This is a genomic window from Kitasatospora sp. NPDC127060 (genome assembly GCF_042724935.1).
GTDB lineage: Bacteria > Actinomycetota > Actinomycetes > Streptomycetales > Streptomycetaceae > Kitasatospora.
Window position 1 is genome coordinate 1 of record NZ_JBHXEG010000006.1, and the last position, 54,443, is coordinate 54,443.

The 54,443-nt window shown below is 73.8% G+C and carries 55 protein-coding genes and 1 pseudogene (1 of these 56 running past the window's edge); 27 read left to right on the top strand and 29 right to left on the bottom strand.

The genetic code is table 11. The features are described from left to right. From ACFWIS_RS05465 to ACFWIS_RS05480, 4 genes and pseudogenes are all read right to left on the bottom strand, one after another. A pseudogene (locus ACFWIS_RS05465) lies at positions 1-105 on the bottom strand (ABC transporter ATP-binding protein); the annotation flags it as partial. Between the two features lie 207 nt (positions 106-312). Beyond that, on the bottom strand, positions 313-2,586 hold the full coding sequence (locus ACFWIS_RS05470) for a restriction endonuclease (protein WP_380463071.1): 2,274 nt from the start codon (positions 2,584-2,586) through the stop codon (positions 313-315). Between the two features lie 241 nt (positions 2,587-2,827). Then, positions 2,828-4,057, bottom strand: coding sequence for an epoxide hydrolase family protein (locus ACFWIS_RS05475; RefSeq protein ID WP_380463074.1), 1,230 nt, complete (start codon positions 4,055-4,057; stop codon positions 2,828-2,830). Between the two features lie 24 nt (positions 4,058-4,081). Further along, positions 4,082-4,561, bottom strand: coding sequence for a MarR family winged helix-turn-helix transcriptional regulator (locus ACFWIS_RS05480; RefSeq protein ID WP_380463077.1), 480 nt, complete (start codon positions 4,559-4,561; stop codon positions 4,082-4,084). A gap of 150 nt (positions 4,562-4,711) precedes the next feature. On the opposite strand from ACFWIS_RS05480, the gene ACFWIS_RS05485 reads away from it, so the two are divergent. Then, the gene (locus ACFWIS_RS05485) at positions 4,712-5,650 is read left to right on the top strand and encodes a DUF2797 domain-containing protein (protein WP_380463079.1); all 939 of its coding nucleotides are present in this window, start codon (positions 4,712-4,714) and stop codon (positions 5,648-5,650) included. A gap of 126 nt (positions 5,651-5,776) precedes the next feature. Here ACFWIS_RS05485 and ACFWIS_RS05490 read toward each other — a convergent pair whose 3' ends face one another. The 4 genes from ACFWIS_RS05490 to ACFWIS_RS05505 all read right to left on the bottom strand — a co-directional run bounded on the left by ACFWIS_RS05490 (position 5,777) and on the right by ACFWIS_RS05505 (position 9,914). Next, complete coding sequence (locus tag ACFWIS_RS05490) at positions 5,777-6,088, bottom strand: hypothetical protein (protein WP_380463082.1); 312 nt, start codon at positions 6,086-6,088, stop codon at positions 5,777-5,779. A gap of 375 nt (positions 6,089-6,463) precedes the next feature. Next, positions 6,464-7,201 (bottom strand): succinate dehydrogenase/fumarate reductase iron-sulfur subunit, encoded by a 738-nt coding sequence (locus ACFWIS_RS05495; protein WP_380463085.1) that lies wholly within the window; start codon positions 7,199-7,201, stop codon positions 6,464-6,466. After that, positions 7,198-9,132: a fumarate reductase/succinate dehydrogenase flavoprotein subunit gene (locus ACFWIS_RS05500; protein ID WP_380463097.1), complete on the bottom strand. Its 1,935-nt coding sequence runs from the start codon at positions 9,130-9,132 to the stop codon at positions 7,198-7,200. Before ACFWIS_RS05500 ends, ACFWIS_RS05495 begins: the two co-directional genes overlap by 4 nt. 77 nt (positions 9,133-9,209) lie before the next feature. Continuing rightward, positions 9,210-9,914, bottom strand: a complete 705-nt coding sequence (locus tag ACFWIS_RS05505; protein WP_380463088.1) for a succinate dehydrogenase cytochrome b subunit — start codon at positions 9,912-9,914, stop codon at positions 9,210-9,212. Positions 9,915-10,010: 96 nt separating this feature from the next. On the opposite strand from ACFWIS_RS05505, the gene ACFWIS_RS05510 reads away from it, so the two are divergent. After that, positions 10,011-10,931, top strand: a complete 921-nt coding sequence (locus ACFWIS_RS05510; protein WP_380463090.1) for a LysR family transcriptional regulator — start codon at positions 10,011-10,013, stop codon at positions 10,929-10,931. Between the two features lie 48 nt (positions 10,932-10,979). Here the strand turns inward: ACFWIS_RS05510 and ACFWIS_RS05515 are convergent, their stop codons facing one another. Together ACFWIS_RS05515 and gcl are read right to left on the bottom strand one after the other, a co-directional pair. Further along, the gene (locus ACFWIS_RS05515; RefSeq protein ID WP_380463092.1) at positions 10,980-11,468 is read right to left on the bottom strand and encodes a glutathione peroxidase; all 489 of its coding nucleotides are present in this window, start codon (positions 11,466-11,468) and stop codon (positions 10,980-10,982) included. Between the two features lie 147 nt (positions 11,469-11,615). After that, the gene (gene gcl, locus ACFWIS_RS05520) at positions 11,616-13,397 is read right to left on the bottom strand and encodes a glyoxylate carboligase (protein WP_380463095.1); all 1,782 of its coding nucleotides are present in this window, start codon (positions 13,395-13,397) and stop codon (positions 11,616-11,618) included. A 456-nt stretch (positions 13,398-13,853) separates the two neighbouring features. Between gcl and ACFWIS_RS05525 the strand changes: the two genes are divergently transcribed. Continuing rightward, the gene (locus ACFWIS_RS05525; RefSeq protein WP_380463734.1) at positions 13,854-14,150 is read left to right on the top strand and encodes an MTH1187 family thiamine-binding protein; all 297 of its coding nucleotides are present in this window, start codon (positions 13,854-13,856) and stop codon (positions 14,148-14,150) included. A gap of 15 nt (positions 14,151-14,165) precedes the next feature. Here the strand turns inward: ACFWIS_RS05525 and ACFWIS_RS05530 are convergent, their stop codons facing one another. Further along, positions 14,166-14,636, bottom strand: a complete 471-nt coding sequence (locus ACFWIS_RS05530) for a DoxX family protein (RefSeq protein ID WP_380463736.1) — start codon at positions 14,634-14,636, stop codon at positions 14,166-14,168. Between the two features lie 149 nt (positions 14,637-14,785). Here ACFWIS_RS05530 and ACFWIS_RS05535 point away from each other — a divergent pair, with 149 nt between their 5' ends. The 3 genes from ACFWIS_RS05535 to ACFWIS_RS05545 all read left to right on the top strand — a co-directional run bounded on the left by ACFWIS_RS05535 (position 14,786) and on the right by ACFWIS_RS05545 (position 17,667). Then, entirely contained in the window at positions 14,786-15,364 is a 579-nt protein-coding gene (locus ACFWIS_RS05535) for a TetR/AcrR family transcriptional regulator (RefSeq protein ID WP_380463738.1), read from the top strand. A gap of 84 nt (positions 15,365-15,448) precedes the next feature. Further along, on the top strand, positions 15,449-16,909 hold the full coding sequence (locus ACFWIS_RS05540) for an MFS transporter (protein WP_380463740.1): 1,461 nt from the start codon (positions 15,449-15,451) through the stop codon (positions 16,907-16,909). Then, positions 16,906-17,667 (top strand): SDR family NAD(P)-dependent oxidoreductase, encoded by a 762-nt coding sequence (locus ACFWIS_RS05545; RefSeq protein ID WP_380463742.1) that lies wholly within the window; start codon positions 16,906-16,908, stop codon positions 17,665-17,667. The genes ACFWIS_RS05540 and ACFWIS_RS05545 overlap by 4 nt, the downstream gene beginning before the upstream one ends. Positions 17,668-17,677: 10 nt before the next feature. Here the strand turns inward: ACFWIS_RS05545 and ACFWIS_RS05550 are convergent, their stop codons facing one another. Continuing rightward, positions 17,678-18,364, bottom strand: a complete 687-nt coding sequence (locus ACFWIS_RS05550) for an SMI1/KNR4 family protein (RefSeq protein ID WP_380463744.1) — start codon at positions 18,362-18,364, stop codon at positions 17,678-17,680. A 194-nt stretch (positions 18,365-18,558) separates the two neighbouring features. On the opposite strand from ACFWIS_RS05550, the gene ACFWIS_RS05555 reads away from it, so the two are divergent. The 3 genes from ACFWIS_RS05555 to ACFWIS_RS05565 all read left to right on the top strand — a co-directional run bounded on the left by ACFWIS_RS05555 (position 18,559) and on the right by ACFWIS_RS05565 (position 21,894). Continuing rightward, a complete protein-coding gene (locus tag ACFWIS_RS05555; RefSeq protein ID WP_380463746.1) occupies positions 18,559-19,479 on the top strand; it encodes a carbohydrate ABC transporter permease in 921 nt (306 codons plus the stop codon). After that, a complete protein-coding gene (locus ACFWIS_RS05560; RefSeq protein WP_380463748.1) occupies positions 19,476-20,384 on the top strand; it encodes a carbohydrate ABC transporter permease in 909 nt (302 codons plus the stop codon). Before ACFWIS_RS05555 ends, ACFWIS_RS05560 begins: the two co-directional genes overlap by 4 nt. Positions 20,385-20,499: 115 nt before the next feature. After that, complete coding sequence (locus ACFWIS_RS05565) at positions 20,500-21,894, top strand: ABC transporter substrate-binding protein (RefSeq protein ID WP_380463750.1); 1,395 nt, start codon at positions 20,500-20,502, stop codon at positions 21,892-21,894. Positions 21,895-21,958: 64 nt separating this feature from the next. Here ACFWIS_RS05565 and ACFWIS_RS05570 read toward each other — a convergent pair whose 3' ends face one another. Next, the gene (locus ACFWIS_RS05570) at positions 21,959-22,228 is read right to left on the bottom strand and encodes a helix-turn-helix domain-containing protein (RefSeq protein ID WP_380458807.1); all 270 of its coding nucleotides are present in this window, start codon (positions 22,226-22,228) and stop codon (positions 21,959-21,961) included. Between the two features lie 40 nt (positions 22,229-22,268). Then, positions 22,269-22,721 (bottom strand): hypothetical protein, encoded by a 453-nt coding sequence (locus ACFWIS_RS05575; protein WP_380458805.1) that lies wholly within the window; start codon positions 22,719-22,721, stop codon positions 22,269-22,271. Between the two features lie 177 nt (positions 22,722-22,898). Between ACFWIS_RS05575 and map the strand changes: the two genes are divergently transcribed. Further along, positions 22,899-23,666 carry a type I methionyl aminopeptidase gene (gene map, locus ACFWIS_RS05580; RefSeq protein ID WP_380458803.1) on the top strand — a complete coding sequence of 256 codons (768 nt, stop codon included), beginning with the start codon at positions 22,899-22,901 and terminating at the stop codon, positions 23,664-23,666. Positions 23,667-23,713: 47 nt separating this feature from the next. Then, positions 23,714-24,139, top strand: coding sequence for an acyl-CoA thioesterase (locus ACFWIS_RS05585; protein ID WP_380458801.1), 426 nt, complete (start codon positions 23,714-23,716; stop codon positions 24,137-24,139). A gap of 20 nt (positions 24,140-24,159) precedes the next feature. Here ACFWIS_RS05585 and ACFWIS_RS05590 read toward each other — a convergent pair whose 3' ends face one another. Continuing rightward, a complete protein-coding gene (locus tag ACFWIS_RS05590; RefSeq protein WP_380458799.1) occupies positions 24,160-25,512 on the bottom strand; it encodes a YibE/F family protein in 1,353 nt (450 codons plus the stop codon). Between the two features lie 136 nt (positions 25,513-25,648). On the opposite strand from ACFWIS_RS05590, the gene ACFWIS_RS05595 reads away from it, so the two are divergent. Further along, the gene (locus tag ACFWIS_RS05595) at positions 25,649-27,190 is read left to right on the top strand and encodes an alpha/beta hydrolase (protein WP_380458797.1); all 1,542 of its coding nucleotides are present in this window, start codon (positions 25,649-25,651) and stop codon (positions 27,188-27,190) included. Positions 27,191-27,387: 197 nt separating this feature from the next. Beyond that, on the top strand, positions 27,388-29,778 hold the full coding sequence (locus tag ACFWIS_RS05600) for a transglycosylase domain-containing protein (RefSeq protein ID WP_380458795.1): 2,391 nt from the start codon (positions 27,388-27,390) through the stop codon (positions 29,776-29,778). Positions 29,779-29,928: 150 nt separating this feature from the next. Here ACFWIS_RS05600 and ACFWIS_RS05605 read toward each other — a convergent pair whose 3' ends face one another. Beyond that, positions 29,929-30,537: a hypothetical protein gene (locus tag ACFWIS_RS05605; RefSeq protein WP_380458793.1), complete on the bottom strand. Its 609-nt coding sequence runs from the start codon at positions 30,535-30,537 to the stop codon at positions 29,929-29,931. Between the two features lie 19 nt (positions 30,538-30,556). Further along, entirely contained in the window at positions 30,557-31,105 is a 549-nt protein-coding gene (locus tag ACFWIS_RS05610) for an RBBP9/YdeN family alpha/beta hydrolase (RefSeq protein ID WP_380458791.1), read from the bottom strand. Between the two features lie 371 nt (positions 31,106-31,476). Here ACFWIS_RS05610 and ACFWIS_RS05615 point away from each other — a divergent pair, with 371 nt between their 5' ends. From ACFWIS_RS05615 to ACFWIS_RS05625, 3 genes are all read left to right on the top strand, one after another. Then, positions 31,477-32,043, top strand: coding sequence for a DJ-1/PfpI family protein (locus ACFWIS_RS05615; RefSeq protein ID WP_380458789.1), 567 nt, complete (start codon positions 31,477-31,479; stop codon positions 32,041-32,043). Positions 32,044-32,211: 168 nt separating this feature from the next. After that, positions 32,212-33,513, top strand: a complete 1,302-nt coding sequence (locus ACFWIS_RS05620; RefSeq protein WP_380458787.1) for a serine hydrolase domain-containing protein — start codon at positions 32,212-32,214, stop codon at positions 33,511-33,513. Positions 33,514-33,570: 57 nt separating this feature from the next. After that, the gene (locus ACFWIS_RS05625; protein ID WP_380458785.1) at positions 33,571-34,089 is read left to right on the top strand and encodes a gamma carbonic anhydrase family protein; all 519 of its coding nucleotides are present in this window, start codon (positions 33,571-33,573) and stop codon (positions 34,087-34,089) included. A 50-nt stretch (positions 34,090-34,139) separates the two neighbouring features. Here ACFWIS_RS05625 and ACFWIS_RS05630 read toward each other — a convergent pair whose 3' ends face one another. Beyond that, a complete protein-coding gene (locus ACFWIS_RS05630; RefSeq protein ID WP_380458783.1) occupies positions 34,140-34,598 on the bottom strand; it encodes a MarR family transcriptional regulator in 459 nt (152 codons plus the stop codon). A gap of 119 nt (positions 34,599-34,717) precedes the next feature. On the opposite strand from ACFWIS_RS05630, the gene ACFWIS_RS05635 reads away from it, so the two are divergent. Further along, positions 34,718-35,974 (top strand): alpha/beta hydrolase, encoded by a 1,257-nt coding sequence (locus tag ACFWIS_RS05635; protein WP_380458781.1) that lies wholly within the window; start codon positions 34,718-34,720, stop codon positions 35,972-35,974. A 51-nt stretch (positions 35,975-36,025) separates the two neighbouring features. Here the strand turns inward: ACFWIS_RS05635 and ACFWIS_RS05640 are convergent, their stop codons facing one another. Beyond that, positions 36,026-37,234, bottom strand: coding sequence for an MFS transporter (locus ACFWIS_RS05640; RefSeq protein ID WP_380458779.1), 1,209 nt, complete (start codon positions 37,232-37,234; stop codon positions 36,026-36,028). Between the two features lie 170 nt (positions 37,235-37,404). Between ACFWIS_RS05640 and ACFWIS_RS05645 the strand changes: the two genes are divergently transcribed. The 3 genes from ACFWIS_RS05645 (at position 37,405) to ACFWIS_RS05655 (ending at position 38,347) form a co-directional block, all read left to right on the top strand. Beyond that, positions 37,405-37,641, top strand: a complete 237-nt coding sequence (locus ACFWIS_RS05645) for a DUF2277 domain-containing protein (protein ID WP_380458777.1) — start codon at positions 37,405-37,407, stop codon at positions 37,639-37,641. A 68-nt stretch (positions 37,642-37,709) separates the two neighbouring features. Further along, positions 37,710-37,946, top strand: coding sequence for a DUF6296 family protein (locus ACFWIS_RS05650; RefSeq protein WP_380458775.1), 237 nt, complete (start codon positions 37,710-37,712; stop codon positions 37,944-37,946). Positions 37,947-38,062: 116 nt separating this feature from the next. Next, positions 38,063-38,347 (top strand): DUF427 domain-containing protein, encoded by a 285-nt coding sequence (locus ACFWIS_RS05655; protein WP_380458773.1) that lies wholly within the window; start codon positions 38,063-38,065, stop codon positions 38,345-38,347. Positions 38,348-38,431: 84 nt separating this feature from the next. On the opposite strand, the gene ACFWIS_RS05660 is transcribed toward ACFWIS_RS05655, so the two are convergent. The 5 genes from ACFWIS_RS05660 to ACFWIS_RS05680 all read right to left on the bottom strand — a co-directional run bounded on the left by ACFWIS_RS05660 (position 38,432) and on the right by ACFWIS_RS05680 (position 42,504). Continuing rightward, the gene (locus tag ACFWIS_RS05660; RefSeq protein WP_380458771.1) at positions 38,432-38,773 is read right to left on the bottom strand and encodes a hypothetical protein; all 342 of its coding nucleotides are present in this window, start codon (positions 38,771-38,773) and stop codon (positions 38,432-38,434) included. A gap of 104 nt (positions 38,774-38,877) precedes the next feature. Next, positions 38,878-39,042: a hypothetical protein gene (locus ACFWIS_RS05665; protein WP_380523481.1), complete on the bottom strand. Its 165-nt coding sequence runs from the start codon at positions 39,040-39,042 to the stop codon at positions 38,878-38,880. A 176-nt stretch (positions 39,043-39,218) separates the two neighbouring features. Further along, the gene (locus tag ACFWIS_RS05670; protein WP_380458767.1) at positions 39,219-40,430 is read right to left on the bottom strand and encodes a cytochrome P450; all 1,212 of its coding nucleotides are present in this window, start codon (positions 40,428-40,430) and stop codon (positions 39,219-39,221) included. Positions 40,431-40,523: 93 nt separating this feature from the next. Next, positions 40,524-40,742 (bottom strand): ferredoxin, encoded by a 219-nt coding sequence (locus ACFWIS_RS05675; RefSeq protein ID WP_380458765.1) that lies wholly within the window; start codon positions 40,740-40,742, stop codon positions 40,524-40,526. A gap of 220 nt (positions 40,743-40,962) precedes the next feature. Then, positions 40,963-42,504: an ATP-dependent DNA ligase gene (locus ACFWIS_RS05680; protein WP_380458763.1), complete on the bottom strand. Its 1,542-nt coding sequence runs from the start codon at positions 42,502-42,504 to the stop codon at positions 40,963-40,965. Positions 42,505-42,648: 144 nt separating this feature from the next. On the opposite strand from ACFWIS_RS05680, the gene ACFWIS_RS05685 reads away from it, so the two are divergent. The 3 genes from ACFWIS_RS05685 to ACFWIS_RS05695 all read left to right on the top strand — a co-directional run bounded on the left by ACFWIS_RS05685 (position 42,649) and on the right by ACFWIS_RS05695 (position 45,432). Further along, complete coding sequence (locus ACFWIS_RS05685; RefSeq protein WP_380458761.1) at positions 42,649-42,978, top strand: hypothetical protein; 330 nt, start codon at positions 42,649-42,651, stop codon at positions 42,976-42,978. 261 nt (positions 42,979-43,239) lie between these two features. Continuing rightward, complete coding sequence (locus ACFWIS_RS05690) at positions 43,240-44,034, top strand: glycerophosphodiester phosphodiesterase (RefSeq protein ID WP_380458759.1); 795 nt, start codon at positions 43,240-43,242, stop codon at positions 44,032-44,034. Between the two features lie 6 nt (positions 44,035-44,040). Next, the gene (locus ACFWIS_RS05695) at positions 44,041-45,432 is read left to right on the top strand and encodes an MFS transporter (protein ID WP_380458757.1); all 1,392 of its coding nucleotides are present in this window, start codon (positions 44,041-44,043) and stop codon (positions 45,430-45,432) included. Positions 45,433-45,481: 49 nt separating this feature from the next. On the opposite strand, the gene ACFWIS_RS05700 is transcribed toward ACFWIS_RS05695, so the two are convergent. Continuing rightward, a complete protein-coding gene (locus ACFWIS_RS05700; protein ID WP_380458755.1) occupies positions 45,482-46,207 on the bottom strand; it encodes a hypothetical protein in 726 nt (241 codons plus the stop codon). A 217-nt stretch (positions 46,208-46,424) separates the two neighbouring features. Here ACFWIS_RS05700 and ACFWIS_RS05705 point away from each other — a divergent pair, with 217 nt between their 5' ends. From ACFWIS_RS05705 to ACFWIS_RS05715, 3 genes are all read left to right on the top strand, one after another. After that, a complete protein-coding gene (locus ACFWIS_RS05705; protein ID WP_380458753.1) occupies positions 46,425-46,904 on the top strand; it encodes a GNAT family N-acetyltransferase in 480 nt (159 codons plus the stop codon). A 176-nt stretch (positions 46,905-47,080) separates the two neighbouring features. Then, positions 47,081-48,049, top strand: a complete 969-nt coding sequence (locus tag ACFWIS_RS05710; protein ID WP_380458751.1) for a CAP domain-containing protein — start codon at positions 47,081-47,083, stop codon at positions 48,047-48,049. Between the two features lie 213 nt (positions 48,050-48,262). Next, on the top strand, positions 48,263-49,873 hold the full coding sequence (locus tag ACFWIS_RS05715) for a sigma-70 family RNA polymerase sigma factor (RefSeq protein ID WP_380458749.1): 1,611 nt from the start codon (positions 48,263-48,265) through the stop codon (positions 49,871-49,873). Between the two features lie 464 nt (positions 49,874-50,337). On the opposite strand, the gene ACFWIS_RS05720 is transcribed toward ACFWIS_RS05715, so the two are convergent. The 3 genes from ACFWIS_RS05720 to ACFWIS_RS05730 form a co-directional block, all read right to left on the bottom strand. Next, entirely contained in the window at positions 50,338-50,574 is a 237-nt protein-coding gene (locus ACFWIS_RS05720; protein WP_380458747.1) for a hypothetical protein, read from the bottom strand. Between the two features lie 52 nt (positions 50,575-50,626). Next, positions 50,627-51,064 (bottom strand): hypothetical protein, encoded by a 438-nt coding sequence (locus ACFWIS_RS05725; RefSeq protein WP_380458745.1) that lies wholly within the window; start codon positions 51,062-51,064, stop codon positions 50,627-50,629. 217 nt (positions 51,065-51,281) lie between these two features. Further along, on the bottom strand, positions 51,282-52,805 hold the full coding sequence (locus ACFWIS_RS05730) for a M1 family metallopeptidase (RefSeq protein ID WP_380458743.1): 1,524 nt from the start codon (positions 52,803-52,805) through the stop codon (positions 51,282-51,284). A 337-nt stretch (positions 52,806-53,142) separates the two neighbouring features. Here ACFWIS_RS05730 and ACFWIS_RS05735 point away from each other — a divergent pair, with 337 nt between their 5' ends. Continuing rightward, positions 53,143-54,024, top strand: a complete 882-nt coding sequence (locus tag ACFWIS_RS05735) for a carbohydrate kinase (RefSeq protein WP_380458741.1) — start codon at positions 53,143-53,145, stop codon at positions 54,022-54,024. A gap of 6 nt (positions 54,025-54,030) precedes the next feature. On the opposite strand, the gene ACFWIS_RS05740 is transcribed toward ACFWIS_RS05735, so the two are convergent. Next, positions 54,031-54,443 carry the 3' portion of a GNAT family N-acetyltransferase gene (locus ACFWIS_RS05740; protein ID WP_380458739.1) on the bottom strand. Its footprint extends 109 nt past the window's final position, so the window shows 413 of its 522 coding nt (coding positions 110-522); its start codon lies off the right edge, out of view; the stop codon is at positions 54,031-54,033.

A 54,443-nucleotide genomic window follows, 5' to 3' on the forward strand; every position in this document is an offset into this window, starting at 1 on the left:
GTCCAGGGCGACGACCCGGGTCTCCCCCTCCCCGTAGACCTTGTTGAGGCCGGTGGCGCGGGCGGCCGCCAGGCCGGTACGGACGGCGGTTGCGGGGAAGGTCACGAAGACTCCTGGGAATGAATCGGATATTCCTACCGATCCATCCTCCCAAGCCGTTCGAGCCCGAGGCGTATGCCGAGCGGAGGGTCGGCCCCCGCCGACCCGGCGGGGCGGCGGGGGCGATCTCCTCCTCAGGTATGACCTGTCGCCCCGAGACCCACGGGCTCCGGTGGTCCCGGCGGCGTCACTCCGCGACGTCACCCCACCGCGTCACTCCACCGCGACGCCGAAGGCCGTCGCCAGCCCGGTCAGGCCGTTCGTCACCGCCCGCGCCGAGGGACCGAACTGCCAGCCGCCGGCCGCCCGTCGGAAGCTCCCCAGCAGCATCGCCGAGTCCGCGATGCCGCCGTTGGCACCCGGCCACTTCACCGGGCCGTCCGCGCCCGGCCCGTACTCGGCGGCGACGGCCAGCCCGTACACGTAGCCCAGCGGCAGAGCCGGGGGCTCCTCCTCCTCGGTGGACACCGCCAGCACCACCTCGTCCACGGCGGCCGGCAGCCGGTGCAGGTCCAGGCTCAGCCGCGCCGCCCGGGCCGGCTCGCCCGGCACCGAGTGGGTCGGGTACAGCCGGACGGCGCCGTCCGGGTCCTGCGGGTTGTTGAAGAACACGAAGTGCTCGTCGCTCAGCACCCGGCCGTGGGCGCACAGGAACGCGCTGACGTCCAGCTCCACCGGGTCCCCGCCGGCGGTGCGGCTCTGCCAACTGACCGTCACGCTGCTGGGCGGGGTCGCGGGCCCGGCGCCCTCGGCCGTCCGGTGCGAAGCGCCACCCGACTCGCCGTTCCCGCCGCTGTCGCCGTTCCGGCCGCCGCCACCGCTTGCGCCACCGCCGTCGCTGCCGCTGCCGCTGGCTCCGCCGCCTCCGCCGTTTCCGCCGTTTCCGCCGCCGAGCCGACCGCGCAGCCCCTGCTCGGCCAGCAGCTCCACCAGCTCCGGCCCGCTCACCAGGGTCAGCGGCTTGCCCTCGATGTAGTTGTACGAGCCCTTGCCGAAGCCCGCCGTGGTGACCAGGATGCCCTTGATCGCGCCGTGGTGGCGGACGGTGGACTCCAGGTCGCGCACGGCCGTCGGCGGGACGGTCTTCTTGTAGCGCTTGGCCTGGATCACGATCTTGCCGCCGGTCACCGGGTCCAGGTCCTCGGCGACCACGTCCACCCCGACGTCGCCGCTGCGGGCCGTGGTCATCACCCGGAAGCCGCGCAGCCGGAACAGCTCGGCGATCAGGTCCTCGAACTCCAGCGGGTCCATCTCGAAGAGGTCCGGCTCGTCCTCGCCGAAGTGCCCGGCCAGGCCCCCGCCGACCGACTCCGGCAGCCGGTCCGGCTTCACCTCGTCCAGCCGCTCGGGCCGTGCCGACAGCTTGCCGCCCAGCCCCTGGAAGCACTCCACCGGCGCCACCCGGTCCAGCGCCAGCCCGGAGAACTCGGCCCGGGTCGCGGTCAGGGTCGACAGGAAGCGCTCCGCCTCCCGGCCGGTCGCCGGGTCGATGCCCAGCACGAAGCCGTTCAGCACCACGGAGTCCAGCATCCCGTCCCGGTCCGCCCGGAACAGCTCCACCGCCACCCGCAGCGCCGACTGCGCCAGCACCTCCCGGTACAGCGCCTTGCGCTCGGTCGCCGGCCGGGCCACCTCGGCCTCGCGGTCGTCCGCCTTCACGTACCGCACCCGCCCGGCCGCCGGCACCACGTCCGGGCCGGGCAGCTCCCAGTTGACCACCAGCTGACGGCTCGACGCCTCCCAGGCCGCGACCACCCGGTGCGGGAAGCCCTCCGGCCAGGCCGCCGAGGCGTACAGCCCCGCCGTGAAGTACTCCTGCACCGCCTCCGGCTCACCCGCCCGCAGCCGCCGCAGCAACTCCTCGGTACCGGCCCCGCGTTCCTCCTCCTGGCGGCGGAAGCCCTCCGCCCACGCCAGGTACTCCCGGTGGTAGGCGGCCAGTCGGCGCTGCCGGTCCGCCTCCCGCGCCTGCGCGGCGTACCAGTCCTGCTCGAACCGGGCACGGGCCTGGGCCAGGTACTGCTCGTACTGCCGGCGCACCCCGCCGTTGCGGGCCTGTGCCCCGTCCGGCGGCGGCACGAAGTAGGCGGCGGACGTCTGGTCCGGCATCGGCACCGGCTCGCCCAGCGGCCCCGGATCGAACGGTGGCACCGGACGCGGCGCCAGCAACGCCTGCGGCCCGAACCCCGGCGCGGCCAGCCCGGCCGCCAGCAACCCGCGCAACTCCTCCACCCGGGCGTCCAGTTCGGCCGTCCGCGCGGCCGCCTCCGCCTCCCGCGACTGCTGGTACGCGCGCTGCGCCTCCCGCTCGTTCCGGGCCGCCGCCCGCTGCGCCTCCCGCTGGGCCCGCTCGTGCCGGCGCAACTCCGCCGCCTCGGCGCGCCAACGGGCCTCCTCCCGGCGCTGCTGCTGCCGCTGCGCCTCCGCCCAGACCGCCAGCACCCCAGTGTTCCGACGCCCCGCCACCAGCCACCCCTTCGCGCTCACACCGACCCGGCCTCCCCGTGCCACCTCCCGGTGACACCGCCGACCGCGCCCGCCACAATAGAACGTGAACGCCCCGCCCGGCCAAGCCCCCGCGACCTGCACCGCTACCGCCCCACGGCCACGGCCCGGTGACGGCCCGTCGGCCCGGCGACGGTCGCCGGGCGGACGGGGGCGGGTTCGCCCGCGGGGGGCTCCGCCTGCGCCTCGGGCGGCACGCGTCCCAACGGCGCCGGCGCCGGGTTCACGGCCGACGGCCTCGGAAGGTGCGGCGCAGGTCGTCGATCCAGGCGTCGGGGTTCTCCCAGGGGATGAAGTGGCCGCCGTGGTCATGGGCATTGACGTTGACGTGGTTGAACCAGGCGGCCTGCGGGCCGCTGACGAACGTCCGGACGCGCTCCTCGGCGGTGCGGACGCCGGGCGGGTTCTCGTAGCCGACGAAGGTGAGCCCGACCGGGGCCTGCACGACCGGGGTGCGGTCGTGGGAGGGGCTCCAGGGGTGGCGGTTGGCGTTGGCGTAGTACCGGATCGAGGTGCCGATGGAGTTGTTGGCCCAGTAGATGGTGGCGTGGGTGAGCAGGTCGTCCTTGGTGAAGACGCTCTCCAGGCGGCCACCGTTGTCGCTCCAGGCGTTCCAGCGCTCCAGCAGCCAGGCGAGCAGTCCGGCGGGTGAGTCGCTCAGCCCGTGGGCCAGGGTGGCGCCGTCGAGGGTGTGGACGGCGAGGTGGGAGGCCGAGCGGCGGTCCAGTTCGACGACGCGGGCGCGGACCTCGGCGGGCTGGTCGTCGGTGAGGGGCCGGTTTCGGGCGAAGTCCCAGGCGCGGGGGCCGTTGAAGAAGTCGAGCGGGAGCCCGGAGCCGATGTGGATGCCGTACAGCCGGTCGGCGTACTTGTGGCCGAGCTGGCTGGAGACGATCCCGCCGATGTCGCAGCCGCCGGCGGCGTACTTCCGGTGGCCCAGGGTCTCGGTCATCAGGGTGTGCCAGAGGTCGGCGACCTTCCAGAAGTTGACGTCCGGGAAGCCGGTGAGCGGGCCGGGGAAGCCGAAGCCGGGCAGGGACGGGACGATCACCTCGAAGGCGTCGGCCGGGTCGCCGCCGTGGGCGCCGGGGTCGGCGAGCGGGTCGATCACCTTGGACCAGTGCCAGAAGGTCCAAGGCCAGCCGTGGGTGAGGATCAGCGGGACGGGCCGCGGGCCGACGCCGGGCCGGCGCAGGAAGTGCACGGGGGTGCCGTCGACCGTCGCGACGTAGTTCTCGTGGGCGTTGATCGCGGCCTCGGCGCGGCGCCAGTCGTAGCCGTCGCGCCAGTACGCGAGGAGTTCGGCGAGGTAGCCGCGCGGGACGCCGTAGGACCAGTCGTCGGGCTCGCCGAGCGGGGCCCGGGTGCGGGCGAGGCGTTCGCGCAGGTCGTCGAGGACGGCGTCGGCGAGGTGGATCGGGGTGGGGGAGAGCGGGAAGGGGGCGCTGGTCATCCGGGGCTCCTTGCCGGGCTCGTCTCAGCGGGACGGTCGGGGTGGCGGCGGGCCGTCGGGGTGCGCGGCGCCGAGCGCGGCCATCTCCAGCAGCGCGGGCAGTGCGGCGGCGACGCTCTGCCGCCGGTGCTCGTCCAGATGCCCGGTCAGGGCGGTCAGCCGGGCGACCCGGTCGCCGCGACGGCGGTCGACGACGGCCCGTCCGGCGGGGGTGAGGTGCACCAGGACGGCGCGGCGGTCGGTGGGGTCGGGTCCGCGGCGGACCAGGCCGTCGCGCTCCAGCCGGGTGACCAGCTGGGTGATGGCGGGCTGGGTGACCTGCTCGCTCGCGGTGAGTTCGGAGAGCCGCAGCGGGCCGCGCCCGGCGAGGGTGTGCAGCACCCCGAGGGTGGTGAAGCTCAGCTTCTCCACCGAGGCGAGGCGGATGAACATCCCGGTGAACTGCTCCAGGGCATCGGCGAGGGCGGCCACGTCGAGGCCGTCGGATGACTCCACTGCTGCCATGGGGGCGAATGTATCAGCAACTTATCTAAGTTGCTTATGCACTTCGCCCGGCAGAACGGGATTGTCAGTGCCACCGGGTAGCCTCACCTGGATCGAGGACCCGAGGAAGATCCAGGACGACCCCGAGCAGGACCCCAGGGAGGGATGCCCGTGACGATCCCCGCACCCCAGCACCCGGACCGGCCGGCCGGCTGGGTCTCCACCGGCCTGAGCTGGCACGACGGCCGGGCCCTGCTCGGCGCCGTGCGCGGCACACAGGTGCACGAGCGCGCCGTCGCGCCGGGGGCGGAGGTCGGCTGGTTGCTGGCCGGCCCGCGCCGCTGCGTCGGGGCCTGGCTGGCCGGGGCGACGGAGCGCACGCCCTGCCCGCACCGCGCCGTGATCGACCCGGCCGGCGCCGCGACGCAGTGCCCGGCCTGCCAGAGCGTGGACCGCGGCCTGGCGCTGGCCCGGGACCAGATCCTCGACGACGGCCGCACCTACCTGCTCTACCTCGCCTGGTTCGGCGAGGGCCTGCTGAAGGTCGGTCTGACCGCCGAGCAGCGCGGCGACAGCCGGCTGCTCGAACAGGGCGCGCTGGCCTACGCGTTCACCGCGCGCGGCGGCCTGCCCGCGGTGCGCCGCGCCGAACTCACCGTGGCCGCCTCGGGGATGGCCCGCGAGCGGTACAAGTCCCGGCTCAAGACGGACCACTGGTGGGCGCACGGCGACGCGCCGTACCGCCGTACGGTGCTCACCGGGGCCCGGGCGCAGGCGCATCGGCTGCTGGACGGCCACGCCGTGGAGCTGCTCGCCGACCGCCCGGTGGTGGACCACGTGGAGCGCTACGGCCTGGCCGGCGGCGCCCCCGAGGCCTACCGGGAGATCGCCGGACTGGCCGACGGCGCGGTGATCGCGGGCACGCTGCGCCCACCGGTGGGCCGGTACCTGTTCCTGGACCAGCCGGACGGCTCCGGCCCGCTGCTGCTGGACACCCGGCGGCTGACCGGCTGGACGCTCACGCCGGTCACCGGCCGGGCCTCCGACGGCCTGGTCCTCCAGGAGCGGATCCGCCCGCCGGAACCGGACACCCAGGAGGCGCTGTTCTGACGCCGGTGGCCCGGTCCACGGCCGGGCACAAGGCTCCGGCACGGCGGAGGAGTCGGTACGGCAGAGGACCTGGCACGGAACAGGAACTGGCACGGCGGAGGAGTCGGCCGGACCAGGAGCCGGGCCTCAGCCCAGCTTGCCGCGCACCCCACCCGGGCCGGAGCGGGCCCGGCGGGACAGCGGGGGCCGGGACGGGCGGACGTCGCCGCGGCCGGTGGCGGCCGGTTCGGCGGCCTCGGCGGTGCGTCGGGCCAGCGCGGCCCGGGCGGCGGCCAGGGCGATCCGGGCGAGCAGGGGGTCCTCCCGGAGGCCCGCCCGGTGCTTGGACGTCTGGCAGGAGGTGCACCAGACCGGCGAGGCCGGCCCGTCCGGATAGACCATGCCCTCCGGCGGCAGGTAGTGCCCACCGCACTCGACGCACTCGAAGACCAACCTCATCCGACGATCACCGTCCCGGATCCGTGGCACCGACCGCACGGTGACCAGAAGGTGTGAACGCTGGGCACCATGCTTCCTTCCTCGTCCAGTTCGACCGTTGCCTCGGTCTTCTGGGTCCCCCCGGACCCGCCGCAGCCGGAACAGGACTGAACCTCGGGCATATGCCGTCCCTCCGTAGCGGAGCACCACCGTAGCGCGATTCTCCGTCAGGAAGCACCGCGTGCGGCGATCCACCACCCGTACGGGTAGCGCGAATCGGGCCCGCACGCCCCGGCAACGGCGAACGGGGAACAGAGAACGGCGAACGGGGAACAGGTGTCGGCCCCCCGCCTGAGCACCAGAGCGAGGGGCCGACCGTTCACGGGGCGGGGAGGGTCAGCCGCGGGCGGCCCGCAGGAACTCCCGGTTCATCGCCGCGATGCTGGGCAGCGGGATGCCCTTGGGGCAGGCGGTGGCGCACTCGCCGGTGTTGGTGCAGCCGCCGAAGCCCTCGGCGTCCATCGCCGCGACCATGTTCCGCACCCGGGCGGAGCGTTCCGGCGCGCCCTGGGGCAGCACGTTGAGGTGCACCACCTTGGCGGAGGTGAACAGCATCGCAGAGCCGTTCGGGCAGGCGGCCACGCAGGCTCCGCAGCCGATGCACTCGGCGTGCTCGAAGGCGGTGTCGGCGGCCTCCTTGGGGACGGGCGTGGCGTGGGCCTCGGGGGCGCTGCCGGTGGGGGCGGTGATGTAGCCGCCGGAGCCGATGATCCGGTCGAAGGCGGAGCGGTCCACCACCAGGTCCTTGACCACCGGGAAGGCCGAGGCCCGCCACGGTTCGACGTCGATGGTGTCGCCGTCCCGGAAGTGCCGCATGTGCAGCTGGCAGGTGGTGGTGCGCTCGGGGCCGTGCGCCTGGCCGTTGATGACCATGCCGCAGGCGCCGCAGATGCCCTCGCGGCAGTCGTGGTCGAAGGCGACCGGCTGGTCGCCGCGGGTGATCAGTTCCTCGTTGAGGGTGTCGAGCATCTCCAGGAAGGACATGTCCGGGCTGATGCCGCTGACCTGGTAGGTGGTCATCGAGCCGGGTGCGTCCGGGCCCGCCTGGCGCCAGATGCGCAGGGTGAGGTTCATGCGTAGCTCCGCTGGGTGGGGTGGACGTGCTCGAAGTCGAGGTGCTCGCGGTGGAGGACGGGCGCCCGGCCGGTGGCGGTGAACTCCCAGGCGGCGGCGTAGGAGAAGTCCTCGTCGCGCCGGGCGGCCTCGCCGTCGGGGGTCTGGCTCTCGGTGCGGAAGTGGCCGCCGCATGACTCGGCGCGGTGCAGGGCGTCCAGGCACATCAGTTCGGCGAGTTCGAAGTAGTCGACCAGCCGGTTGGCCTTCTCCAGCGACTGGTTGAGCTCCTGGCCGGTGCCGGGCACCTTGATCCGGCGCCAGAACTCCTCGCGCAGCTGCGGGATCCGCTCCAGCGCGCGCTTGAGCCCGGCCTCGTCGCGGGCCATCCCGCACTCCTCCCAGAGGAGTTCGCCGAGTTCGCGGTGGAAGGAGTCGGGGGTGCGGTCGCCGTCGACGGAGAGGATCAGGTTGAGCCGGTCCTCGACCTCGGCCTCGACCTCGGTGAGCACCGGGTGGTCGGCGGGCACCGCCGGCACCGGGTTGCGGGCCAGGTAGTCGTTGATGGTGGGCGGCAGGACGAAGTAGCCGTCGGCGAGGCCCTGCATCAGCGCGCTGGCGCCGAGCCGGTTGGCGCCGTGGTCGGAGAAGTTGGCCTCGCCGATCGCGAACAGCCCGGGGACGGTGGTCTGGAGGTCGTAGTCGACCCAGAGTCCGCCCATCGTGTAGTGGATCGCCGGGTAGATCCGCATCGGCACCCGGTACGGGTCCTCGGCGGTGATCCGCTCGTACATCTCGAAGAGGTTGCCGTACTTGGCCTCGACGGCGTCCCGGCCCATCCGGCGGATGGCGTCGGCGAAGTCCAGGTACACGCCCTGGCCGCCGGGGCCGACGCCGCGGCCCTCGTCGCAGACGTTCTTGGCGGCCCGGGAGGCGATGTCGCGGGGCACCAGGTTGCCGAAGGCGGGGTAGATCCGCTCCAGGTAGTAGTCCCGCTCCTGCTCCGGGATCTGCCCGGGCGGGCGGGTGTCGCCCGCGGCCTTGGGCACCCAGATCCGGCCGTCGTTGCGCAGCGACTCGCTCATCAGGGTGAGCTTGGACTGGTGGTCGCCGGAGCGCGGGATGCAGGTGGGGTGGATCTGGGTGAAGCACGGGTTGGCGAAGTGGGCGCCGCGCCGGTGGGCCCGCCAGATCGCGGTGGCGTTGGAGTTCTTGGCGTTGGTGGAGAGGTAGAAGACGTTGCCGTAGCCGCCGGTGGCGAGGACGACGGCGTCCGCGGTGTACGAGCGGATCTCGCCGGTGACCAGGTCGCGGGCGACGATGCCGCGGGCCCGGCCGTCGACCACCAGCAGGTCGAGCATCTCGGTGCGCGGGTGGAGCTCCACGTTCCCGGCCGCGATCTGCCGGGAGAGCGCCTGGTAGGCGCCGAGCAGCAGCTGCTGGCCGGTCTGGCCGCGGGCGTAGAAGGTGCGGGAGACCTGCACGCCGCCGAAGGAGCGGGTGTCCAGCAGGCCGCCGTACTCGCGGGCGAAGGGCACGCCCTGGGCCACGCACTGGTCGATGATCTCCACCGACACCTGGGCGAGCCGGTGCACGTTGGACTCGCGGGCGCGGAAGTCGCCGCCCTTGACGGTGTCGTAGAACAGCCGGCGGACGGAGTCGCCGTCGTTGCGGTAGTTCTTGGCCGCGTTGATGCCGCCCTGGGCGGCGATCGAGTGGGCACGTCGCGGGGAGTCCTGGAAGCAGAACTGGACGACGTGGTAGCCCTGTTCGGCGAGGGTGGCGCCGGCCGCGCCGCCGGCCAGGCCGGTGCCGACCACGATCACGGTGTGCTTGCGCCGGTTGGCCGGGTTGACCAGCTTGGCGTCGAACCGCCGCTGGTCCCAGCGCTGTTCGATCGGTCCGGCCGGGGCCTTGGTGTCGGCGATCGGCTCGCCGAGGGCGTAGTCCAGGTAGCTCCCGGATCCGGCGTTGCTCCCGGAACCTGCGTTGCTCCCGGAACCTGCGTTGCTCCCGGATTCAGCGTTGCTCACTTCACCACTCCGAACATCACGGCCAGCGGGACGGACAGGAAGCCGGCCGTCAGCACCAGCGCCAGGCCGTCGGCCGTCAGCTTGAGCGCCTTGTCGCGGCGGGCGTTGTTGGCGCCGAGGGTCTGCGCGGCGCTCCAGAAGCCGTGCCGGATGTGCAGGCCGACGGCCAGCATGGCGACGATGTAGATCACGTCGCTGTACCAGCGGCCGAAGGTGCCGACGACGTTCTGGTAGACGTGGCCGTGCTCGGCGACCGGGTTCACGGTGAGCGTGGTGAGGTCGAGGATGTGCCAGACCAGGAACAGCGCCAGGATCACCCCGCCCCAGCGCATGGTGCGGGTCGCGTAGCTGGCCCGGCGGCGCTGGTGCACGTACTTGCTGGGGCGGGCGGCGAGGTCGCGCCGGCTGAGCTGGTACGCGGACACGCCGTGCAGGACGACGGAGGCCAGCAGGGCGACCCGGGCGATCCACAGGAACCACTCGTGGCCCAGGAAGGGCTGGCCGATGGTGCGCAGCCAGGCGGCGTAGCCGTTGATGTCGTCGGGGCCGAAGAAGACCTTGAGGTTCCCCAGCATGTGCGCGACCAGGTACAGCAGCATGACCAGTCCGGTGACGGCCATGACCGCCTTCTTGCCGACGGTCGACCGCCACAGGGTCGCCAAGGTGGACGGATGCCGGCCCGTCCGAGTCGCGGTTGTCATGGCAGCAACGGTAGAGACGGCCACCAGGGTGCGTCCAAGACATGCTGCGGCTGGTGACGATAGTCGGCGCCTATCGTCGCGGCGTAGCCTGGGTGCGTGCAGCTCCAGCAACTCCGCTACTTCCTGGCCGTCGCCGAGACCCGGCACTTCACCCGGGCCGCCGAGGCCGAGCACGTCGCCCAGCCCTCGCTCTCCCAGCAGATCCGGGCGCTGGAAAGGGAGTTGGGGGCCGAACTGTTCCACCGCACCCGCGGCAACATCGCTCTCACCGACGCCGGGGACGCCCTGCTGCCGCTGGCCCGGCGGATCATCGCGGACACCGAGAGCGCCCGGCTGGCCGTCCAGGAGACGGTGCAGCTGCGCCGCGGCCGGGTGCGCCTGGGGGCGCCGCCGAGCCTGTGCACCAGCCTGGTGCCGGACGTGCTGCGGGTCTTCCGGGACCGCTACCCGGGCGTCGCGCTGGGAGTGCGGGAGGGCGGTTCGCGCGATCTGGTCCGCTGGCTGGCGGCGGGGGAGCTGGACCTCGCGCTGGTCATCACCCCGCCCAGCGGTGAGGCCGCGCCCGCCCTTGCCGTCACCGAACTGCTCCACGAGGAGCTGGTGTTGGTCTCGGCCGCCGGGCCGGCGCGGCGCCCGGTGCGGGTGGCGGAGCTGCGCGGGCGGCCGCTGGTGATGTTCCGGGAGGGGTACGACGTCCGGGAGGCGGCCCTGGCGGCCTGCCGGGCGGCCGGGTTCGAGCCGGAGTTCGCCGTCGAGGGCGGTGAGATGGACGCGGTGCTGGGCTTCGTCCGGGCCGGACTGGGCCCGGCGGTGGTGCCCGGGATGGTCGCGGCGCGCTCGGGGCTGTCCGTCACCCCGTTCGCGGGGCCGGGGCTGGGCCGGACCATCGCCGTCGCCCACGGCCACGAGGTGCCGCTGACCCGCGCCGCCGAGGCGCTGCACGGCACCCTGCTGGCGCATCTGCGCAACGCCGCCCGGGCGGGTGAACTCCCGCCCGGGACCAGGCTGCTGCTGTGACACGGAAAGGGCCGCCCGGGGGCGGCCCTGATCCTTGGACGGGGTGCGTCAGGCCGGCAGCACGGCCTCGATCGCGGCGGTCAGCTCGGCCGACTCGGGCTCGACCCGGGGCCGGATCCGGGCGGCGACCGTGCCGTCCGGGGAGATCAGGAACTTCTCGAAGTTCCAGCTGACGTCCCCGGCCTCGCCCTCGGCGTCGGCGACCTCGGTCAGCTCCCGGTACAGCGGGTGCCGGTCGTCACCGTTGACGTCGATCTTCTCGAACAGCGGGAACGTCACGCCGTAGGTGGTCGAGCAGAAGCTCTGGATCTCCTCGGCGCTACCCGGCTCCTGCCCGGCGAACTGGTTGCAGGGGAAGCCCAGCACGGTGAACCCGCGGGCGGCGTAGCGCTTCTGGAGGTTCTCCAGGCCGGTGTACTGCGGGGTCAGCCCGCACTTGGACGCGACGTTGACGATCAGCAGCGCCTTGCCCTTGTGGTCGGCCAGCGAGGCGGGCTCGCCGGTGAGGGTGCGCAGCGGGATGTCGTACAGGCTCACGGTGGTGGTCCTTTCGGCAGTTTGGCAGCGGGGTGTCGCCCGGGCACACCGTAGCGGCCCCGGACGGTCCAACCGCGCCGGCCCCGCCGGTGTTCCGCCTGGCAGGGGCGTACGGAGCGGCTCGTACGCCCCCACCGGGCGGGGTTCTCAGAGGGCCAGCGGCTTGATCGCGGTCGGCGCGTGCTCGGGGAGGGTGGCCAGCTCCTCGAACTCGTTGACCTTGTCGATGTCGGCGGCGGCCATCGAGATGTTGGTGACCCGCTCCAGGATCGCCTCGACCACGACCGGGACGCGGAACTCGGCGGCCAGCTTCTTGGCCTCCTCGAAGGCCGGCAGCAGGCCCTCCGGCTCGGTGACCCGGATCGCCTTGCAGCCCAGGCCCTCGGCGACCTTGACGTGGTCCACGCCGTAGACGCCCAGCTCCGGCGCGTTGATGTTCTCGAACTCAAGCTTGACCTGGAAGTCGATGTCGAAGCCCCGCTGCGCCTGGCGGATCAGGCCCAGGTAGGAGTTGTTCACCAGCACGTGGACGTACGGGATCCGGTGCTGGGCGCCGACCGCCAGCTCCTCGACCATGAACTGGAAGTCGTAGTCGCCGGAGAGCGCGACGACCTGGCCCTCGGGGTCGGCGGTGGCGACGCCCAGCGCGGCCGGGATGGTCCAGCCCAGCGGGCCGGCCTGGCCGCAGTTGATCCAGTGCCGCGGCCGGTAGACGTGCAGCATCTGGGCGCCGGCGATCTGGGACAGGCCGATGGTGGTGACGTAGCGGGTCTCCGGGCCGAAGGCCCTGTTCATCTCCTCGTAGACGCGCTGCGGCTTGAGCGGCACGTTGTCGAAGTGGGTGCGGCGCTGGAGCCGCGCCTTGCGCTCCTGGGTGGAGGCGGCCCAGGCGCTGCGGTCCTTGAGGGTGCCGGCGGCCTTGAGCTCCTTGGCGACCTCGACGAACAGCTCCAGCGCGGCCTTGGCGTCGGAGGCGATGCCGAGGGCGGGGGCGAAGATCTTGCCGATCTGGGTGGGCTCGACGTCGACGTGGACGAAGGTGCGGCCCTCGGTGTAGACGTCCAGGCCGCCGGTGTGGCGGTTGGCCCAGCGGTTGCCGATGCCGAGGACGAAGTCGGAGGCGAGGAAGTTCTCGTTGCCGTACCGGTGCGAGGTCTGGAGGCCGACCATGCCGGCGTTCAGCTCGTGGTCGTCCGGGACGATGCCCCAGCCCATCAGGGTCGGGACCACCGGGACGCCGGTCAGCTCGGCGAACTCCAGCAGCAGTTCGGCCGCGTCGGCGTTGATGACGCCGCCGCCGGCCACGATCAGCGGGCGCTCGGACTCCTGGAGCAGCGCGATGGCCTTCTGGATCTGGATCCGGTTGGCGGTCGGCTTGTAGACCGGCAGCGGCTGGTAGGCCTCCGGGTCGAAGTCGATCTCGGTCAGCTGGACGTCGATCGGCAGGTCGATCAGCACCGGGCCGGGGCGGCCGGAGCGCATCAGGTGGAAGGCCTGCTGGAAGACGCCGGGGACCTGAGCGGCCTCCAGGACGGTGGTCGCGGCCTTGGTGACCGGCTTGGCGATCGAGGCGATGTCGACGGCCTGGAAGTCCTCCTTGTGGAGGCGGGCGACCGGGGCCTGGCCGGTGATGCACAGGATCGGGACGGAGTCGGCGATCGCCGAGTACAGGCCGGTGATCATGTCGGTGCCGGCCGGCCCCGAGGTGCCGATGCACACGCCGATGTTGCCCGCCTTGGCCCGGGTGTAGCCCTCGGCCATGTGGGAGGCGCCCTCGACGTGGCGGGCCAGGGTGTGCTTGATCCCGCCGGAGGCCTTGAGGGCGGCGTAGAAGGGGTTGATGGCGGCGCCCGGCACGCCGAAGGCGACGTCGACGCCTTCGAGCTTGAGGATCTCCACGGCCGCGCGGGCGGCTGTCATACGGGGCATCGGTTCTCTCCTGCGTCGGCCCGCAGTGGGTCGGAGGGCTCATCTCCTGATTTCCACCATACGGAAGAACGGTTTCTGTATGTGGAAACACGGTAGGGTCGGGTCCGGCGGGGAGTCAAGGGGCGATTCAACAGAATGTGGAAGGTGGCGGGCGCTCGGCCGACCGGCCCGGTCTCGTGCGCCGGAGCCGCGTTCGTGCTGGTGCGCCGGGAGGCCGGGGCCTCCGCCCTGCCCTGCCCCCGGCACCGCCCCCGCCCGCCGGCCCCGGCACCGCCCCCGCCCGCCGGCCCCGGCACCGCCCCCGCCCGCCGGCCCCGGCGTCGCGCCCGCGTCCCCCTGGTCGTCGGACCACCCTTGCCGACGGTGGTCCGGCTGCCCCTCTGACTAGCCTGGTCACGGCCCCGAGTACTCGGGGCCGTGACCAGGCGTCATCGGACGTCGGAGGAGTGTGGAACCGTGATCGCAGCTTTTTCGGTGACCCCGCTGGGGATCGGCGAGGACGTGGGGGAGGTGGTGGCCGAGGCCGTCCGGGTGGTCCGGGCGAGCGGTCTGCCGAACCGTACGGACGCCATGTTCACCAGCATCGAGGGGGAGTGGGACGAGGTGATGCCGGTGATCAGGGCGGCGATCGAGGCGGTGAAGGCCCACAGCAACCGGGTCAGCACGGTCATCAAGATCGACGACCGGGCCGGGGTCACCGACGGCCTCACCGCCAAGGTCGCCACGGTGGAGCGGTACTTGGACGAGGGCTGAGCCCGGCCGCGGGGGTCAGCCGGTCGAGGTCGGCCGGGGGCCGGGTTCGGCGGCCGCCGGCCGGCGGGTGGCGAGCAGCCGGTCCAGCGAGTACGGGCCGGAGCCGAGTACCGCGATGGCCAGGAACGCCCAGCAGAACATCACCGAGGGCTCGCCCCCGTTCTGCAGCGGTAGCAGGGCCTGTTCCTGGTGGACGGTGAAGTAGGCGTAGGCCATCGAGCCGGAGCAGAGCAGGGCGGCCGTCCTGGTGCCGATGCCGAGCAGCACCAGGGCGCCGCCGAGCAGTTGGATCAGTGCGGCCCACCAGCCCGGCCACTGGCCGAGCGGGAGGCTGCCGCCGCCCTTGGCGCCGCCGAGGACGCCGAAGAGCGAGGCGGCGCCGTGGCAGGCGAAGAGCAGGCCGACGACGATCCGGAAGACCGTCAGTACGAGCGGGCGGGCGGCCTCGACGGCCTGGCGGGGGGTGGGGGGAAGGTGTGCGGGCATGCCGGTGCGCCTCCTGTGGGGGAGGAGGGATGGGGGCGGTAACGCTAGCTTTGGTCTAGTCCACTTGGCAATGCTCCGTCAGAGGTCGGTCCGGACTGCTCGTCAGTCTTTCTTGACCGATCGGTCTGGAAAGGGCTAGCGTTCCCGTCATGGCGCGAACCAAGGAATTCGACCCGGACGCGGCGCTCCAGGCAGCCCTCGAACTGTTCTGGCGGCGCGGCTACGAGGCCACCTCGATGGCCGACCTGGTCGAAGGGCTGGGCATCGCCCGGGCCAGCATCTACGCCACCTTCGGCAGCAAGCACGAGCTCTACCTGCGCGCGCTGGAGCGCTACAACGAGCAGCACGACCCGGGCCTGCTGGCCGAGCTGTCCCAGCCCGGTCCGGTGCTGCCGGCCGTCCGCGCCCTGGTGCGCCGCTACGCGTCGATGGGGGACGAAGACCGCAAGCGCGGCTGCTTCATCACCAACACGGCCGTCGAACTCGCCCCGCACGACGCGGCGGCGGCCCGCCGGGTGGAGGTCAGCTACGGCCACCTGGAGACGGCGCTGACCACCGCCCTGCTGCGCGCCGACGCCCAGGGCGAACTGCCCGCGGGGCGGGAGCCGCGGGCGCTGGCCCGGATGCTGGTGGTGCTGCTGCAGGGCATCCGGGTGGTGGGCAAGACCGCCGACGGCGCACCCCGGGTGCGGGACGCCGCCGAGCAGGCGCTGGCGCTGCTGGACTGACCTCCGGCCGGGTCGGCCGGTGCCGAGTGCTGCCCTGTTTCTGGATCGATCGTTCTTGAAAATTTGGTATGGGGGGGAGTTTCCATGAGCGTCGCCGCGCCGACGACCCGGTCCAGCTTCGCGCTGCTCGGCGTCGTCCAGGCAGTACTGATCTTCACCATCATGATCCTCACCGTGCCACTGCCCCTGGTCGCCCGGGAGCTCGGGCTCGGCCCGTCCGAGGAGTTGCTGCTCAGCGCCGGGTACGGACTCTCCTTCGCCGCGCTGCTGCTGCTCGGCGGACGACTGACGGACCGTTACGGCGGCCGCCGGATGCTCCGGTGGGGCCTGGCGCTGCTCGCCGCCGCCTCGGTGGCCTGCGCCCTCGCGCCCGACTACCCCGTCCTGCTGGCCGGCCGGTTCGTCCAGGGCGTCGGCGCGGCGCTCATCGCCCCGGCGGCGGTCGCGGTGGTCCGCCGGCTGTATCCCCGACCCGCCGCGTACCGGCGGGCGATGGCCACCTGGGGCGGCGTCTCGGTGCTCGGCGCGACCGCCGGCAGCGTGGTGTCGGGCCCGGTCACCGCCGTGGTCTCCTGGCGCTGGCTGTTCGCGGTCCCCGCCCTGGTCGCCCTGGCCGGCCTCGCCCGCTCCGGCGCACTGCCCGCCCCCGCACCCGCCGGCCCCCGCCCGGCACTCGACCTGCGCGGCGCCGCCCTCGCCACCGCCGGGCTCTGCGCGGCGAGTTACGCCCTGGTGGCGTCCACCGACCACGGCTGGCACACCGCCGGAGTGCTCGCCCCACTGGCCGCCGGACTGCTCCTGCTGCTCGCCTTCGTCGGCGCCGAACGCCGCACCGCCGACCCCCTGCTGCCACCCGGCTTCCTCGCCGACCGGCGCCGGGCCACCGCGCTGGCCGCCGTGACGGCGACCTCCGCCGGCACCGCCCTGGCCTTCGTCCTGCTCTCGCTCTACCTCCAGCAACTGCGCGACTGGAGCGCCGCCGACACCTCCGCCGCCTTCCTGCCGTGCGCCGTCGCCCTGGTGCTGGCCGGCCGGGCGGCCGGGCCGCTGATCGCCCGGTACGGGCCGGTGCCGGTCACCGCCGCCGGCCTCGTACTGGAGGCCGTCGGACTCGCCCTGCTGGCCGGGCTCGACCCCGGCAGCCCCTACGCCACCGGGCTGCTGCCCGGACTGCTCCTGCTGCCCGCCGGAGCCGCCGCCTCCTTCGCCGGGGCGGCCGTGCTCGCCACCGGCGGCGTGGCACCCGAACGGACCGGCCTGGCCGCGGGCGTCTTCAACACCGCCATGGAACTCGGCCCCACCGCCGGGCTGGCCGCCCTGATGGCGCTCGCCGCCACCCGCCCGACCGTCGTCGGCGGCTACGCGGCGGCCTTCGCCGCGGCCGCCGCCGGACTGGCGCTGACCGCTCTCGCGGTCGCCGCACTGCCCCGGAGCGAGCCCACCGGGCCCGGTACCACCACGGCCCTCACCACCAAGACCAACACCGCCAAGAGCATCACCACCGCACCCGAACACAGCACCCAGATCAAGGAGTTCACCTCATGAGCACGCGTTTCGCCGACAAGTCCGTCCTGGTCACCGGCGGCGGCAGCGGCATCGGGCGGGGCATCGCGCTCGCCTTCGCCCAGGAGGGCGCCCGGGTCGCGGTCGCCGGGCGCAGCGTCGGCCCGCTGGCCGAGACCGTCGAGCTGATCGAGCGGGCCGGCGGCAAGGCCGTCGCGCTGACCGGCGACGTGACGAACAGCGCGGACGCCGCCCGGCTGGTCCGGGAGACCGTCGAGCAGTTCGGCGGGCTCGACGTCGCCGTCAACAACGCCGGGGTGTTCGGCGCGGCCGGGCCGGTCGCCGAGATCGACGAGGACGACTTCCGGCGGGTGTTCGAGATCAACGTGACCGGCACCCTGCTGGCGATGAAGCACCAGATCGGCCACATGCGGGCCCACGGCGGCGGCGCCATCGTCAACGTCTCGTCCAACCTGGGCGTTCACAAGCGGCTCGAGGGCGTCGGCGCCTACTCGGCCAGCAAGGCCGCCGTCACCGTGCTCACCCGCTCCGCCGCCCGGGACCACATCGGCGAGGGCGTGCGGATCAACTCCGTCAGCCCGGGCCCGGTGGACACCCCGATGTCGACCCGGCCCGGCGAGAGCGACGCCGACAAGAGCGACCGGATGAAGTCCGAGGTGCCGGTCGGCCGGTCCGGGGCGGTCGCCGAGATCGCCGCCGCCGTGCTGTACCTGGCCTCGCCGGAGGCGGGCTACACCGTCGGCGCGGACCTGGTGCTGGATGGCGGCGTCACGGCCTGACCGGCGCGGCTCAGCGGTTCAACCAGTCCCCGGGCACGGCTCCGTAGAGCGCGTCGAGCGCTTCCGGAGTCCGTGCCCGGACCGCGATCCAGGCGTCCCCGACGGCCTGGACCAGGACGTCCGGGCCCTGGTACCAGCGGCATTCCCGGCCGAGGGCAGGCAACTCCCGGAAAGCGTCCGGGAGTTCGATCTCGGAATCGAGGAAGTCGGTCAACTCGTCGTCCTCCAGCAGCTTCTCGCTCATCGCCATCACCGCCGCCGCCGTCGAGAAGCGCTCCTCCCAGGGCTCCCACCGCTCCAGCGACTTGTCCGCGAGGTCCGCCCGGCCCACCGTCGGCGGGTCGGCCTGCGCCAGGTCGCCGAGCAGCACGCCCCAGTGGGCGCAGCCCTGGTTCTCCGCCCGGTAGACCAACGCGCCGTCCAGCACGTGGAGCTCGTCCGGCGTCAGCAGCACGTCCTGGGAGCTGGTGAGGTCGGCCCGGCGCCCGAACAGCCGGTACGCCTCGCGCAGTGCGGTCGGCAGTCGCAGCCCCAGCCGCTGCTCCGCCGCGTGCAGCTCGGCGTCGGTGAAGCCGTCCCGAGGTCCCAGAGGCTCGCCCCAGTACGCGGCGAAGCCCCGGACGAGGGCCCAGGCGCCGTCGCGGCCGCCCGGTGTCGCGGCCATCGCGGCCCGCATGTCGAAGTCGGTGTCGTCCACCGTCGCACCGTACGACACCCCGTTGACAGGCCGTCGCCGTGGTGGTGGACGTGCTTGCACGGACGACCGGCCGAACCTGACGCGAACGCGTAATCCCGCCGACACCGGTTGATCACCGAGGGGTTTCCGCACCGTCGATCGGGCAAGAAACGGTTTCGGCCGGAACCGACACACGAAAGGCGGACGCGCCAGCAATGCCGACCGCACCGCACCCCGTGCCCCTCCCGGGCCGTCGAAGCCGCTGGGGTGAGCACGGCCTCGCCTGGGCCTTCCTGCTGCCCTCCCTGGTGGTGTTCGTCCTGTTCATCGGCTATCCGCTGGGGCGGACGATCTACCTGAGCGGGCACGCCAACGACCTCTTCGGCGCGCCCTCCCGCTACGTCGGGTTCAAGCACTACACCGACCTGCTGTCCTCGGCCGACTTCGGCCGGACGCTGGTCACCACCGCGCTGTTCACCCTGCTCACCGTGGTGCCGGGGGTGCTCGGCGCGCTGGTGCTGGTGCTGCTCCTGGAGAACCGGATCCGGGGCGTACGGCTGCTGCGCTCCGCCTTCGCGCTGCCCTTCGCCTTCTCCGTGGCCAGCGCCTCGGTGGTGTTCGCGGTGTTCTTCAACCCGGCCAGCGGGGTGCTCAACGGGCTGCTGTCGCACGTCGGCCTGGGGCCGGTCGGCTGGCTCACCGACTCCCGGTACGCGCTGCTCTCGGTGGCCCTGACCACGGTCTGGATGAACCTCGGCTACAACGTGCTGGTGCTCTCCGCGGGCATCGGCTCGATCCCCGGCGAGGTGGTCGAGGCGGCCCGGATCGACGGGGCCTCCGGACTGCGGCTGGCCCGCTCGATCACCGTCCCGATGCTCGGCCCGAACCTGTTCTTCCTGACGGTGGTCTCCACCGTCCACGCACTGCAGAGTTTCGGCCAGATCCACATCCTCACCAAGGGCGGGCCGGACGGCTCCACCCGGACGCTGGTCTACTCCGTCTACGAGAAGGCCTTCGCCTACGGCTCCAGCGACTTCGGCACGGCGAGCGCCCAGGCCGTGGTGCTGCTGGTGGTCGTCCTCGCCTGCACGGCCGTCCAGTTCGGCGTCCTGGAGCGGAAGGTGCACTACGCATGAGCTCGACCACCACGACCGCCGACGCCCGGCCCGAGGCCGACGCCTCCAGCCCGCGCCCGCGCCCCCGCGCCCTCGCCGGGCGCTCCCCGCGCGACCTGCTCGGCCGCGCCGCCGTCTACCTGCTGCTCGCCGTCGCCGTGGTCACGGTGGCCTTCCCGGTGTACTACGCGGTCGTCGGCGCCTTCATGGATCCGTCCGAACTCGCCTCCTACCCGCCCGCGTTGGTGCCGCACTCGGTCACCGGGCGGAACTTCTCCGGCGCGGTGGACACCATCCCGCTGTTCCGGCAGTACGCCAACTCGGCGATCACCGCGACCGCCATCACCCTCGCCCAGTTGGTCACCTCGATCCTGGCCGCGTACGCCTTCGTCTTCCTGCCGCTGAAGGCGCGCGCGGTGGTGTTCGCGGTGTTCCTGGCCACGCTGATGGTCCCGTGGGAGGCCATCATCATCCCCAACTACCTGACGCTGTCGGACTGGGGGCTCGGCAACACCTACTTCGGCCTCGTCCTGCCGTTCCTGGCCTCCGGCTTCGGCACCTTCATGCTGCGCCAGGCCTTCCGGCAGCTGCCCGGCGAACTGCGCGACGCCGCCCGGATCGACGGCGCGGGCCACTGGCGCTTCCTGTGGCGGATCGTCGTCCCGCTCAACAAGCCGGCCCTGGCGGCACTGTCGATCTACGTCTTCCTGTCGGCCTGGAACCAGTACTTCTGGCCGCTCATCATCACCCGCACCGCCGACATGCAGACCCTGCAGATCGGCCTGACCTCGCTGCGCGACTCCGAGATGGCCGACCCCGGCCTGATCCTGGCCGGCGTGGTGCTCTCGCTGCTGCCCACCCTCGCCCTGGTGGCCTTCGGGCAGCGCTTCATCGTCCGCGGCCTGACCGCGGGCGCCGTCCGCTGAGCCGGGCGCCGTCCGCTGAGCCGGCCGCCGTCCTGGCCGCTGAACCCGCCGTCCGCTGAACCCGCCGTACGTTCCCGACACGTTCCCGACGCCCGACCGGAAGAAAGAGAACCTCGTGAAGAAGAGTGCACGCGCGCTCGCGGCCCTGCTGGTGGCCGGCCTGTCCCTGACCGCCTGCACCTCCAGCGGCTCCGGCTCCGGATCCGGTGGCTCCGCCGACGCCGGCGCGCCCGGTGCCCAGGCGCTCGACCAGGCCTCCGGCGTCACCACCGTCGAGTTCTGGCACTCGATGACCGGCAAGAACGCCGATGTGCTGAACGGGCTGGTCAAGGACTTCAACGCGGCCCACCAGGGCAAGATCGAGGTCAAGGCGCAGTTCCAGGGCAAGTACGACGAGCTGGTCACCAAGTACAAGGCCGCGGTGCAGCAGAAGGGCACGCCCGCCCTGGTGCAGGTCTACGACATCGGCACCCGCTTCATGATCGACTCCAAGCAGACCGTCCCCGCCCAGGCCTTCGTCGACAAGGACGGCTACTCGCTGGCCGACCTCGACCCCAACATCCGCAACTACTACTCGGCCAAGGGCAAGCTCGTCTCGATGCCGTTCAACTCCTCGATGCCGCTGCTCTACCTGAACACCGACGCCTTCAAGGAGGCCGGCCTCGACCCGGCGCAGCCGCCCAAGGACCTCAACGAGCTGGCCGACCTGGCGAAGAAGCTGACCAAGAAGGACGCCGACGGCAAGACCGTCCGCTACGGCTTCGGCGCCGCCATCTACGGCTGGTTCGTCGAGGAGCTGCTCGCCGAGTCCGGCACCATGTACTGCGACGGCGACAACGGCCGCAGCGACAAGGCGTCCAAGGTCGTGTTCGACTCCGCCCAGGGCGCGCAGATCGTGCAGTGGTGGGCCGACCTGGTCAAGGGCGGCTACGCGGCCAACACCGGCCGGGTCACCGATGACGCCCAGGCCGCCTTCAAGGCCGGCACGGTCGCGATGCACCTGGAGTCCACCGGCGTCCTGCGCGGCTACACCGAGGCCGCCAAGTTCGGCGTCGGCACCGCGGCCTTCCCGAAGGTCAGCGCCGCCGACCAGGGCGGCCCGGTCATCGGCGGCGCCTCGCTGTGGATCAGCGGCCCCGGCCACTCGGACGCCGAGAAGCGCGCCGCCTGGGAGTTCGAGAAGTTCCTCACCGGCCCCGAGCAGCAGGCCGTCTGGCACACCGGGACGGGCTACTTCCCGGTCAACACGAAGTCGCTGGACGACCCCAAGGACAAGGAGTGGGTGGGCAAGTACCCGCAGTTCCAGACGGCCATCGACCAGCTGAAGGCCACCAAGCCCACCCCGGCCACCGCCGGCTGCCTGCTCGGTGTGATGCCGCAGGCCCGCAAGGGCGTGGAGACCGCCATCGAGCAGACCATCGCCGGCAGCAAGACCGCCCAGCAGGCCCTGGCCGACGCGGCCAAGGAACTCCAGCCCGCGATCGAGAGCTACAACAGCTCGGTCGGCTGACCGGACCACCCCTCGACGGACGACGGCCCGCCCGGCGCAGCACGCGCCGGGCGGGCCGTCGCCGTCACGCCGAGAGCGCCGCGCCGTCCTCCGGCAGCGCACACGCGGCGGCCAGCTCGTCGAGGGAGAGGTCGAGCGCGAACGCCAGCGCCGCGATGGTGAAGAACGACGGGGTCGGCGCCCGCCCCGTCTCGATCTTCCGCAGCGTCTCCGCCGAGACACCGGCCACCGCCGCCACCTCGACCATGCTGCGCCCACCACGCGCCTCACGCAGCAGCACCCCGAAGCGCTCCCCGCGCTCGCGCTCCCACGGGGTCAGCGGAGTCCTCACCATGCCGTCGAGTCTAGGGCCTGTCCGGCGCGCCCGGGCGCGCCTACGGCACCCCGTACTCGTCGGGCCAGTTGGGGAGCGGGACCGGTCCACCCGGCCGGTCGGCGTTGAGGGCCAGGCAGAGCACGACGACGCTGGTCGACCGCTTCTGGGTGTAGGAGCCGAAGACCTCTGGCCCCTCCGCTTCGCACGAGCCGTCCCGGCTGGTGTCCCGGATGACCTTGGTGACCTTGTACTGGGCTTCGTGCCTGGTGCAGCCGACGATCTGCAGGTACGGCCTGGACGCGATGCCGCGGTCATGCAGGCAGTCGCCGACCCGGGCGACATCGGCCTCGGTCCGGCTCAGCCAGCCGGCGACCAGCACTCCGACAGTGGCCAGGGCGATCAGGGCGAGTGGTGCCCGTACGGCCTTGCCGAGCCGGCGGAGCCGCGAGGGAGTGGGCGCGTCGGAGGCCGTCAGGTGCGGGTGTGCGGCGCGGAGCAGCGGGGACGTCACGTCGGTCCTTGCGATCGGTTCATCGGAGTGCGGCGCCGAACAGTAGCGGATCTTGGTCCGGGTGGGCGTGGCAGTTTCCGCGGGCGGGAGTCACGCGCTCTCCGGGGGTGCCATCGACCACTCTCGACCGTGATACAAATACCGGTATAAGAATTGGATCCAGGGGAGTGGTTCACCATGGTCGAACTCAAGTCGGACGCTGGCCTCGCCGCGATGCGCGAGGCCGGGCGGGTGGTCGCCAACGCGCTGGCCGCGGTGCAGCGGGAGGCGGCGGCGGGCGTCAGCCTGCTGGAGCTGGACGAGGTGGCGCGGGGCGTGCTCGCGGCGGCCGGGGCGACCTCGCCGTTCCTCGGGTACCGCCCGTCCTTCGCGCCGGTGCCGTTCCCCGCCGTGATCTGCGCGTCCGTCAACGACGCGGTGGTGCACGGCATCCCGAACGGCTACCGGCTGCGCGACGGCGACCTGGTGAGCATCGACTGCGGCGCCGTACTGGACGGCTGGTGCGGCGACTCCGCGGTCAGCTTCACCGTCGGCACCGCCCGCCCGGAGGACACCGCACTGATCGCCGCCACCCGGCGGGCCCTGGAGGCCGGGATCGCCGCCGCCGTGGTCGGCAACCGGATCGGCGACATCGCCCACGCCGTCGGCACGGCCGCCCGGGCCGGACGCTACGGGCTGCTCGACGGCTACGGCGGGCACGGCATCGGCCGCCGGATGCACGAGGACCCGCACGTTCCCAACGAGGGCCGCCCGGGCCGGGGTTACCCGCTGCGCCCGGGCCTGGTGCTGGCCATCGAGCCGATGCTGACGGCCGGCGGCCGCGACGACTACGCCACCGACCCGGACGGCTGGACGCTGCGCACCACCGACGGCAGCCGCGCGGCCCACATCGAGCACACCGTCGCCGTCACCGAGGACGGGCCGAGGATCCTCACCCTGCCGTGACGGACGTTACGCGGTGCCCGTCGCCCGGCCGGAGTAGCGTGCGGGGCATGACCGATCAGGACTTCAGCACGCGGGTCACCGTACGCGGCTACGAGACCGACACCCAGGGGCACCTGAACCAGGCCGTCTACCTGCAGTACGCCGAGCACGCCCGCTGGGAGTACCTCCAGGCGGCCGGGATCCGCCAGTCCGAGCTGCTCGCCAAGGGCGTGGGTCCGGTGGTGCTGGAGACCACGGTGAAGTACCTCCGGGAGCTGCGCGCCGGGGACACGGTGGAGATCAGCTGCGCGTTCAGCTGGCGGGAGGGCAAGACCTTCCGGGTGGTGCAGCGGTTGACCCGCGAGGACGGTGTGCCGGCCGCGGAGATCACCGGGGTGGGCGGCATCCTCGACCTGGCGGCCCGCCGGCTGGTCGACGACCCGCGCGAGCCGCTCCGCGCCCTCGCCTCTGACCCGGGGCTGCTCGGTCTCTGACCCGGCGCCCCGCGCAGACCCTAGACGCGCTGATACTGCCCGTGCTGCCCGTGCGACCCGGCGGGCGCGGGAGCCGGGCGGCGGGGGAGGTCGGCGGCCGCGATCAGGGCGGCCAGGCCGGTGGTGACGGGCACGGCGGCGACCAGGCCGATGCTGCCGACCAGGGTGCGGGCGATCTCCTCGGCCACCAGCTCGCTGGTGGCCACCGAGACGACCGTCCGGTGCGCGACGGAGAACAGCAGCAGCAGCGGCAGCGCGGCGCCCGCGTACGCGAGCACCAGGGTGTTGACGGTCGAGGCGATGTGGTCGCGGCCGATCCGCATGCCCGTCCGGTAGAGCCGGCCGGCGCCCATCGTCGGGTCGGCCTCGTGCAGTTCCCAGATCGCCGAGGTCTGGGTGACCGTCACGTCGAAGAGCACGCCGAGCGAGCCGATCACGAACCCGGCCAGCAGCAGACCGCGGATCTCGATGCCGGGGTAGAGGTCGTGCACCAACCCGGTCTCCTCGGAGGTGTCGCCGGTCAGGTGCGCCCAGGCGGCGAAGACCAGGCTGAGCACCCCGATCAGCACCAGGGACGCCAGCGTTCCCAGCACCGCCACCGACGTCCGGGCGGACAGCCCGTGGCACAGGTAGAGGGCGATCAGCATGATCGCGCTGGCGCCGACGATCGCCACCAGCAGGGGGTCCGAACCGCGCAGGATGGCGGGCAGGATGAACAGCGACAGCACGGCGAAGCTGATCGCCAGTGCGAACAGCGCGGCCACCCCCCGCCAGCGCCCGATCACCACCACGACCACGGCGAACAGCCCGGCCAGCACGCCCATCGGCAGGTTCCGGTCCACGTCCGCCACGCTGTACCGGAGGTCCGCCGGGGCGTTCGGGGCGTACGTCAGGACGACCTGCTGGCCGACCTCGTACTGCCGGGGTTCGGCCGGGTGGACGACCACGGTGAAGGTGCGACCCCGGTCCGGGCCGTCGGTGACCTCCACGGTGTCCTGCCGGCAGGTGCCCCGGTCGGCGGGATCGGGGTCGCCGCAGGGCAGTTCCCGGACGGCGGTGACCCGGCCGTGCCGGATCTGCTGGTCGAAGCCGACCCCGGTGTGCTGGTGCCGCGGGACGCCACCCGGCCAGAGCACCACCAGACCGACGGCGACGGCCACCGCGAACGGGATCAGCACGGCCGCGATCACCTTCCGCAGGTGTGCGGAGACCGGCGCGGCCGGCCCGTGGGCGTGGGCGTGCGAGTGCGGGTGCGGGTGCGGGTGCGAGGGCCCCGCGGACCCGCCCGCGCCGCCGTGATCGTGTCCGTCATCCGGTGTCCCGGCTTCCACCCTGACGCCTCCTCGCTTCTCCTGCACAGCATCCGAAATCATCGGCGCCCGACCGGCCGCCACCCCGCAGGGCACGAACCGTGGGCGCGCCGCACCCGGCCACCGGGGGATTGCCCCACCCCCGGCCGACCGGCTGCCCGCATGGGCCCAAGTCCACTGCCGCAGCAGACTCTTGGGCATGCCGAACACCATGCGCCGCACCGCCGCCGCCACCGTGGCCGCCGCTCTCGCCGTCACCGCGTTCACCGCCCTGCCCGCCGCGGCGGACCAGGGGCACCCCCGCCGCGACCACCTCGACTGGTCCGCCTGCCAGGGGCAGGTCGACCCCCGCCAGGAGTGCGCCACCGTCACCGTCCCGCTCGACTACAACGACCCGGACGGCCAAGGGATCACGGTCGCCGTCTCCCGGATCGCCACCGCCAAGCCGGGCCAGCGCCGGGGCGTGCTGCTGATCATCCCCGGCGGCCCCGGCGACAACGGTCTGGACCGGCCGAGCGGCGCCGTCGGCCGACTGCCGCAGCAGGTGCTGGACGAGTTCGACCTGGTCGGCTTCGACCCGCGCGGCGTCGGCCGCTCCACGCCGGTCAGTTGCGGCCTGGACCACGCCGACCTGGCCATGGTCAGGCTGCGCCCGTGGCCCGCCGCCGACGGCTCGATCGACGGGAACACCGCCACCGGCCACCGTTTCGCCGACGCCTGCGCCCGCAACGGCGGCCCGGTGCTGCGCAGCCTGTCCACCGCCAACGAGGCCCGCGACATCGACAGCATCCGCCGCGCCCTCGGGGAGCGCCGGCTGTCCGCTTGGGGCACCTCGTACGGCACCTACGCGGGCGCCGTCTACGCCACGATGTTCGCCGGGCACACCGACCGGATCGTGCTGGACAGCAACGACGACCCGGACCCGACCCGGGTCGGCCGCGGCTGGCTGGCCGCCTTCGGCCAGGGCGCGGAGGACCGCTTCCCGGACTTCGCCAAGTGGGCCTCGGCGCCGGGCAATCCGGACCGCGTCGCGGACACTCCCGAGCAGGTGCGCCCGCTGTTCCTGCAGCTCGCCGCCCGCCTGGACGCCGCACCGCTGCCCTGGCCCGGCGCCAACCCGGCCGAGCTGGACGGCAACGGGCTGCGCGAGTCCATGCTGACCAGCCTGTACGCGGACGCCCAGTTCCCCGGGCTGGCCCGGCTGATGCTGGCCGCCCAGGGGCTGCGCCCGCTGCCGGCGCCGCAGGCGGCCCCGGACGAGGTGCTGCAGAACCACATCGCGGCCTCGGCCGGAACCCTCTGCAACGACGTCAGCTGGCCCTCCGACCCGGCGGGCTACGCCAAGGACGTCGCCGCCGACCGGGCCGCCCATCCGCTCACCGCGGGCATGCCGGTGAACGTGATGCCCTGCGCCTTCTGGCCGTTCGCGCCCGCCGAGCCGCCGGTGCGGGTGACCGGCCGCGGCCCGGCGAACGTCCTGCTGGCGCAGAACCTGCGGGACCCGGCCACCCCGTACGGGGGCGCGCTCAAGCTCCGAGCGGCCTTCGGGGACCGCGCCCGGATGGTCACCGTGGACTCCGGCGGCCATGACGTCTACCGAGCCAACGGGAACGCCTGTGGGGACGCGGCGGTGACGGACTTCCTGGTGACGGGCCGTCGCCCGGCCGAGGACGTGTTCTGTCCGGCGAGTCCGGCGAGCCCGACGGCCCCGGTGGCCCCGGCAGGACCAGTGGCGGGCTGAGTAGGACGGGCACGGAGAGGACGGGGCACCCGTAGGCAGCCGGCACCCGGAGGCAACCGGCCGTGGACGAACGGCCGTTGCTTCCGCGTGCACCTCCATTCGACCCTCGCACATGAGTCGAACCTGTCGCGATTTTGTGACAATAGTTCGCCAACAGGCCCTCCACGGTGGGGATTCACGGCCGTAGTGTTCGATCTATGTCACCGAAGAGCCGCATACCTGCCCGGGACCCGGGCGACACCTGGGTGCCACGCCCGAGGCGCCGTGAGACCCCGCTCGGAATCCTGCGCCATGCGGCCACCTTCCTCGGCTCCAGCGTGCTGGGCGGCGTCCTGCTGGCGGGCCTGATCCTGCCGGCGGCGGGCGCGGTCGGACTGGGCGCGAAGAGCGGTGCCGAGAGCTTCGAGAGCATCCCCGACGACTTCAAGACCCCGCCGCTCACCCAGGCCACCCAGATCTACGACGCCAAGGGCGGCCTGATCGCCAAGGTCTACGAGCGCGACCGCACCGTCATCACGGCGGACCAGATGTCGCCGCTGATCCGCCGGGCCCAGGTCGACATCGAGGACGCCCGGTTCTACGAGCACGGCGCCGTCGACCTCAAGGGCGTGCTGCGGGCGATCACCAAGAACGCCGAGAGCGGCGCCGCCGTGCAGGGCGCCTCCACCCTGACCCAGCAGTACGTGAAGAACGTCAACGTCGAACTGGCCGGGGACGATCCGGTGGCGGTCCGCGAGGCCCAGCGCAAGACCCTCGGCCGCAAGATCCAGGAACTGCGCTACGCCATCAAGCTGGAGGAGGACCTCCCGAAGGAGCAGATCCTCACCAACTACCTGAACATCACCTTCTACGGTCACCAGGCGTACGGCATCCAGGCCGCCTCCCAGCGCTACTTCGGCAAGGACGCCAAGGACCTCACCCTCCCCGAGGCGGCGACGCTCGCCGGGCTGGTGCAGAACCCGTCCCAGTACGACCCCAAGCTGCACCCGGTGGCCGCCCAGAAGCGCCGGGACACCGTCATCGACAAGATGCTGGAGAACAAGCACATCACCGCCGAGCAGGCCAAGGAGGCCAAGGCCGCCCCGCTCGGCCTCGACTACCGGGACCCGCAGAACGGCTGCATCACCGCCCAGGCCGGCATGGGCTTCTTCTGCGACTACGTGCGGCACGTGGTCAAGCAGGACCCGGCCTTCGGCAAGAGCGCCGCCGAGCGCAAGAAGCTGTGGGACACCGGCGGGTTGAACATCTACACCACCCTCGACCCGGACAAGCAGGCCGCCGCCCAGAACGCCGTCTCCACCAAGGTGTACGTCACCGACCCGGTCTCGGCGGCGATGACGATGGTCGAGCCCGGCAGCGGCAAGATCCTGGCGATGGCCCAGACCCGCCCGTACGGCCTGGCCAAGGAGAAGAACCAGACCGTCGTCAACCTCAACGTGGACGCGGCGATGGGCGGCGGCATCGGCTTCCAGCCCGGCTCCAACTTCAAGCCGATCGTGGCCGCCGCCGCCCTGGAGGCCGGGCTGCCACCCACCCAGCAGTACGACTCGCCGAACCGGATGGACTGGCCGACGATGACGACCTGCGGCGGCACCTGGAAGAACCTCAGCAAGGGCAAGAAGGACGGGGTCATTCCCAACGAGAGCCCGAGCGAGAAGGGCCCGTACGCGCTCAAGCAGGCGATGGCGCTCTCCGTGAACACCTACTTCGTGCAGATGGAGCAGGAGATCGGGCTCTGCGCCGTCAAGCAGATGGCCGACAAGCTGGGCGTGACCGGCAAGGCGAGCGGCGACCCGCTGCAGGAGGTGCCGGCCCTCGGCCTCGGCACCCAGGAGGTCAGCCCGCTGACCATGGCCAACGTCTACGCGACCTTCGCCGCCCGGGGCAGCTACTGCGCGCCGCTGGCGATCAACCGGATCACCACCGTGGACGGCAAGGACGTCCCGGTGCCGCCGGCCCGCTGCAACCAGGTGATGTCCACCGACACCGCGGACGTGATCAACAGCGTGCTGCTCGGGGTGACCGAGAAGGGCGGCACCGCCCGGGACCTCCGGCTGGACGACGACCGCCAGATCGCGGGCAAGACCGGCACCACGGACGAGAAGAAGTCCGCCTGGTTCACCGGCTACACCGGCAACCTGGCCGGCTCGGTCTGGCTCGGCAGTCCGGGCACCAAGGTGCCGATGCGCAACATCCGGATCGGCGGCCAGTACCAGGCCGAGGTGTTCGGGGCGACCGGCCCGGGGCCGATCTGGCAGCAGGCGATGAGCGCCGCCGTCCGGACCATGCCGGAGAAGGACTTCACCACCGTCTACATCCCGGACCCGGTCAAGCGCGATCCGGGCTGCGGCACCGCCACCGGCTCGCCGGGATCGGCCACCTGCGCCGGGTCGCCCACCGAGGGGAACACCGGCCGGCCGCGCGGCACCAACCCGCCGACCGGCGGTGTGATCGGCGGCGGGTACGGAGCCCCGGGCGGCGGTCCGACCAGCGGTCAGACCTGGGGCCGGACCGGTGGCGCGATCGGCGGGCTGATCGGCCGCTCGGCCCCGTCCACCACCCCGCCGGGCGACGCCGGGGACCAGTGACGGGCCAGTGACCGAGCCCCGCCCGCGGCCCCGCCCGAGTACCCGTGCTCAGGCGGGGCCGCGGCCCGTCGGCGGACGATGGGCGCCATGCCGCACAGCTTCCCCGGGCTGTCGCAGCCCCGCGCGAGCCACCGCCGCCCCGCCCTCGGGCTACCGCGCCTCGACCGGCTCGCCGCTGTCCTGGTCGAGGTTGAACACCCGACGGTAGGAGTCGGTGACCACGGTGATCTGGGTCCGCCCGGTCCAACTCGCCTCCAGCAGCCGGGCGTCGTCCGGAGTGCCGCCGACGTCCACCAGCAGCCAGCGCCGGGCCGACCAGCCCTGGCCGCTCTCCAGCAGCACCTGCCAGTGCTCACCGGCCTGCGGCCCGGAGGCGTACGAGCGGTGCACCACCACCAGGGAGCGCTCCGCGCCGGCCGGGGCCTCCTCCCGGCTGCGGGTCTCGGCCGCCGACACCTTGTGGGCGGCCAGCACGCCGAGCAGGAACACCACCCCGGCGGTCACCGTGACGGCCCGGGTGGCGGCCCGTACGGCGGTGCGGCGGTCGCTCAGCCAGGCGGCCGCGATCAGCGCGGCCAGCGCGCCGCCGAGCAGCAGCTCCGGCCTGTTCAGCAGGTCGGCGACCAGCATCAGACCGCCCGAGCGGCTCTCCCACTGGCCCTCGGTGTACAGCAGGACGGCCGCCGCCCCGGTGGCCAGCAGCACCCGGATCAGGGTGCGCCGGGCCCGCCGCGGCCGGTTGTGCGCTCGCTCGTTCATCGTCCCCCCGGTCATCCGGTCACAGCTCTGCAAGGAGCTTCCTGCCCTCCGGCCAGTCGCCCAGTCCGGAGTCCGAGTTGAGGTGTCCGTACGCGCCCGGCTCGACGTGGCGGGCGCCCCAGGCCCGGGCGAACTCCCGGGCCCGCTCGGGGCTCACCCACGGGTCGTCGGTGGAGGAGACCACCACGGTGGGGAACGGGAAGCGCTCCAGCGCCACCGGCCGGAAGCCCAGCAGCTCCGGCACCTCGGCGGTGTCGACGTCGGCCGGGGCGACCAGCAGCGCGCCCCGCACGGCCGCCGTCCGCCCGGCCGGGGCCCCGGCCACCCAGCGGGCCGCCGTGACGCAGCCCAGGCTGTGCGCGACCAGCACCACCGGCCCCGCGGCGGCGGCCGCGGCCACCGCCGCGTCCACCCGGGCCACCCAGTCCCGCTGCTCGGGGTGGTCCCAGTCGGCCTGTTCGACCCGTCGGAAGGCCTCCGGCTCGGCGGCCTCCCAGCGGGTCTGCCAGTGCGCGGGGCCCGAGTTCTGGTAGCCGGGGAGGACGAGGTAGGTGGTGCGGGCGGGCATGGGCTCCTCCGGAAGCGGGTCGGACCGGCCGGTGCCGAGGCAGCGGCAGGGCAGCGGTGGGGCAGTGGCGCGGCGGTTCGGCCGCTTCGGTGGACGGCCGGTGGACGGGTCGTGGACGGTCGGTGGGCAGCACGAGAGTCTAGGCCTCGGGCACGAGGGCCTCGCAGCCGGGCGCCGCACCCCGCCCCGGGCCCAGCGCGCACGGATCCCGACCGGCGCGCGATCTGGATCGCGCGCTGCCGTACGCCCGGTGCGCCCTGTTGCCAACGGTGCGGCCGGTACGGGAGGTTGGACCGGGCCCGGGGCTCGGCCGCCACCGCCCCGGGCCCGCTGCCAGGACCGCCCATCGATCACGTGGAGGGATGTCGGGGATGACATCGAAGATCCTGCTCGTCACCGGGGACGCCGCCGAATCGCTGGAGGTGTTCTACCCGTACCAGCGGTTGCGCGAGGAGGGCTACCAGGTCGACATCGCCGCCCCGACCAAGAAGCGCCTGCAGTTCGTGGTGCACGACTTCGTGGACGGATACGACACGTACACGGAGAAGCCCGGCTACACCTGGCCCGCCGACATCGCCCTGGCCGACGTCGACCCGGCCGACTACGTGGCCCTGGTCATCCCCGGCGGCCGCGCCCCCGAGTACCTGCGCAACGACCCGGACGTCCAGCGGATCGCCCGGCACTTCTTCGCCGGGGACAAGCCGGTCGCGCAGATCTGCCACGGCCCGCTGATCACCGCCGCCGCCGGAGTCCTCGACGGCCGCCGCACCTCCGCCTACCCCGCGCTCGCCCCTGACATCAAGGCGGCCGGCGCCGAGTTCGTGGACGGCGAGGCGGTGGTGGACGGCGTGGTGGTCTCGGCCCGCGCCTGGCCCGACCACCCGGCGTGGCTGCGGGCGTTCATCGAGGTGCTGCGCAGCAAGGCCCCGCTGGCCTGACGTAAGCCTGCCTGCCCGGCCTGCCTACCCGGCCCGGCGGTGACCCCGAGGCTTCTCGGGGGCACCGCCCTCCCTGAGGGTGACGCCGGCCGCCGGCCGTGCTGCCAAGGTGGCAACAGCCGCGCACAGAGCGGACGTTGATCACCTTGCGAGGCCAGGGAGGACGGCATGACCGCCACCGACCGCACCGCCCGGAGCCGCAGGCCCGCCCGGCGTGCCGCCGTCGTCACCGCCGCCGGCGCGGGCCTGCTGGCCATGCTCGCCACACTCGCCCCGGCCGCCCTCGCCGCGCCCGCCGACCGCTCCTCGTCGGCCGGCTGCCACGGCTCCGTCCACCGCACCGCCGCCGACGGCGCCGGCCGGACGAGCAGCGCCGAGGGCCAGGACGAGTGGTCGGCCGCCGACGCCGCCCTGGGCGGCCTGACCGGCCCCGGCTACGCCACCTCCGCCCTCGGCGCCGTCCGGGAGGACGGCCGGCTGGTCTGGCGCAACGCCACCGGCGTCGCCGCCCTCGGCGGCCTGCCCGCCGACCCCGAGGGCCGTTTCCGGATCGGCAGCGCCACCAAGACCTTCGTCGCCACCACCCTGCTCCAACTGGTCGGCGAGCGGCGGCTGGGCCTCGACGACCGGCTGGAGTGCCTGCTGCCCGGCATCGTCCCGAACAGCACCGCGATCACCGTCCGTCAGCTGCTGAACCACACCAGCGGCGTCGCCAACTACACCCAGGACCCGGCCTTCGATTCCACCGCCCCGGACTGGCAGGCCGCCGGCCGCTTCCGGCCGTACTCCCTCCAGGAGCTGGTGGACATCGCCGACACGTACCCGCCGGCCTTCCCGCCGGGCCAGGGCTGGGGGTACTCCAACACCAACTACGTCCTGATCGGGATGGTCATCGAGAGGCTCACCGGCAGCAGCTGGCAGGAGGAGGTCACCCGCCGGATCATCCGCCCGCTGCACCTCACCGGCACCTCGATGCCCGGCAACTCGCCCTTCGTTCCGGGCTCGCACGCCCACGGCTACCTCAGGACGGCCGACGGCCCGGTGGACGTCACCCTGCTCGACCCCTCGATGGCGGGTTCCGCCGGCGCGGGCATCTCCACCACCGCCGACCTCACCGCGTTCCTGGCCGCCCTGCTCGGCGGCCGGCTGCTACCCCCGGCCGAACTCGCCGAGATGCAGCGGACCGGCCCCTCCGGTGGCGGGCAGTCCTACGGCCTCGGCCTCCAGCGCGTGGACACCCCGTGCGGCACCTACTGGGGCCACTCCGGCGGCATCCCCGGCTACACCACCCTGATGCTCGGATCGGCGGACGGAAAGCGCCAGTTCGCCTCGGACGTCACGGTCTACGACGTCCGGAACTCGGGCGCCGCCCGCGCCGCCTTCAACCGGCTGACCGTCACCGCCCTGTGCGGCCCGCAGGCCGCGACCACCGCAACCGCCCTGCCCGACCTCGCCCACCTCGCGCCCTGACCGGCCGCCTACGCTGACCGGCGGCAGTGCAGCCGATCACCAACAGGAGGACGAGCCATGGCAGAACCGCTGATCGCCACCGTCGGGGGCAAGGCGCCGGACGTCGACCCGGGTGCCTTCCTCGCCCCGAACGCCGTCGTGGTGGGGGACGTCACCGTCGCCGCCGGCGCGAGCGTCTGGTACGGGGCGGTGCTGCGCGGCGACGCCGAGTCGATCGCCGTCGGCGCGGGCAGCAACATCCAGGACAACTGCACCCTGCACGCCGACCCCGGCTTCCCGCTGGTGGTCGGCGAGCGGGTCTCGGTCGGCCACAACGCGGTGCTGCACGGCTGCACCGTCGAGGACGACGCCCTGGTCGGGATGAATGCCACCGTCCTCAACGGCGCCCGGATCGGGGCCGGCTCGCTGGTCGCGGCGGGCGCGGTGGTCACCCAGGGCACGGACGTGCCGCCCGGTTCGCTGGTCGCGGGCGTCCCGGCGAAGGTCCGCCGGGAGCTGACCGAGGAGGAGCGGGCCGGCATCAAGGTCAACGGCGAGGGCTACCTGCTGCTCGCCGAGGCGCACCGCCGGATCTGACCCGCCGGACCTGACCCGCCGCCCGCCCACCGGCCGTCCCGTCGACCGGCCTAGAGCCGGTCGTAGACGGCGGACAGCCGGCGCAGCACCTCGGCGGCCCGGTCGAGGGCGTCCTCGTCGTAGTCCTCCAGGTCGGCGTGCAGGGCCTCGGCCAGCGCCTGCTGGCGCTGCCGGTGGCGGTCGCGGCCGGCGTCGGTGAGGGAGACCAGGACGGAGCGCTTGTCCTCGGGCGGGCGGGTGCGGGTGACGTAGCCGGCGCTGACCAGGCCGTTCACCAGCTGGGTGGTGGCGGCACCGGTGGTCTCGGTGCCGGCGGCGAGCTGGGTGATGGTGAGCGGCCCCTGGTCGGCCAGGGTGCGCAGGGCCCGGGCGTGGGTGAGGGAGAGGGCCCCGGGGGTGCGGGTGGCGCGTCCGCGCAGCCGGGAGTCGGCGGCACTGAGGCGGTAGGCGGCGCGGGCCAGGCGGTCGAGGGCCTGGGCGCGCCCGGGGGTGGGCGGCGGCTCGGTCATGGGGGGCCTCCTCCTTCGGCAGTTGACAACAGCCTAACCTCAGTACTTAATGAATAAGTACTTAGTCACTAAGTACTTATCTATTCCTCGCACCCATCCCGTTCCGGGAGGAGACCGTCGTGACCACTCGTTCGACCGGCCAGAACTGGGCCCTGGACATCGCCCTCGCACAGGGCGGCTTCGACGCGCTGCACCCCGAGGCCGTCGGGACCATGGAACAGCTCGGCCACGACCACACCGACTTCGCGAAGGTCTTCGCGCTGGTCCGGAGCGGTGCCATGCTGCCCAAGGCCTGGGCCACGGTGGCCGGCCAGGCCGAGCAGCGCGCCGCCCACCACGAGCGCGCGGGCTTCGCCCGGACCGCCGCCGACCTCTACCTGCGGGCCGCCGTGATGTGGGGCCGGGCGCAGTACTCGATCTTCGACGCCGCCGACCCGCGCAAGACGGCCATGCGGGCCCACACCAACCACTGCGTGGAGCGCCTGGGCGCACTGCGCGACGGCCGGGTCCGCCGGGTGGAGCTGGACTTCGAGGGCTCGCGGATCTTCGCCCTGCTGCACCTGCCGGCCGGCCGGGTCGAGAACGCGCCCGCCGTCATCCTCGGCCCGGGGATGGACATGATCAAGGAGGACTACATCTGGGCCGCCGAGCGCTACTACACCTCGCGCGGGATGGTCGCGCTGTCCATCGAGGGCCCCGGCCAGGGCGAGAGCCGGGCCGGCGGACTGACCGTCGACCTCGGCAACTACGAGCGGGCGATCGGCCGCTACCTCGACCACCTGGCCGCGCTCCCGGAGGTCGACGCCGAGCGGATCGGCATGTTCGGCATCTCGATGAGCGGCTACTGGGGCTCCCGGGCGGCCGCCACCGACGGCCGGCTGCGCGCCCTCGCCGCCTTCGAGGCCGTCACCGGGGACTTCGCGACCATCTTCGAGCGCGCCCAGCCGACCTTCAAGAACAACTACATGTACATGGCCGGCTACACCGACGAGGAGGCCTTCGACCGCGACCTGGCGCACCGGATGCCGCTGGGCGACCTGGTCGCCGACATCACCTGCCCGGTGCTGTACGGCATCGGCGAGTTCGACGAGCTGACCGACCTCGGCCAGGCCCTGGAGAGCTTCGAGCGCGTCCGGGCGCCGAAGGAGCTGCGGGTCTACGAGGACGAGTTCCACCCGCTGGGCGGGGTGGCCGCCGAGGCCTTCCGGTTCGGCGCGGAGTGGCTGGAGCGCGCCCTCGGCGGTGACTTCGCCGACCCCGGCCGCGACGTGCGCCACTACGTCCACCGCGACGGCCGCACCACCGACGGCACCGCCGACCCGACCTGGTGGCTGGGCGCCGCCCCGGCCGCGCTCGCCGAACTGCGCCGCGCCTAGGACGTCGGGGCCAGGAAGCCGGGGCAGGACATCGGGGTCCGGACCCCGAGGCTAGGACGCCGGGGCCAGCGGCACGCCCGCCCGGTCCGCCGCCGGCTCCACCGGCGCCGGGACGGGCGGGCGCCGGTCGGCCGTCCAGGCCAGCAGGGCGACCACCGCGCCGGCGGCGGCCAGGCCCGCACCCACCAGGGTGGGGGAGGTCCAGCCGAGCCCGGCGTCCAGCGCCAGTCCGCCGAAGTACGCCCCCTGGGCGTTGGCCAGGTTGAAGGCCCCCTGCACGGTGGCCGAGGCCAGGGTGGGCGCGCTGCGCGCCTTCCGCAGCACCAGGGTCTGCACCGCGGGGACGATCGCGAAGCCGAACAGTCCGATCAGCACCACCGTGACGGCCGCCGACCAGCGGGCGTGCGCGGTCACCGCGAACAGCGCCAGCGTCGCGGAGAGCAGCAGGAAGGACCCGCAGACGGTCGGGCGCAGCGCCCGGTCGGCGGCGAACCCGCCGAGCACGTTGCCGATCGTCATCCCCACCCCGAACAGCGCCAGCACCCCGGTCACCGAGCCGCTCGCGTACCCGGAGACCTCGGTGAGCAGCGGCGCGATGTAGCTGTAACAGGCGAACATGCCGCCGCAGCCGACCACCACGGTGGCCAGCGCCAGCCACAGCTGCCCGCTGCGGAAGGCCCGCAGCTCGTGCCGGAGTCCGGACTGGCCGGGGGTGGGGAGGGCGGGCACCAGCCGGGCGATGGCGAGCGTCCCGGCGGCGGCGATCAGCACCACCACCAGCATGGTCGCCCGCCAGCCCAGGTGTTGGCCGAGCAGGGTGGCGGCCGGGACGCCGACGATGTTGGCGACGGTCAGTCCGGAGAACATCACGGCCACCGCCCGGGCCCGCCGCTGCGGGGCCACCAGCTCCGCGGCGGCCACCGCCCCGGCGCCGAAGAAGGCGCCGTGCGGCAGTCCGGTGATCAGCCGGGCGGCGGCCAGCGTCCAGAAGTCCGGTGCCAGCGCGCACAGCAGGTTGCCGGTCGCGAACAGCCCGGCCAGTGCCACCAGCACCGTCTTGCGGGGCTTCCCGGCGGCGAGCGCGGTGAGCAGCGGCGCGCCGATCACCACCCCCAGGGCGTATGCGGAGATCAGCCAGCCCGCCTGCGGGATGGAGACGTGCAGACTGCCGGCGACCTGGGGGAGCAGCCCCATGGCGGCGAATTCGGTGGTGCCGATGGCGAAAGCGGTGACGGCCAGCGCGAACAGCGCGAGAGGCAAGGGGGTGACTCCGGGGTGATGCCCGCGCCCGGGAGGCGCGCGGCGGGGTGATTCGTTCGTCGGGAATCCTAATCCGGTCGGATGACGCCCCCATGAGCCCCGTGTGACCAAACGGGGTCCCGCGCGGGAAGGGGCTCGCCTCGTCGGCCGCGGCGCGCGAGACTGGGGTCATGTGCCGCAACATCAAGACGCTGCGACCGCCCGTGACGCCGGACGCCGACGAGGAGGACTTCCACGCCGCCGCGCTGCAGTACGTCCGCAAGGTGTCCGGCTTCCGCGCCCCGGCGGCGCACAACCGCGAGGCCTTCGACCGGGCGGTGGACGCGGTCGCCGAGGCCACCGCCCGGCTGCTCGACGAACTGGAGGTCCGCGGCTCGCACGCCCGGGCCGCCGAAGCCTCGGCCTAGGAGCGGAGGCCGCGGCCTGGAGGAAGCCACGCCCTGGAACACGTGCCGTCGAGGAGCAGGAGCTGGTGATGAACCCCGCCGACCGTTACGCCCTCACCTTCCCCGGAACCCCCGGTACCCAGGCCCCGCAGGACGTGGTGGTGGTCACCCGGACCAGCGCCAAGGGCCCGGGCGGGCACCCCGTGTACGAGGACGCCAGCGGGATCGTCCGGGCCGAGATCAGCGACGCGGGCGAGGTCCGGATGCTCGCCAGCGGCGGCCACCAGAGCCCGCACCTGCCGGTGCACGCCCACCCGCTGCCGTGAGGCCGCCAAGGCCGTGGCGAGGCGGTGGCGGCGAGGCCGCGACCAGGCTGCCGTACGGCGCCCGGATTCCCCCCGAAGCACCGGCGGCGGTCCGGCCGGTGGGGCACAATCGCCTCATGACCACAGCGAGTTGGCAGGGGACGGTCGTCGCCGAGAGCGCGGACACCGTCGTCGTCGAGGGCAACCACTACTTCCCGGCCGAGTCGGTCCGGACCGAGTTCCTGCGGCCCTCCGGCACCACCACGGTGTGCGGCTGGAAGGGCACCGCCGGCTACTACACCCTGGAGGTGGCCGGGCAGACCAACCCGGACGCCGCCTGGTACTACCCGGACCCGAAGCCCGAGGCCGAGCACGTGCGGGGCCGGGTGGCCTTCTGGCGGGGCGTGGAGATCACCGAGTAGCCCCGCCCGGCCCGTCTGGCCGGTCGCGGCCGGCCAGACGCCGAGGGCCGGGCGAGCCACCGCGACCCGTCGGCTCGGGCGGGTTCAGCCGCCGAGGGCCGCGGGCGGGGCGACGGCCCCGTGTCCCGCCTTGACGCCGTTCACCATCGCCTGGTGGATGGCCCGCGCAGTGCTCTCGTCCGCGGCGGCCACCGGACTGCCGGAGACGGTGTACCAGTCCAGCGCGCCCGTGTACTGGACGGTCAGGCGGGCCTCGCCGTCCACCCACGTGGTGTGCACGGTGAGGTCGCCGGAGATCGGGCCGACTTCGGTGGTGGTGACCCCGCCGGGGCCGCTGATGATGGACTGGGTGGTCCAGGTCGCCCACGAGGTGCGCGGGTCCGTGGGCGGCTGGGCCTGCCGGTCGGTTTGATCGTGTTCGGTCATGCGCCTATCCTCCCCCGCCGGTGAGCCGCCGCCCGGGCAGCGACACCTGCGGTCGCAAGGACCGCCCGGTTCCGCCGGGCGGTCGGATCGGTGTGGCGGGACGGTCAGCTGTCGGCGTCGGGCTCGTCCAGCATGGAGTCGCCCTCGGCCTGGGAGGTGTCCTGGGCGTGCAGGTTCTGCATCGAGGTGATGCCCTCCTCCGGATCCGCGGCGCGGACCTCCTCCTCGCGGCCGGTGCTCACCTCGGAGCGATCGCTCATGTCGGTCATCGCGGGCTCCCGTCTCCTCGGCCGGTCCCGGCGCACCCCTCACCGCGGGCGCGGCCGGGCCGGGGCCGTCCTTCGCCCTTCAAGCCTGCCCCCGCCCCGGCTCCGGGGCCAGTCGGGTGACCCGCGCCCGCCCGGTCCCGCCCGGTCCCGCCCCGCCCCCCGGACCAGGGGCCGGGTCACCAGGCCACGGGGAGCGACCGCATCCCGTAGATGAACGACTCGGTACGGAACTCGCGCTCGCCGGTCAGCCGCAGCCCCGGCAGTCGGCGGAACAGCGTCTCCAGGGCGATCTGGAGCTCGGCGCGGGCCAGTGGCTGCCCCAGGCACTGGTGCACGCCGAAGCCGAAGGCCAGGTGCCGCCGGGCGTCCCGGTCCAGGTCCAGTTCGTCCGTCGACCGGTGCCCGGCGCCGCCGAACACCGCCTCGTCCCGGTTGGCCGTGGACAGCATCGCGATCACGCCCTCCCCGGCCCGGACCGTCACCCCGCCCAGCTCGACGTCCTCCAGCGCCACCCGGGGCAGCCCGGTGTGCACGATGGTCAGCAGGCGCAGCAGCTCCTCCACCGCGCCGGGCAGCGCGGCCGGGTCGGCCAGCCTGGTGATCTGCTCCGGCTGCTCCAGCAGCAGTGCGGTCGACAGCGCGATCATGTTCGCGGTCGTCTCGTGCCCGGCGATCAGCAGCAGCACGCCCGTGCTGGCCACGTCGTCCGGGGTCAGGTCGTCCCGCACCGCGAGCCGGCTCAGGACGTCGTCCTCCGGCTGCGCGCGCTTGCGGGCCGTCAGGTCGCGCAGGTAGTCCAGGACCTCGTCCTGGGCCACCCGGAGCTCCTCCAGGGTGCTCTCCTGGCTGAGCAGCGTGCGGCTCAGGCCCTGGAAGCGGTCGCGGTCCTCGTACGGCACGCCGAGCAGCGAGCAGATCACCAGCGAGGGCACCGGCAGCGCGAACTCGGTGACCAGGTCGGCCGTGGTCCGGCCCGCGGTCATCCGGTCCAGTGCCTCGTCCACGATCCGCTGGATCTCCGGGCGCAGCGCCTCCACCCGCTTGACCAGGAAGTCCCCGGTGACCATGCGGCGCTGGCGGGCGTGCTCGGGGTCGTCGAGCCGGAGGAAGGTCGGGTTGTCGGTGACCAGCTTCTCGCGGGCGCCGGCGACCAGCAGTGGGAAGGCCGGGTGGCGCACGTCGGCGCTGAACCGGCGGTCGGACAGCACGGTGCGGACCTCGGCGTAGCCGGTGACCAGCCAGCAGGGGTCGCCGTCGGGCAGCTCGGCCCTGGTCATCGGAGCGGTGGCGGCGGCCTCGGTGTACGCGGGCGGCGGGCCGAACGGGCAGCCGCTGGAGTGCGGGGCCGGCAGCAGCGGGACGGCGGGCGCGGTGGGTGTGGCGGTCACGGCGGGGTTCTCCTCATGTCGCGGGTGTCCTCGTGGGGGTGCCGGGGTGCAGGGGAGCCGCCCAGCGGCCTGCGAGGCCGACGGTGGAGCCCGTCAGGCTCCCGCCTGCGCGGGCTCGTCCTCGGTGACGGTGATCGCCCGGCCCGGGCAGAGCTCGGCGGCGAGCCTGACGTCGTCGAACTGCTCGGGCAGCAAAACGATCTGACGGAGTCTCACCAGGCTGTCGTGGTCGTCCTGGTCGAAGACCGCGGGCGCGTTCATCACACACATTCCGGAGCTGCAGCAACGGTCCCGGTCGACGCTCACCTGCATGTCGGGCACCTTTCGCCAGGGCGCCGCCGACTGCCCGGCGGCCGCCTCTCGTTGTCACGGTCAACCTAGCCGCCGCTGGTCCGTCCACGGAGGGTGCGGTGGCCGGATCGTCGAGAATGGCTGATTCGGCGCCACGGCGTGAACGCCCTTGCGGTGCAATGCGTTTCAAGTGACGGTACTTCGCCGGACGGGGCCGGCGGGCCGGGCCGCGCAGGCAGCCTCACAAGCCTTCGGCGGCGGCCAACTCCCTTATGGCGGCCACGGTGTCGGCTTCGGCGGCGCTCTTGTCCGGCCGGTAGCGCACCACCCGGGCGAACCGCAGGGCCAGCCCGGCGGGGTAGCGGGGGCTGCACTGGAGGCCGTCGAAGGCGATCTCGACGACCAGTTCCGGTCGTACTCGTACCGTCCGGGCGTCCCGGTCGGTCTCCCGGGCGAGCAACTCGGCGGTCTGCCAGGCGAGCGTCTCGTCCGTCAGCCCCTTGAAGGTCTTGCCGAGCATCACCCACGGCCCGAGGCCCGGCTCGCCCGCCGCCCGGGCCCCCAGGTGCAGATTGCTCAGGAACCCCTGGCGCCGCCCGCTGCCCCATTCGGCGGCCAGCACCACCAGGTCCAGGGTGTGCCGGGGCTTCACCTTGATCCAGCCCGCCCCGCGCCGCCCGGCCGCGTACCCGGCCGCCGGGTCCTTCACCAGCACGCCCTCGTGGCCCAGCGCCAGCGCCTCGCGGAGGAACGCCGACGCCTGCGCGCCGTCCCCGGTCTCGGTACGGGCCACCCGCAGCCCGGCCGGCACCGTCCCGTCCAGCGCCGTCCAGCGCTCCCGGCCCGGCCGGTCCACCAGGTCCTCGCCGTCCCGGTGCAGCAGGTCGAAGAAGTAGACGCTGAGCGGCACTTCGGCCCGCAGCCGGTCCGTCTCCCGCCGGGAGGCGGTGCGCGCGGCGGTGACCTGGAACGGACGCGGCCGCCCCCGCGGATCGAGAGCGATCGCCTCACCGTCCAGCACCGCCGACCGCAACGGCAGCGCCAGGGCCGCCTCCACCACCTCGGGGACACGGGCGGTGATGTCGTCCAGGCTGCGGGTGAACACCGCGACCTCTCCGCCGTCCCGGTGCACCTGCACCCGGATCCCGTCCAGCTTCCATTCCACCGCGGCCGCTCCGATGCGCTCCAGCGCGGAAGCCACGTCCGGCGCCGAGGCCGCCAGCATCGGCCGCACCGCCCGCCCCACCTCCAGCCGGAACCCCGCCAGCGCCGCCGCCCCACCGCCCAACGCCGCGGCCGCCACCGCCCGCGCCGACCCCCGGAACATCAAGGCCCGACGCACCGCCGCCACCGGCACCCCGGCGGCCTGCGCCACCGCCTCCCCGACCAGCGCGTCCAGCGCCCCCTGTCGCAGATCCCCGACCAGCACCGCCCGCAGGAACCCTTGCTCCACCTCCGTCGCCCGCCCGAACAGGCCAGCCAACAGCCGTCGGCGCTCCGCCTGCGCCCCCGCCCCGTGCACCCCGGCGATCCGTTCCAGCTCCCGCTCCACCTCCCGCACCCCCAGCGAGGGCGCGGCGGCCGGTGCCGGCAGGTCCCGCAGGGCCGCCCAGCCGACCCCGGTCCGCAACCGCTGCGCCTCGCCGGACAGCAGCACCACCGCCGCCGCCCCCTCCTCGGCCCCCAGCTCCCGCAGGCACCCGGCCAGCAGCCCGACCTTCGCCCGCCGCCCCGGCTCCGCCGCCACCTCCCGGGACACCACCGCCAACCGCCACAGGCCCATCCGCCGACACCTCCATCCCCAGCATCGACGCTCACCCCCGCCCCGCGCACCCCGGCTCCCACGGGCGCCCGCCCCCGGGCCCTGCGGCGGGCCGCCGAAGTATCCTTGCCCGTCCGGTGGTTGATCCGAGGAGGGGGAGCGGCGGTGTCGATCGAGTTCGTGCGCCGGGTGGACGGCCTGGTCTACCGCTACCGCCCGGACGGGGAGTCCAACGGTCGGCCGTCGTTCCGGCGGATCGACCTCGATGTGTGGTGCCGCTGGCTGCCCGGGCGCGGCTGGTGCACCGTCGGCGCCGACGGGACGGCCAACGGCTGGCCGCTGTCCGGCCGCTCGGCCGAGGAGGCGTCGCCCCCGCTCGGCCCCTGGCGCAGCTGGAAGGCCGGCAAGTCGTACCTCTACGACCTGCGCCGCACCGACGACGCCCGGGGTCGCGGACCGGCGGGGCACCCGCCCGGGAGCCTCACAGCTCGCTGAGTTCGCCCAGCCCCAGGGTGCGCAGCGTGTGGTCGGCCAGCTGCCGGTGGCCGGCGGCGTTCGGGTGCTCCCTGCCGCACCACCGGAACACTGCGACTCCGCAACCGCCGGGAAGTCGATCTTGTGCACGAGGGGCCGGAGCCGGGGGCCGGCCACCGGCGTTACTGCTTGACAGGGTGCGTAATACTGTAACGCGCGCGGCCCGAGAGGCCGTCGGAACGGGCACCGCCCGCGTTCCTCCCCAGCAGCTCGGAGCACCACATGCACCCCTTCCTCGACCATCCGGGTCCGCTGGCCTTCGCCCACCGCGGGGGCGAGCTCGGCCACCCGGAGAACTCGCTGGCCGCGTTCGAGGCCGCCGTGGCGCTCGGCTACCGGTACCTGGAGACGGACGTGCACGCCACCGCCGACGGCGTGCTGGTCGCCTTCCACGACTCCCGCCTGGACCGGGTCACCGACCGCACCGGCACGCTGGCCGAACTGCCCTGGAAGAGCGTCCGACGGGCCCGGATCGGGGGCACCGAGCCGGTGCCTCTGCTGGAGGACCTGCTCGGGGCGTTCCCCGAGGCCCGCTTCAACGTGGACGTGAAGGCCGCGCTCGCCGTCGCCCCGCTGGTGGCGGCGATCCGCCGGACGGACGCCTGGGACCGGGTCTGCGTCGGCGGGTTCTCCGACAGCCGACTCGCCGCCGTGCGCGCCGCCGCCGGCCCTCGGCTGGCCACCTCGCTGGGCCCGCGCGAGGTGGCCCGGCTGCGGCTGCGCTCCCTGGCGGGCCCGCTGCTGCCCGGCCGCGGGGCGCCGTTCGCCGGGATCTGCGCCCAGGTGCCGGAGCGGCACCGGGGGATCCCGGTGGTCGACCGGGCCTTCGTCCGGGCCGCCCACCGCCTCGGCCTGCAGGTCCACGTGTGGACTGTGGACGATCCCACACGGATCAGGGCTCTCCTCGACCTGGGTGTGGATGGCATCATGGCGGATCGCATCGACGTCCTGCGGGACGTCCTCGGCGAGCGCGGCTGCTGGACGGACGGCAGCACCGGCTCCAGCACAGTGAAATAGGAGCCCATGAGCACCACGGACCACGTGCCGGACGACGTTTCGTCGCCCCCGGCGGCAGCCGACGACGGCCGCGCCCTGCGCCGGATGCAGTTCGGCTGGTACATCAGCGACTGGGCCAACGCCGCCTTCACGACCACCGTCCTGACGGTGTTCCTCGGGCCGTACCTGACCGAGGTGGCCAGGAACGCGGCCGACGCCTCCGGCGACGTGCACCCGCTCGGCCTGTCGATCCGCGCCGGATCGTTCTTCCCGTACACCGTCTCCTTCTCCGTGCTGATCTCGGTCGCGGCGATGCTGCTGACCGGCACGGTGGCCGACCGCACCGGCCGGCACAAGGAGCTGATGTGCGGCTTCGCCTACGTCGGCGCGCTCGCCACCACGGGGATGTTCTTCCTCGACGGCGACGGCTACCTGCTCGGCGGCGCGCTGCTGGTGGTCGCCAACATCTCCTACGCGGTGTCGGTGGCGCTCTCGTACGCCTACCTCCCCGGCCTGGCCTCACCGGACGAGCGCGACAAGATCTCCTCCAAGGGCTGGGCCTACGGCTACGCCGGCGGCGGACTGCTGCTGATCGCCAACCTGGCCCTGTACGAGGGCCACGAGGCGCTCGGCCTGTCCTCCGGCACCGCCGTGCGGATCTGCCTCGCCTCGGCGGGCCTGTGGTGGGCGCTGTTCACCGTCGTCCCGATGCTGCGGCTGCCCTCCCGGGCCGGCGTCGCCCGCGACCGCGCCGCGACCGGCCCCGACCAGCCCGCCGCCGGCAGCCTGCGCGAACTCGGCCGCACGCTCAAGGGGATGCGCAAGCACCCGCTGACGCTGCTCTACCTGGCGGCCTTCCTCTGCTACAACGACGGCATCCAGACCGTCGTCTCCCAGGCCTCGCTGTACGGCAGCGAGGAACTCGGCATGGAGCAGGGCACGCTGGTCATCGCCGTGCTGATCGTCCAGGTCGTGGCGATCGGCGGGGCGCTGCTGCTCGGCCGGATCGCCCACAGCCACGGCGCCAAGAGGACCATCCTGGGCTCGCTGGTCGGCTGGGTGATCACCGTGGCCCTCGGCTACTTCATGCCCGCTCACCAGCCCGTCTGGTTCTACGCCCTGGCCTGCATGATCGGCCTGGTGCTCGGCGGCAGCCAGGCGCTCTCCCGTTCGCTGTTCTCGCACCTGATCCCGGCCGGCAAGGAGGCCGAGTACTTCAGCCTGTACAAGGTCAGCGACCGCGGCACCAGCTGGATGGGCCCGCTGGTCTTCGGCCTCGCCTACCAGATCACCGGCAGCTACCGCTCGGCGATCATCTCGCTGCTGATCTTCTTCGTGATCGGCTTCCTGGTGCTGGCGAAGGTGCCGGTCCGCCGCGCCATCGAGGCGGTCGGCAACCCGGTGCCCGAGCGCCTCTGACCCCGCCGCTCCCGGCGCCCGGCCCGGGCACCGGGAGCCGGCCCGGGGTTCACCGGTCGGCGATCAGCCCGCCGATCTCCCGGAGGAAGTCCTCCAGGGTGCCGGCGACGAGCTCGAAGCCGCCGTCCACGGAGGCCGTGGCCGACCTCCAGACCCGCCCGGTGTGTCCGGTCGCGAACAGGTGGCCACCGCCGTCACTGCCGAAGACCAGGGGCAGCCGCTCGCCCTCGACGGCCGGGACGCCGTAGTCGCGCAGCTGCGCCGTGACCGTCTCCGGCGCATGGATGAAGTAGCCGTTGTCGACGTCCGGCAGGGACGCCCCGGCGAGCGCCCGGTGGAGCGTGGCCAGATCGGCGGGGAGCGGCAGCAGTTCGGCGAGCGCGTCCGCGGCCCGGAGGCTGTGCTCCGTGGCGGGGGCCAGCGCGTTCTCGCCGGGCGGGAAGCCGTACCGCTCGGCGAAGGAGCGGGTGAACCCGGGGAGGGCCGCCTCGGTCTCCGCGCACCAGGCGCGGAGCCACTCCGGGTCGAGCCGGGGACCGGGCAGCGGCGTGGCATCGCCGAGGCTGACGGTGACGGAGCGGCGCCATCCGCCGGGGCCGGGTTCCGCCCCGTCCCGCTCCGCCGCCTCCCGCTCCCGGAGGGCCGCCAACTCCCGGGCGCCCATCGCGCGCAGCCGCGCCTCGCCCTCCTCGTCGGCCTTCTCGGCGCCCGGGTAGAGGATGATGAACCGGCCTCCGTTCTCGTCCTCCCAGGTGTGGCTCTGGTACTCCGTCATCGGCTCGTCCACCGCAGGGAACCTCCGCTCCGTGCCATCGGGGTGACCCACGGTAGGGGATGGGCCCCGAGGCGGGAAAGCGCTTCACCCTCCCGGGTGGGCCCGCGCCTGCCGGACTGGAGTACCGGCGGGTGGTTGTTGGCCACGACGGCGGTCGGTGGGCGCCCGGCGGTCCGTCATGCTGGGCGGGTCCGTCCGACCTGGCGAGGAGACCGAGTTGAGCAGCGCCGCCGCGAACCGTTGGAGCATCGGCGTGCCGGAGGCCGGGGACTACCCGCGCTGGCGCGAACTGTTCCGCGGGTACTGCGAGTTCTACCGGGTGCCGATGCCGGAGGAGAAGGCCGGGCTGGTGTGGTCCTGGCTGAACGACCCGGCGCACGAGCTGGAGGCGCTGCTGGCCCGGGACGCGGACGGGACGCCGGTCGGGTTCGCGCACTTCCGACCGTTCTCCCGACCGCTGCACGGCGCGGTCGGCGGCTTCCTGGACGACCTGTTCGTGGCGCCCGAGGTGCGCGGCGGCGGGGCGGTGGACCAGTTGCTGGCCCGGCTGCGGGAGATCGCCGCCGAGCGCGGGTGGAACACGGTGCGCTGGATCACGTCGGACGACAACCACCGGGCGCGCAGCAAGTACGACCAGGTCGCCACCCGGACGATGTTCGTCACGTACGACATGGCCCCGGACGGCCCCGCCCGCTGAGCCCGCAAGAGCCGCCCGGGTCCGCCCGGGACCCGACTGGGACGAGTGATCGGGTCACGTGACCCAGGATCTGTCCGGCGGACATTCGTTCGGACTTTCTGTTATCGGCGTTCCGCCGTGGGGTCTCCCAGGTGTCGGCACCCGACCAGCCGACCTGGACAGAAAGCAGTGGCGACGTGAACAGCGACGACAGGACGACCATCATCCCGGTGAACGGCAGCGGGAGCGGCGGCCACGGCCGCCTGGGTGGCCGGGCCGCGCGGCGGGCGGCCGAGCGGCATGCCGGCCGTGGCCGTCGGGGTCGCAGGCGCGGCGCGTTCCTGCCGGTGACCGCGGTGGTCGCCGCGGTGGCCGGAACGGGCCTGATCGCCGCACTGGCCGGGGCCGGGTACGCCGCGTACGGCGGCAAGCAGGCCGACCGCGACCTGGCCGGCCAGTCGACCGCGGCCGATTCGCTGATCGCCGCCGAACTCGGGACGCACGAGGGCATCCAGGTGCCGGGCGCCGGGGCAGCGGGCCCCGTGGGCGCCGGGGCCGGTTCGGGCAGCCCGACGGCGACGGACCCGGCGGCCACCCCGAGCGCGACCGCCACCACGACCGCCACCGCCTCTCCGACGGCCCCGCCCACCGCCACGGCGAGCGCGACCGCCCGGCCCACCGCCACCACGAAGCCGAGCCCGACGGCCGCCCGCCCGACCGCCGACGGCGCGGCGGTCGCCGCCCAGCGGGCCGCCGCCGCACCGGCGGGCGGCGGACCGAACGCCTCGTACGCCCAGCAGGTCGTGGACCTGGTCAACGCCGAGCGCGCCAAGGCCGGTTGCGGCCCGGTCGGCGCCGATCCCCGGCTGGCCAGCGCGGCCCAGTCGCACAGCGACGACATGGCCGACCGCAACTACTTCGACCACGCCAGCCCGGAGGGCTACCACGCCGACCACCGGATCGAGGCGGTCGGCTACCGCTGGAGCACCTGGGGCGAGAACATCGCCCGGGGGCAGAAGGACCCGGCGGCGGTGATGGAGTCCTGGATGAACAGCCCGGGCCACCGCGCCAACATCCTGAACTGCGCGTTCAAGCAGCTCGGGGTGGGCGTGCGGACGGGTGCCGACGGCCCGTGGTGGACGCAGGTGTTCGCCGCCCCGGCCTGATCCGCCCCGCCGCCGCGCCCCGCCCGCGTCCCCCGCCCTCCGTCCCGCGCCCCCGCCTCCGCCCCTCGTTTCGCCTCCGCCGGTGGCCGGTACTCCCGGCCACCGGGAAGTCCGATTTTCCGATTCCGCGCACATTGTTGTTATCTGATCACTCCCCACAGGTCTCCGAGGAGGCAGCGGCGGACGGAAACACGGCAAGACGGAGCGCGGACCATGAACGCTGATGTGCAGAACAGGACCGGAGCGACCCTGGTGCTCGCGGCGCAGGCAGGTGACCGGCAGGCCCAGGAGGCCCTGGTCGCCGCCTGGCTGCCGCTCGTCTACAACGTGGCCGGCCGCGCCCTGCGCGGCCACGCCGACGTGGACGACGTAGCCCAGGAGACCATGATCCGCGCCCTGGACGGCCTGGACGGGCTCCGCGACCCGGAGTCCTTCCGGTCCTGGCTGGTCGCCATCACCATGAACCAGGTCCGCCGCCGCCACGCCGCCGGGCAGCAGCAGCCCATCGTCGGCGGCCTGGACGAGACCTGGGAGGTCCCCGACCCCCGGGCCGACTTCACCGACCTCACCATCCTGCGCCTCGGCCTGTCCGGCCAGCGGCGCGAGGTGGCCGAGGCGACCCGCTGGCTGGACCCGGACGACCGCGAACTGCTCGCCCTGTGGTGGCTGGAGGCCAGTGGCGAACTCACCCGCGCCGAACTCGCCGAGGCCCTGGACCTGACCCCGCAGCACGCCGCCGTGCGCGTCCAGCGGATGAAGAAGCAGCTGGAGGCCGGCCGGGTCGTCGTCCGCGCCCTCGGCGCCTACCCGCGCTGCCCCGAACTCACCGAGGTCACCACCGGGTTCGACGGCACCCCGAACTCGGTCTGGCGCAAGCGGATCGCCCGGCACATCCGCGGCTGCGCCAACTGCGACGGCCTCGGCCGGGACCTCTTCCCCGCCGAAGGGCTGCTGGCCGGCCTCGCGATGGTGCCGATCCCGTCGGCCTCGCCCGCGCTGCTGCACCTCCAGCACACGGCGGCCACCGCCGCGCACTCGGCCACCGCCGCGCACTCGGCCGCCGCCGGCAGTGGTGCGGGCGCGGCGGGTGCGGGTTCCGGTGCGGGCACTGGTTCGGGCGCCGGTGCCGCCACCGGCGGTGGCGCGCAAGGGAGTTGGGCCGGGATCGCCGCCCGCAAGGCCGTCCTGGCGGGCGGCGCGGCCGCCGCGGTGGCCGTCACCACGCTGGCCCTGGTCTGGACGAACCCCAGTGAGCCGCCGAGCGCGGCGGCCCCCGAACCCGCCGCCCCGGCCGCCGCCCTGGACACCCCGGCGGCCCTCCTCGCGACCCCGTCCGCCACCCCCACGCCCACCCCGACGCCGACCCCCGCCGACACCCCGACCGCTACGCCGACGCCCTCGCCGACCGCGTCCCGGCCGACCCCCGCCGCGCCGCAGCCCAACCCGGAGCGGCAGCTGGTGGACCTGGTCAACGCCGAACGGGCCAAGGCGGGTTGTGCCCCGCTGCGGATCGACCCCCGACTGCACAACTCGGCCCAGAAGCATGCCGACGACATGGCCGCCCGGGGCTTCTTCGACCACGTCAACCCCGACGGCGTCCGCGCGGACGCCCGGATCACCGCGGCCGGCTACCGCTGGTCCCAGTGGGGCGAGAACCTCGACCGGGGACCGACCACGGCGGCGAGCGTCTTCGCCCGCTGGATGGACGGCGGCATCCACCAGTCCAACATGCTCGACTGCGGCTTCAAGGACATCGGCGTCGGCGTAGCCGCCGGCCCGGCCGGCACCCTGTGGACCCAGGACCTCGGCGCCCCGCTGTCCTGACCGTGACCGGCTGGGCCGCGGGGGCCGACCCCCAGCGGCCCAGCCGGTCACGGGAGCGTGTTTCCTGCTCACCCAGCACCCCGGCAACGGCACGGGCTGTGCCAACATCGACGCCTAGTTCACGCAGCAGGTCCGGGACGGCATCCGGACCTGTGCCGGCTCGCCGGTCCCGCCCGGCTGCATCAACACCAACCACCAGGTCCCAGGTCCCCGGCTGCGGAGGCATCGGCTCCCGGTTCATGCAGCTCGCCCGCCCGGGCGCATGGATCTGCCCGTGCACGCCCGTACCGGCGGGCTACCCCACCACCAGCTACAACAGCGGCCACTGCGACGGGTTGGGAGCCTGGCTCCTCGTGCGCAACCGACCCCGGACCGGCTCGGGGAGGGGACCGCACATCGGCGCGCCCATCCCCTCCCCGAGCCCGAAAGGCCACACCAGGGCGTGTCTGACGGCCGGACAGGGCCTAGGCCGGAGTGACCGGCACCAGGCCGTCCGCCGAGCCGGTCACGTACCCGGTGGCCTGGCCGACCACGCCGCCCGCGTCCCCGACCTGCCCGGGCGCCGAGTCCGGCGCGCCGACCGCCGGCCCGGGCATCCCCTCCTGGCCGCCGACCGCGCTGGCGTGGGCACTGGGAGCGGTCAGGGAGGCGACCACGCCGACGGCGAGCGAGGCGACGGCGAGCATGCTGCGCTTCTTCATGGCCGGTCCAACGACGCTGCGCCGCAAGGGTTACGGTCGCCACCGGCGCGTTTCAGCGGGCCGGCGCCCCGGCGTCCCCCACCACCACCACCGGGTGCAGCGCCGGATCGAGCGCCAGCAGCAGTTCCCGCATCCGGTCGGTGGTCATGCTGACGCAGCCGTCGGTCGGCTCGGCGTGGTCGACGTGCAGCCCGGTCCCGCCGCCGTACCCGCTGCCGCGCGGGCGGCGGGAGTCGAGCGGGGTGGAGCCGGGGACACGGTTGTGGTCGACGGCGACCGCGTAGTCGAAGGAGCCGGCCAGTGGCTCTGCCTCGAACCCGGTGCCGGGCATCACGAAGGCGTCGGACCGGTTGTACCGCGGTCGGCTGCCCGGGTCGGGCAACCGGCCGCCCGCGCCGGTGAGGGTGAACACCCCGACGGGGGAGCGCAGATCGCCCTGTCGATGGTCGGTGGTCCAGCCCTTCAGGGGTTGCCTCCCGACCGCGAACATTTTCGCCGGTGGTGTCCGGTGGCAGTGGAGGAGGGTGGACGGCCCGCGTGCCGGCCGGGGCTAGGCCGGGCGGCAGGCGGGCCGTGGGGACCACCATGGCCCGCCGCGCCCCGGACGGCCAGGGGCGCACGGGGGCGCCCGGACGCGCAGTGCGGCGCGATCCGGCGGGCGAATGGCGGCAGAGCGTGCGAAAGCCGATCAGAGCCCGCGAAGCGCGTCAGACCGTGCCCGATCCCTCCGGTGCGCCGGGCCCGACCGGTCGTGCGCCGGCGCGCGGGGTGGTGGTCACCGGCGTCACCGTCCAGTCCGGGTGCCCGGGCATCGGCGGGGTGTGCCGCCCGTAGAGCCAGTCGTCCAGGAAGCCGCGCAGGTCCTGGCCCGACACCTCGGAGGCGGTGCGCACGTAGTCCCGGGTACTGGCGTTGCCGTACCGGTGCTCGCGCAGGAAGGCGCGCTCGATCCGGTCGAAGGTCTCCGGGCCGACCTTCTCCCGTAGGGCGTAGAGCACCAGGGCGCCGCCGGTGTAGCGCTGGTCGTCGAAGAGGTTCGCGGCGGTGGGGGAGGCGACCGGGCCGGAGTCGTGCCGCCACTGGTCGGCGAGGCCGTAGAGCCGGCGCATCCGGGCGACCAGGGTGGTGTCGCCCCAGGCGTCGGGCCAGCCGCGCTCGTAGCGGTAGGCGAGGCCGTAGAAGTCGGCGTGGCCCTCGTTGAGCCACAGGTCGGCCCAGGTGGCGGGGGTGACGCTGTCGCCGAACCAGGAGTGCACCAGCTCGTGCATCATGTGCGAGCCGATCTTCGGCTCGGGCTGGCGCAGGAAGCCCGGCTTGTAGAGGGTGAGCGTCTGGGTCTCCAGCCCGGTGAAGGCGAAGGCCGCCGGGTCGTCGGTGTCGGCCGGCAGGATGCCGTAGGACTCGAACGGGAACGGGCCCAAGTGCTGCTCGGCCCAGTCGAGTTGGTCGGCGGTGAGGTCGAGGGCCGGGGCGAGGTCGGCGACCCGCGCGGTCGGGACGACGTCGCGCAGCCGCAGCCCGTGCGGCCCGGGGCGCTCACGGACGGTGTAGTCGCCGACGGACACCTGGACGAGCTCGGTGGCCATCGGCTCGCGGGAGACGTACCGCCGGGTGGTGCGGCCGTCGCCGAGCGGTTCGGTCTCCGTCAGCTCCCCGTTGGCGACGCCGCGCTGCGGGTCGGGGGCGGTGACCGCGATGGTGAAGCGGGCCTTGTCGCCGGGGTGGTCGTTGCAGGGGAAGACGGTGTGCGCGCTGGCGGGCTGCCCGGCCACCGCGAAGCCGTCCGGGGTGGGGACCCAGCCGGTGTGCGGCAGCGCGGCGCGCGGGTCGGCGGAGTACTCGACGGCCAGCCGGGCGGTGGCGCCGCGGTGCAGCGGGTGCGCCGGGGTGACGGTCAGCTTCTCGTCGTGGACGGCGAACCGGGCCGGGCGCCCGTCGACCCGGACAGCGCGCACGTTCAGCCCGAGCGCGTCCAGCGACAGCGAGGCGAGCGTCCGGTCGAGCCGAGCGGTGATCACCGCGCCGGCGTCCACGGTCCGGGTGTCGGCCCGGTACTCGAAGGACAGGTCGTAGGCCAGGGCGCGGTACCCGGTGTTGCCGAGCGAGGGGAAGACCGGATCGCCCAGCCCGTCCGTGGCGGTGGCCGGCGGGGCGGCGGCGGACAGCAGCGCCGCGCTGAGCACGAGCACCGGGACGAGAGCGGTACGGGACCTGAGCAGGGTGATCACCACTTCGGGAGCCGGGACCGGGGCGGCGGAGCGCCGGGGTACGTGCGCGAGGCACCGGGCAACGACCCTAGTGGACCGTCAGCTCCGGCCGACGGGATTCGACCCGACCGGGGACGGGGCGCGACACGAGGCCGTCCCCCGGACGGCCCACGGTGCTGGCGGCGCTCCCCGGCCGGGCCTAGTGTTCGTAGTGCTTCGTCCCCTGACGGACGAGGCCACGGCCGTCGGAGAACCTGGCCAGGTCCGGCGGCCGTACTCATGTGCCCGGACGGCTCCCGGACGCACCCCGTAGGCTGGCGCCCCGCACACCGCCCGCCCACCGGACGCCAGGAGCCGCCGAGTGACCAGCCCCGCCGCACCCCTCCTGGTGATCGGCGAGTGCGTCGCCGACATCGTCCGTACGGACGGCGCCCCCGATCTGGTCCACCCCGGCGGCAGCCCGGCCAACCTCGCGTACGGCCTGGCCCGGCTGGGCCACCCGGCGGTGCTGCTCACCGAGTTGGGGCCGGACGCCAACGGGCGGCTGATCCGTACGCACCTGGAGTCGGCGGGTGTGGTGGTCCGGGCTGCCGAGGTGGCGCGGACGCCCTCGGCGGTGGTGCGGCTGGACGGGCAGGGACGGGCCGAGTACACCTTCGACATCGGCTGGACGCTGCCGCCGACCGAACTGCCCGCCGCCCCCGCCGCGATCCACCTGGGCTCGATCGGCGCGGTCACCGAACCGGGCGCCGCCGCGGTGCTCGCCCTGGTGGAACGCTGGCGCGACCGGGCCGCGGTCAGCTACGACCCCAATGTGCGCCCCGCGCTGATGGGCGAGCGGGCGGAGGCCGTCCACCGGGTCGAGCGCTGGGTGGCGCTGAGCGACCTGGTCAAGGCGAGCGACGAGGACCTCGACTGGCTCTACCCGGGCGAGCCCGCGGAGGCGGTCGCCGAGCGCTGGCTGGCCCTCGGCCCGGCCGTGGTCGCCGTCACCCTGGGCGCGGAGGGCGCGTTCGCGCTCACCGCCGAGGGGCGCCGGGAGCGGACGGCGGCCGTCCCGGTGGTGGTCGCGGACACCGTCGGCGCCGGCGACTCCTTCATGGCCGCCTTCCTGCACGCCCGAACCTCCGGCGCCGACCTCGCCGACTGCCTCACCCGGGCGGTGACCGCCGCCGCCCTCACCGTCTCCCGGCCGGGCGCCAACCCGCCATCGGCCGCCGAACTGGCCGCGGCCCTGGCCTGAGATCCGTCAACTCCCCAGCCGCGCGGCCTCGGTGAGGTCCTTGCCGTACCAGACCTCGGAGTAGGGCCCGGTGTCGCCGTACGCCGGGATCTCCCGGTAGCCGTTGCGCAGGTAGAGGGCGCGGGCCTCGACCAGGTCGAGGCGGGTGTCCAGGACGATCCGCTCGGCGCCCAGCGAGCGGGCGGCCTCGTCGACGGCGGCGAGCAGCCGGGCGCCACCGCCGGTGCCGCGCGTGCCGGGGCGGACGAAGACCCGGGTGAGCTCGACGGTGGTGGCGTCGAGGCGGCGCAGCCCGGCGCAGGACTGGGCCGCGCCGTGGTGGCGGCCGAGCAGGAAGACGCCGGTGGGGGCGGCCAGGTCGTCGCTGGGGGTGTCGGCGAGGCCGGACTCCAGCTCCTCCGGGGTGCCCTCCCGGCCCA

Bases quoted from the DNA above. Each gene is read 5' to 3' on its own strand.
- ACFWIS_RS05720 (WP_380458747.1), bottom strand. From the start codon at position 50,574: ATGAAGAAGCGCAGCATGCTCGCCGTCGCCTCGCTCGCCGTCGGCGTG.
- ACFWIS_RS05675 (WP_380458765.1), bottom strand. From the start codon at position 40,742: ATGCAGGTGAGCGTCGACCGGGACCGTTGCTGCAGCTCCGGAATGTGT.
- ACFWIS_RS05695 (WP_380458757.1), top strand. From the start codon at position 44,041: ATGAGCACCACGGACCACGTGCCGGACGACGTTTCGTCGCCCCCGGCG.
- ACFWIS_RS05490 (WP_380463082.1), bottom strand. From the start codon at position 6,088: ATGAGGTTGGTCTTCGAGTGCGTCGAGTGCGGTGGGCACTACCTGCCG.
- ACFWIS_RS05630 (WP_380458783.1), bottom strand. From the start codon at position 34,598: ATGACCGAGCCGCCGCCCACCCCCGGGCGCGCCCAGGCCCTCGACCGC.
- ACFWIS_RS05600 (WP_380458795.1), top strand. From the start codon at position 27,388: ATGTCACCGAAGAGCCGCATACCTGCCCGGGACCCGGGCGACACCTGG.
- ACFWIS_RS05555 (WP_380463746.1), top strand. From the start codon at position 18,559: ATGCCGACCGCACCGCACCCCGTGCCCCTCCCGGGCCGTCGAAGCCGC.
- ACFWIS_RS05725 (WP_380458745.1), bottom strand. From the start codon at position 51,064: ATGTTCGCGGTCGGGAGGCAACCCCTGAAGGGCTGGACCACCGACCAT.
- ACFWIS_RS05620 (WP_380458787.1), top strand. From the start codon at position 32,212: ATGACCGCCACCGACCGCACCGCCCGGAGCCGCAGGCCCGCCCGGCGT.
- ACFWIS_RS05680 (WP_380458763.1), bottom strand. From the start codon at position 42,504: ATGGGCCTGTGGCGGTTGGCGGTGGTGTCCCGGGAGGTGGCGGCGGAG.
- ACFWIS_RS05480 (WP_380463077.1), bottom strand. From the start codon at position 4,561: ATGGCAGCAGTGGAGTCATCCGACGGCCTCGACGTGGCCGCCCTCGCC.
- ACFWIS_RS05545 (WP_380463742.1), top strand. From the start codon at position 16,906: ATGAGCACGCGTTTCGCCGACAAGTCCGTCCTGGTCACCGGCGGCGGC.
- ACFWIS_RS05560 (WP_380463748.1), top strand. From the start codon at position 19,476: ATGAGCTCGACCACCACGACCGCCGACGCCCGGCCCGAGGCCGACGCC.
- ACFWIS_RS05715 (WP_380458749.1), top strand. From the start codon at position 48,263: ATGAACGCTGATGTGCAGAACAGGACCGGAGCGACCCTGGTGCTCGCG.
- map (WP_380458803.1), top strand. From the start codon at position 22,899: ATGGTCGAACTCAAGTCGGACGCTGGCCTCGCCGCGATGCGCGAGGCC.
- ACFWIS_RS05495 (WP_380463085.1), bottom strand. From the start codon at position 7,201: ATGAACCTCACCCTGCGCATCTGGCGCCAGGCGGGCCCGGACGCACCC.
- ACFWIS_RS05690 (WP_380458759.1), top strand. From the start codon at position 43,240: ATGCACCCCTTCCTCGACCATCCGGGTCCGCTGGCCTTCGCCCACCGC.
- ACFWIS_RS05615 (WP_380458789.1), top strand. From the start codon at position 31,477: ATGACATCGAAGATCCTGCTCGTCACCGGGGACGCCGCCGAATCGCTG.
- ACFWIS_RS05625 (WP_380458785.1), top strand. From the start codon at position 33,571: ATGGCAGAACCGCTGATCGCCACCGTCGGGGGCAAGGCGCCGGACGTC.
- ACFWIS_RS05610 (WP_380458791.1), bottom strand. From the start codon at position 31,105: ATGCCCGCCCGCACCACCTACCTCGTCCTCCCCGGCTACCAGAACTCG.
- ACFWIS_RS05650 (WP_380458775.1), top strand. From the start codon at position 37,710: ATGAACCCCGCCGACCGTTACGCCCTCACCTTCCCCGGAACCCCCGGT.
- ACFWIS_RS05530 (WP_380463736.1), bottom strand. From the start codon at position 14,636: ATGCCCGCACACCTTCCCCCCACCCCCCGCCAGGCCGTCGAGGCCGCC.
- ACFWIS_RS05660 (WP_380458771.1), bottom strand. From the start codon at position 38,773: ATGACCGAACACGATCAAACCGACCGGCAGGCCCAGCCGCCCACGGAC.
- ACFWIS_RS05590 (WP_380458799.1), bottom strand. From the start codon at position 25,512: ATGATTTCGGATGCTGTGCAGGAGAAGCGAGGAGGCGTCAGGGTGGAA.
- gcl (WP_380463095.1), bottom strand. From the start codon at position 13,397: ATGCCCCGTATGACAGCCGCCCGCGCGGCCGTGGAGATCCTCAAGCTC.
- ACFWIS_RS05605 (WP_380458793.1), bottom strand. From the start codon at position 30,537: ATGAACGAGCGAGCGCACAACCGGCCGCGGCGGGCCCGGCGCACCCTG.
- ACFWIS_RS05535 (WP_380463738.1), top strand. From the start codon at position 14,786: ATGGCGCGAACCAAGGAATTCGACCCGGACGCGGCGCTCCAGGCAGCC.
- ACFWIS_RS05655 (WP_380458773.1), top strand. From the start codon at position 38,063: ATGACCACAGCGAGTTGGCAGGGGACGGTCGTCGCCGAGAGCGCGGAC.
- ACFWIS_RS05665 (WP_380523481.1), bottom strand. From the start codon at position 39,042: ATGACCGACATGAGCGATCGCTCCGAGGTGAGCACCGGCCGCGAGGAG.
- ACFWIS_RS05595 (WP_380458797.1), top strand. From the start codon at position 25,649: ATGCCGAACACCATGCGCCGCACCGCCGCCGCCACCGTGGCCGCCGCT.
- ACFWIS_RS05475 (WP_380463074.1), bottom strand. From the start codon at position 4,057: ATGACCAGCGCCCCCTTCCCGCTCTCCCCCACCCCGATCCACCTCGCC.
- ACFWIS_RS05570 (WP_380458807.1), bottom strand. From the start codon at position 22,228: ATGGTGAGGACTCCGCTGACCCCGTGGGAGCGCGAGCGCGGGGAGCGC.
- ACFWIS_RS05505 (WP_380463088.1), bottom strand. From the start codon at position 9,914: ATGACAACCGCGACTCGGACGGGCCGGCATCCGTCCACCTTGGCGACC.
- ACFWIS_RS05540 (WP_380463740.1), top strand. From the start codon at position 15,449: ATGAGCGTCGCCGCGCCGACGACCCGGTCCAGCTTCGCGCTGCTCGGC.
- ACFWIS_RS05585 (WP_380458801.1), top strand. From the start codon at position 23,714: ATGACCGATCAGGACTTCAGCACGCGGGTCACCGTACGCGGCTACGAG.
- ACFWIS_RS05700 (WP_380458755.1), bottom strand. From the start codon at position 46,207: ATGACGGAGTACCAGAGCCACACCTGGGAGGACGAGAACGGAGGCCGG.
- ACFWIS_RS05645 (WP_380458777.1), top strand. From the start codon at position 37,405: ATGTGCCGCAACATCAAGACGCTGCGACCGCCCGTGACGCCGGACGCC.